This window comes from Sphaerisporangium sp. B11E5 (genome assembly GCF_039871875.1).
Lineage (GTDB): Bacteria > Actinomycetota > Actinomycetes > Streptosporangiales > Streptosporangiaceae > Sphaerisporangium.
In genome coordinates this window covers 1-57,671 of the sequence record NZ_JBDPMD010000041.1, presented here as the reverse complement: position 1 = coordinate 57,671, position 57,671 = coordinate 1, and the positions used below count along the sequence as shown (strand labels likewise).

Below are 57,671 nucleotides of genomic sequence, written 5' to 3'. Positions count from 1 at the left end.
GGGAGGACTTGCCGGCGCCGGAGGGGCCGACGACCATCAGTGGTCCGGCGTGGGAGAGTTGCTCGGCCACCCGGTCGACCAGGGTCTGTGTCAGGCGGGTGCGGCCGAAGAAGAACTCGGCGTCCTGCGGGCCGAAGGCGGCCAGGCCACGGTACGGGCTGACCTGGCCGGTGTCGTCGCCCTCCGCGTCGCCGGTGGCGATGTTGACGGCGAACGGACGCCGGACGCCGGACTCGCTGACCTTGCGGTGGGGGGCGGGCAGGCCGCGGTCGGTGAGGTCGCGTGACACGGCTCTGTGGAGGTCGTCGATGGTGAGCCGGGGGCCGGCGGTGGGGTCGCCGCCGGTCAGGAGGTGGATCAGCGCGCCGGACATCGCGGTGTGCGGTTGTCCCTCCGGGGCCCACGCGGCTTCGCTGGGGCCGGCGGCGGCAAGGACGTGGCAGCCGGGCCGTACGGTGGCGAACACCTCCTCAAGGCCGGCCCGCCATGCCGCCTGGGCCCGTCCGGAGAAACAGCAGTCCAGGACGACCAGCACGGTCGCGGCCCGGCACGTCGCCAGGACCTCGTCGACGGTCTTGTACGGCAGGGCCTGGTGGCTCGGGATGCCGGTGGTCAGGTCGCGGGTGGCGTGGGTGGCCAGGTGCAACTCGCCGCGTGGGCTGAGCAGGCCGTGGCCGACGTAGTACAGGACGAGGACGTCGGTGGCCTGAGTGGCGGCCTCCACCAGGGCCGCACCGAACTCCTGGGGGTCCGCCGGGTCTTCGAGCACGGTGAGGTGCGACGGGTCGAGGCCGGTGCGGTCGACCAGGCAGCGGCTCAGGTCGGCGACGGTGCGCGGTACGGCCGCCACCTCGGGCAGGCGGGAGCCGTCGCGGTACCGGCCCGAGCCCACCAGCAGCACCCGCGCCCCGGGGCGCGCCAGCAGCAGACCGTCCGACACGTCAGGTGTCACCGTTCCCCCTGGGACCTCGCCTTCGACGTCCGGTCGTGCGTCCACCCCGGGACCCCGGTGCCGCCGCCCCCGCGCGGCCGAGGTCCGGTACGCCTTCTGCGGCTCGCCGACCGGCTCCTGCCCGGGACTCTAACGCCGATCTTCGATACGGTACATAGCCATGCGATTACTGACAGGATGCATACAGCGTCGTTATAGCGGGAAAGGTGGCGGCCGGAAAACGTGAGGGTGCCCGGCGGTGGAAGGGGCGAGGGGAGATCGGTGGCGGTAACCTCGTGGGGTTGGGTGGGTCGGGGCTCTGCGACCGTCGGGTCGGGAACGATAGGGACCTCGGCCATTGGCTTGTGCGTGCTCGACGGGGCCGCATAGCGTGGCGGCTGAGATGGTGACGTTCCGGGTTTTGGGGCCGGTCGAGGCGTACGACGGCGATGACGAGGTTGATCTCGGTGGGCTCCGGCAGCGTGCGGTGCTCGCGCGATTACTGGTGGCGCGGGGGCAGGTCGTCCCGGTGGACACCCTGCTGTTCGACCTGTGGGCCGACGAGGGGGCGAAGGGTGCCCAGTCGGGGCTTCAGGTGTACATCTCACGGCTTCGGCGGGTGCTGGAGCCGGGGCGGCCACGTGGGGGGCCCAATCGGCTGCTGGTGACGGTCGCCTCGGGGTACGCGCTTCGGACGGCGCCTGAGCAGGTGGACGCGCTCAGGTTCGAGGCGATGGTGCGGTCGGCGGGGAAGTTCCTCGACAACGACGATCCTGAGTCGGCTCGTGGGGCGCTGGAGACGGCGCTCGGGTTGTGGAGCGGCACGCCGTACGCGGACTTCGCCGAGCAGCAGTGGGCGGAGGCCGAGGTCAGCAGGCTGGCGGAGTTGCGGCTGGTGGCGCGGGAGCGGCACGCGGACGCGGGGTTGCGGCTCGGGTTGCATGCGGAGACGGTGCCTGACCTTGAGGCGTTGACGGGGGAGAATCCGCTGCGGGAGGAGGGGTGGCGGTTGCTGTCCCTCGGGCTGTACCGGTGCGGGCGGCAGGGGGACGCGCTGGCGGCGCTGCGGCGGGCCCGGACGACGCTGGCGGACGAGCTGGGGATCGACCCGGGGCCGGCGCTCCGCAAGATGGAGTCCGACATCCTGTCGCAGGACCCGGGGCTGGAGCTGGCGCCGCACCCGCGGCCCAGGGCGGCGGAGATCCCCGGGACGTGGCCGCCCCGGCCGGAGCAGCCGGACATGCCGCCGTTGGCGCCGGAGCCGTTCGTCGGCAGGGACGCCGAGCTGGACCGGCTGACCGGGGCCGCGCCGCACGCCAGGGCCGGGCGGTTCACCGCGGCCGTGGTGGCGGGGGATCCCGGCGCGGGCAAGACCACGCTGATCCGCAGGCTCGCCGAGTCCCTCGCCGGGCAGGGCTGGATCACCACGGCGGGCGGCTGTCCTGACAGCAGTGCCACCCCGCCGGGCTGGGCCTGGGTCGAGGTGCTGCGCACGCTCGCCGCGGTGCGCGGCACCGGTGAGTACGGGGCGCTGCTGGCGCCCCTGCTTGACGACGCCGCCCCGGTGGACGAGGACGACCAGGCGTCCGGCGGGTTCCGCCTGCACCGGGCCGTCGGCGGCTACATCGCGGGCATCGCCAGGGACGCCCCCGTGCTGGTCGTGCTTGAGGACCTGCACTGGGCGGACGACCAGACCCTCGCGCTGCTGCGCGCCCTGCCGAGCCTGCTCGCCACGAGCCGCGTGCTCCTGGTGGTGACCTGCCGGGACGGCGAGCTGAACGACCGGCAGTCCGACGTGCTCGCCGCCCTCGCCCGCCTCGGCCCGGTGCGGGTGGAGCTGGAAGGGCTGAGCGAGGAGGCGGTGGCCGAGCTGGTGCGGGCCACCTGCGTGCGCGAGGTGGACGAGGACGCCGTCGGCACGATCATCGAACGGACCGGCGGCAACCCGTTCTTCGTCCGCGAGACCGTGCGCCTGCTGGACTCCGAGACGGGCACCGGCCGGGCCACCGCCGCCGAGGTGATGTCCGAGGTCCCCTCGGGCGTGCGCGACGTGCTGCGCCGCCGCATCGCCCGCCTGCCGTCCACGGCCCAGCAGATCCTGCTGCAGGCCGCGGTGATCGGCAGGGACGTGGACATCGACGTGCTGGTGGACGTGTCGGGCGACGAGGACGCCGTGGTGGACGCCGTGGAGGCCGCGCTGCTCGCCGGGCTGGTCACCGAGCCGGGGCCCGGCAGGCTGCGCTTCGACCACGACCTGGTGCGCGACACTCTGTACTCCGACGCGTCCCGGCTGCGCCGCTCGCGCCTGCACGCGGCCGTCGCGTACGTGATCGAGGACATGTCCCCCTCGGACGTCGCGGCCCTCGCCCACCACTACGACGCCGCGGGCACCGCCGAGACCGCCGCCAAGGCCGTCCACTACGCGGGTCTCGCCGCCGAGCAGGCAGAACGGCGGTACGCGCACCGCGAGGCCGCCACGCTGTGGGAGCGGGCCATCGCGGCGTTCGACCGGGCCCACCCCGAGGCCCGCGCCCCCAAGGAGCGGCTGCTGCTGCAACTGCGCCTCATCAAGGCCCTGGCCCTGTGCGGCGACATGACGGCCGCCCGAGCCCGCCGCCGCGAGGCCATGGACTCGGCGCTGCCGCTCGGCGACCTGGAGCTGACCGCGCGCATCGCCGCCTCGGTCGCGGTGCCGCACAAGGGCATCGCCCGCGACCTCACCCGCACCGCCTGGGAGATCGTGGACGTCACCGAGCGGGCGCTCATCGAGCTGCCGCCGAGCGAGCAGTCGCTGCGGGCCAGCCTGCTCGCCACCCTGGCCCTGGAACTGGAGGGCTCGGCCACCGGCCGCGGCTACGAGGCGTCGCTGGAGGCCGAGGAGCTGGCCAGGCGCAGCGGCGACCCGGCGCTGCTCGCGGTCGCGCTGAGCGGCCGGCTGCGGCAGTCGTACGTCATCACGGTGGTGGACGAACGCGAGGCCATCGGCCGCGAGCTGCTGGAGGTCGGGCAGGCGTCCGGGCAGATCGCGGTGCAGGCCCTGGCGCACCTGGTGCTCATGGAGTGCGCGGCGGCCCGCGGCGACTTCGCCGAGGCGGACGCGCAGATCAACGCCGCCGAGCGGCTGGCGAGGCGGTACGACCTGCCCGCGCCGTCCGCGGTGGGGGCCTGGTACGCGGGCCAGCGGCTGATGATCGCCGGCGACTTCGCGGGGGCGGAACGGGCGTACCGCAACGCCGCGCGGCTCACCGCGCGGGCCGGCATGCTGGAGGGCCGCCAGGACCTGCCGCTGATCACGACGTTCTGCCTGCGCCTGGTGGAGGGCAAGGCGGCCGACATGGTGGAGCCGCTGGAGGAGGCGCACCGCCGCGGCGCCAAGTGGACGCTGGACGCCTACGCGGTCGCCCTCGCCTCGGCCGGTCACCTCAAGGACGCCCGCGCGGTCGCGGCCACCCGCACCGCCGTGCGCCCCGACTTCCTGTACGAGCTCGCCATGATGTGGCGGGCGCTTGCGGGGATGTTGCTGGACGACCGGGACCGCATGCAGGACGCCTACGCCACGCTCGGCCCGTTCTCCGACCGCATCGCGGGCGCCGGCACCGGTGTGGTGGCGTTGTGGCCGGTGGCGCAGACCCTCGGCGACCTCGCGGTGTGGCTCGGCCAGCCCGACGAGGGCCGCGCCCACTACGAGAAGGCGCTCGCGGTGGCCGAACGGGTCGGCGTGTCCCGCTGGGTGACGGCGGCCCGCAAGTCGCTCAGCGGCGCCGCGGGCACCCCGTCCTGACGACGCGCCACGGGCACCCCGTCCTGACGACGCGCCACGGGCACCCCGTCCTGACGACGCGCCACGGGCACCCGTCCTGACGAGACGCCGCGGGGACACCGTCCTGACGACGAGGGGACCCTGTCCTGACGACGCGCCAGGGGACCCTGTCCTGACGACGCGCCAGGGGACTCTGTCCTGACGACGTGAAGAGGCGCCCCGGGGTCCCTGCCACCCGGGGCGCCTCTGCTCAGGGGGTGCCGCTCAGCAGGTCACGCGGAACTTCTCGCTGACCACGGCCTCGCCGTCCACCGCCAGTTCCACCCGGTACAGGCCCGGGTTGTCCACGATGCGCGGGTGCCAGGCGACGGCGCGGCCCGGGCCCACGAAGCCGGCGGGGGCGGAGGAGGTGTACGGGAGCCACTCGCGGGTGCCGGTGCTCCAGCGCCACAGCCGCCAGTCGTACAGGACGGCGGCGCCGGTGCCGTCCGGCTCGATGACGCTCTGCGCGTGGTAGGTGCGGGCGCATCCGGTGCCCTCGGCGGCGGCCACGCTGATGACGCCGGGCACGGGCACGCGGGCCTCCTCCGCCGGCATGGCCTGCGCCGACAGCACCACGGTGGTGCGCTGCGTCGGCGCGGCGGCGGCGGGGGGCGTGGCGGCGTCGCGGGTGGCCCCCACCCCGGTGTACGCGCCGGCGAAGGCGAGGCTGGCTATCAACAACTTGACCGCGGTGGACGTACCGCTCCAGAGTGCCGGTACCAGACCGCCTCGCGCATCCATGATCCCTCCCCTTTGTGTCACCTCAGGTGTACGCCCGCGCAGTTGCTCCCCGCTTGCCGTCCGCTTGCAGTCCGTGGCGGCGCCGTTTCCACCGGAATTCCAGGTGAGGGCCCGGAACGTGGGATCATGACCTGATGCGCATGGTGATCACCGCTGTGCTGGCGGCGGTGACGGCCGCCGCCGGCCTCCTCTCCCCCGCCCACGCCGAGAGCGCCCCCAAGGTCACCGCCACGGAGGTGTACCTGATCGACGCGACCGAGGGCACGGTCCGCTTCGCCAGACGGGAGACCCGCAGGGTGCCGGTGGCGAGCCTCGCCAAGGTCATGACGGCCTACGTCGTGCGCAAGGTGGCGCCGCTGTCCGACGTGGTGACCGTCTCGGCGTCCGACGTGCGGCACGCCGTCGCCGGGGGCGCCACCCGGGCCGGGCTGCGCGCCGGGGAGCGGCTGACCGTGCGGGACCTGCTGTACGGCATGATGCTGCCGTCCGGCGCGGACGCCTCCCAGGCCCTCGCCCGCCGCTACGGCCCCGGCGTGAAGCGTTTCGTGGCCCGCATGAACGCCGCCGCCCGTTCCCTCGGCATGAAGGACACCTGGTACACCAACGCCGACGGCCTGCCGCAGACCGGCGGCGACCGCTCCACCGCCCGCGACCAGGTGCTCCTGGCCCAGGCGGCGCTGCGCGACCCCGTCATCGCCCAGATCGCCGACACGGCGCGGCACGTGGTGGCCAGGACGAAGGCGCACCGGGCGCACGTGTGGCGCAACACCAACGAGCTGGTGCCGGGCGAGGCGTTCGGCGTGAAGACCGGCTACACCAGGGCCGCCGGGCACTGCCTGATGTTCGCCGCCGAGCGGGACGGGCACGTACTGATCGGCGTGCTGCTCGGCGACACCAGTGACAAGGCCCGTTTCCGTACCGCGCGGCGGCTGCTGGACACCGCGGCGGCCACCTGAGCCCGCCGTCACACAAAATGGAGGTGGGACCAGGCCGGAACCGGACGGCCGCCCGGGCTCTGCGACAGTTGTGGCGACGTCCCTAGGAGGTGCGCGGGTGGAACCGGAGGGGGTGCTGCGTCCCCACAGCCTTGTTGAGCTCTCGATGCTGCAGATCCGTCACGAGATCCTCAGCGGGACCCTGGCCCCCGGCGAGCGGCTGATCGAGGAGCAGCTCACCCAGCGTTTCGGCACGAGCCGGGCCCCGCTGCGTGAGGCGCTGCGCCTGCTCGGCCAGCAGGGCCTGGTGGAGCATTCGCCGCGCCGGGGCGTGCGGGTCGCGGAGTTGTCCCGCGACGACGTGGACGAGCTGTTCGGCCTGCGCGACGTGCTGGAGCGGTACGCGGTGGAGAGGGCGCTGCCCGGCGTCACCGACCTGCGCGACCTCGCCAAGGCGCTGGACGACATGGCCGCGGCGGTCGAGCAGGACGACCCGTACTCGGAGAACGAGGCGCACCGGCGCTACCACGTGGCGCTGGTCGCGCTGGCCGGGCACCGGCAGTTGCTGCTGGTGTACGAGCCGGTGATCCTCAAGCTGCAGCTCTACATGGCCGCCAACCTGCGGCGCGAGGCCGAGGCGCGGGCGCCGTCGGAGGGCGTGGAGCGGCACAGGCGGCTGTTCGAGGCCATCGCCTCGGGCGACCCGGCCCGCGCCGTGGAGGGTCTCGCCCGGCACGGCGCGCGGACGTACATCGGCTGACCCGGCCCCGTCCCACCGTCTTCGCTAACAGAGCCGTAACCGGACGGACCGGTGCCGGACACAATTTTGTCGACAATCGACGATTGGAGGATCTGAGGAGAACGGAGACACCATGTCCCATCCGCTTCTCGTCGAGGCTGAACCGTACGCCTACGGATTCGACCCCGGACACACGGCACTGCTGGTCATCGACATGCAACGCGACTTCGTCGAGCCGGGGGGATTCGGGGAGACCCTCGGCAACGACGTCACCATGCTGCGGCGGGTCATCCCGCCGCTGCGCGAGGCACTGGCCGCCACCCGCGCGGCCGGCGTCACTGTGATCCACACGCGCGAGGGCCACCGGCCCGACCTTTCCGACTGCCCGCCGGCCAAGCTCAACCGCGGCACGCCGTCCCTGCGCATCGGCGACCCGGGGCCGAAGGGCCGCATCCTGATCAGGGGGGAGTACGGGCACGACATCATCGACGAGCTCGCCCCCATGGCCGGGGAGACGGTCATCGACAAACCCGGCAAGGGCTCGTTCTACGCCACCGGCCTGGACGAGATGCTCAAGGACGCCGGCATCCGCAGCCTCATCGTCACCGGCGTCACGACCGAGGTCTGCGTGCACACCACCGTCCGCGAGGCCAACGACCGGGGCTACGAGTGCCTGGTGCTCTCGGACTGCGTGGGCTCGTACTTCGCGGAGTTCCAGCGGTACGGCCTCGAAATGATCGCCGCGCAGGGCGGCATCTTCGGCTGGGTCGCCCCCGCCGCCCACTACATCAAGGCCCTAGAGACCCGGAGCTGAACCGATGACCACCACAACCGGCCCCGGCCAGACCAGACTCCCCTGGTGGGTCTCCGGGGACACCAACGCCTTCTTCGGGCTCGGCTTCAACGTCATGGTGAACGTGCTGGTGCTGAGCGGCCTGTGCCTCGGGGTCGTGCACCTGCCGGGCTCCGACGTGTTCGGCGTGATCCTGCCCGCCATGGGCATCCAGTTGCTCATCGGCAACGTGTACTACAGCTACCTCGCCCGGCGGCTCGCCCGCCGCGAGGGGCGCACCGACGTCTGCGCGATGCCGTACGGCCCGAGCGTGCCGCACATGTTCATCGTGGTGTTCGTCATCATGCTGCCGACGTACCTCGCCACCAAGAACCCGGTGCAGGCGTGGGCGGCGGGCCTCGCGTGGTGCTTCATCATCGGCGTCATCGTGCTGATCGGCGCGTTCGTCGGGCCGTACATCCGCCGCTTCACGCCGCGGGCCGCGATGCTCGGCACCCTGGCCGGCATCTCCATCGCGTTCATCTCGATGCGGCCCGCCGCGCAGATGTGGGAGGCGGCCTGGATCGCGCTGCCGGTCCTGGTCATCATCCTCGTCGGGTTCTTCACCGACCTGAAGCTGCCGGGCAACATCCCGGTGGGCCTCGCCGCGCTGCTCGTCGGCACCGCCATCGCGTGGATCGGCGGCTACATGAACCCCGCCGACGTGGGGGCCGCCGCGCAGAACATCGCGATCAGCGTGCCGTCGCTCAACCTCGACCTGCTGATCGACGGCCTGCGCGAGGTGTCGCCGCTGCTCGCCACCGCCATCCCGCTCGGCATCTACAACTTCACCGAGGGCATGAGCAACGTCGAGAGCGCCGCCGCGGCGGGCGACGCGTACAACCTGCGGTCGGTGCTGCTCGCCGACGGCACCGGCGCGGTGGTCGGCTCCATGCTGGGCTCGCCGTTCCCGCCGGCGGTGTACATCGGCCACCCCGGGTGGAAGGCCGCGGGCGGCCGGGGCAGCTACTCGATGGCCAGCGGCGTCGTCATCGCCCTCTTCTGCTTCCTCGGCATGTTCGCGCTGCTCGGCGCACTGCTGCCCACCCCGGCGATCGTGCCGATCCTGCTGTACATCGGCCTGCTGATCGGCGCGCAGGCGTTCCAGGCCGTGCCCAAGGCGCACGCGGTGGCGGTGGTCATGGCGATCATCCCGAACATCGCGGCGTGGGCGCAGGGGTACATGGACAACGCCCTCGCGGCGGCGGGCACCAGCGCCCGGGAGGTCGGGTTCGGCACGATCGCGGCGAGCGGCACGGTGTACGAGGGCACGATGCTGCTCGGCGGCGGCGCGGTGCTGGGCGGGCTCATCCTCGGCTCGATCACGGCGTTCATCATCGACCGGTCGTTCCTGTGGGCCGCCGGGTACGCCGTGGCGGGCGCGGCGCTGGCGTTCATCGGCCTGATCCACGGCGAGAAGGTCGAATGGGGCGCCAATCCACAGATCGCGCTCGGGTATCTCTTCGCCGGAGTGATCCTGCTGCTGTTCCCCTTCATCCCCAGGTCCGGCGACGACGGGCCCGGCACGACCGACGCCGCCCGGGAGGAACCGGCACCCCCGGCCCCCGCCACCGCCGACCTCCCGGCGGCGTCATGACCCTCGCTCTCGACTCACGCACCGAACTGGATGCTCCATAGCACCAACCAGGAGATTTCGGGCTCGTGCCGAGAACAGTCCCAGGAAGGAACCGCATGGACGGCGCCCTCGACCTCGCGACCCTCGCCCATCGTTACCGGACCGGGACGGCCGACCCCGTGGACGTCGCCGAGGAGGTGCTGCGGCGCGTCGCGGCGCGGGGTGACGACCACGTGTGGATCACCCTGCGGCCGTCCGGCGACGTGCTCGCCGACGCGGCGGTGCTGGCCGCCGAGCGGGACGGCCGGGGGCCGCTGCACGGGATTCCGTTCGCGGTGAAGGACAACGTGGACGTCGCGGGCATGCCGACCACGGCGGCGTGCCCCGGCTACGCGTACATCGCCGACCGCGACGCCCCGCTGGTGGAACGGCTGCTCGCGGCCGGGGCGCTGCTCATCGGCAAGACGAACCTCGACCAGTTCGCCACGGGCCTGTCGGGCACCCGCAGCCCGTACGGGGCGTGCGAGTCGCCGCTGGTGCCCGGGCTGATCTCCGGCGGTTCCAGCTCCGGCTCGGCGGTGGCGGTGGCCGCCGGGCTGGTGTCGTTCGCCATCGGCACCGACACCGCCGGGTCCGGACGGGTGCCGGCCGCGCTCACCGGCACCGTGGGGGTGAAACCCAGCCGGGGCCTGGTGAGCACGCTCGGCATGGTCCCGGCGTGCGCGTCGCTGGACTGCCCGAGCGTGTTCGCCACGTCCGTCGCGGACGGGCTCGCGGTGTTGTCGGTCATCGCCGGGACCGAGCCGGGCGACCCGTGGTCCCGGCCGTTCCCCGTGCCGCCCGCCGTGCCGCCGTCCACCGGCCCGTTGCGGGTGGGGGTGCCGCGCAAGCCGGAGTTCTTCGGCGACGACACGGCCGGGGCGGCCTTCGAGGAGGCCACGGCGGCCCTCTCCCGGCTCGGGCACCGGCTGGTGCCGATCGACCTGGACCCGTTCCTCGCGGCCGGGCGGCTGCTGTACGAGGGACCGTGGGTGGCCGAACGGCTGGCCGCCGTAGGCGAGTTCGCCGCGCGGCACCCCGACATGGTGCACCCGGTGACGTCGCGGATCCTCGACGGCGGGCGGTCGCTCAGCGCGGTGGACGCCTTCGAGGGGATCTACCGGCTGGCCGAACTCCGGGCCCGCAGCCTGCGGGAATGGGCCTCGATGGACGTGCTGGCGGTGCCGACCGTGCCGACGACGTTCACGATCGAGGAGATGCTGGCGGACCCGATCGCGCTCAACACCGTGCTCGGCCACTACACGACGTTCACCAACCTGCTGGACCTCGCGGGGCTCGCCGTCCCGGCCGGCATGACGTCCACCGGGCGCCCCCACGGGATCACGCTGCTCGGCCCGGCGGGCTCGGACACACTGCTGGCGGCGGTGGGCGCGAGCTATCCGTCCCCTGTCTCCCGCTCCGTCACGTCCCCCGCCTTCCCCGAGCCCACCCCGCCGCCCGCCACCAACGGATCCACCTCGCCCACCGCCTCCGCCCGGGACACCCCGTCCACCGTCCCCACCCGCGTCACCGGGGACACCGTCGCCACCCGTGTCGCCGGGGACACCCCGGCCACCGTCGCCACCGGTGCCGCGGGGGACACCCCGTCCACCGTGCTGGCCGTGGTGGGGGCGCACCGGTCGGGGCAGCCGCTCAACGGGGAGCTGGTCGCGCTCGGAGCCACCCCGCTCGGCACCGCGCTGACCGCGCCGCTCTACCGCCTCTACGCCCTGGACGGCGGCCCGGTGCCACGCGCCGGCCTGGTGCGGGCGGCGTCCGGCGGGGTGCCGGTCGAGGTGGAGCTGTACGAGCTCCCCGCCCCCGCCGTCGGCACGCTCCTCACCATGATCGCCCCACCGCTCGGCCTCGGCACCGTGGAACTCGACGGCGGCAGCGCCGTCCACGGTTTCCTCTGCGAGGCCTACGCCACCACCGGCGCCCTGGACATCAGCGCCCACGGAAGCTGGCCCGGCTACCTGCTGTCCCGCCTTTCCCCGACCTGACCCACCAGCCCGTGACAGGCGATGGCCGCGGCGGCGACCACGTTCAGCGAGTCGACGCCGAGGTCCATCGCCCGCGGGCTCATGGGGATGCAGACCGCCTGGTCGGCGGCGCGCAACCAGCGGGAGGACAGGCCGTCGCCCTCCGACCCGAGCAGCAGCGCGACCCGCTCCCCCATGGCGACCTCGTCGAGGGGGGCGGCGGTCTGGTCCGGGGTCAGGGCCAGGGTCTGGAACCCCGTGGCGCGCAGCTCGCCGAGGCCGTGATGCCAATCGGTCATGCGGGCGTACGGGACGGCGAACACCGCCCCCATGGACACCTTGATGGAGCGCCGGTACAGGGGGTCGGCGCAGCGCGGCGACAACACGACCGCGTCCACCCCGAGCGCGGCCGCGCAGCGGAACACCGCGCCGACGTTGCCGTGGTCCACCAGGTCCTCCAGCACGACCACCCGGCGGGGTCCCTCGTCCAGCAGCGTCCGTACGTCCGGAAGCGCGCGCCTGGCCATGGACGCCAGGGCGCCTCTGTGCACGGAGAACCCGGCGATGCCCTCCATCACCTCGGGAGAGACCAGATAGACACGCGCGTCCCCCACCACGTCGGCGAGGCCGGGCAACCAGCGCGGAGTGGTCAGGACCGACCTGATGGGGTAGCCCGCCCCCACCGCGCGGCGGATGACCTTCTCGCCCTCGGCCACGAACAGGCCGTGCTCGGCCTCCAGGCTCTTGCGCAGCTCCACCTCCCGCAGGTGGAGGTAGTCGCGGAGCCGGGGGTCGGCGGGGTCCTCCACGGGCACGAGGTCAGGCACGGGACAAGCGTATGGCGCGGCCGCACCACCAGGTCACGGCGTACAGGGTGATCACGGCGCACCAGCCGACGACGACGCCGACGCCGGTCTTGGTGACGACCCCGGCCCAGCCGAAGACGGGGTTGGGCGGGTCGACCAGCCTCCACACCGCGGCGGCACCACAGGCGGCCACGACGGCGCCGCCGAGTACGCCCCAGCGCACCGCGGGCGGGAGGGCCAGGTGGTCCGGCGGCGGCTGCGGCGCGCCGGCGCGCAGGGCCAGGGCGATCCACAGGCCGGTCACCGCCAGGCCGAGCACCGAGGAGACGTACTGGGCCAGCCGGAACCCGGGCAGGCCCGGCGCCAGCGGCTCCGACAACCACGCCCAGCCCCAGAACTCCGCACCCCAGTCGTGCGTGAACGAGTCCCACAGGACGTGGGTCGCCGCCCCGGCGACGGCCCCGAGCACGACGGCGTGGAACCGGCGCCACGCGGGCCCCGGCAACGCCGCGACCCGTCCGGCGAGCGGCGGCGGCAGCAGGGCCGTGAGGGGGGCGCGGGCCACGTACTGGAACAGGGCCAGCAGCACCACGACCGCCGCCACGTCGTCGGTGACCACCCCGGCGGGACTGTGCCACCGCGAGTAGTCCTGCAGGTACGGCAGGAACAGGGGCAGGTCGGGGACCATCGCCCCCACGGTCAGCGCCCACGGGTCGAGCACTTTGCGCACCCGCGCCCACCGCACCAGCGGTATCACCACCGCCACATGTGCGGGCGTAAACGGCACCGGCCCTCCTTGCGCCTCGTCCACAGGCCCCGGCGAGCGACCGGCCGTCACCCTGAGTGCCGGGTACGCTACTCGAAGTCATCACACGATCCCCGACCGATCAGGAAGTCATCGTGCCAGATCCCACCACTCCCCCAGCAATCACGCACTCTCCTCACAGAGCCACACATCCGGGAGATTCATACCTACGGGACGCGCGGCTGGCGCGGGCGCTCTCTTTCGGCACCCTGGCGTGGCTCGGGGCGGAGAGCGTGCTCGGGCTGGCGGCCGGCCTGGAGGCGCACTCGGTGGCACTGATCGGGTGGGGCTGGTCGGCGCTGGTGGAGGCCCTGGCCAGCCTGATCGTGATCTGGCGGTTCACCGGCCGCCGGCTGCACTCGCACGCGGCCGAGGAGCGGGCGCGCAAGGCTGTCGCGGTGAGCTTCTGGGTGCTGGCGCCCTACCTGGTGCTGCACGTGGCGTACGACCTCGGGGCGGGTCAGCGCCCGGCGCCCACCGTGCTCGGCATCGTGGTGACGACGATCAGCCTGGTCAGCATGCCGCTCCTCGGGGTGGCCAAACGCAGGCTCGGCAGGCGCCTCGGCTCGGCGGCGACCACGGGCGAGGGCACCCAGAACGTGTTGTGCTCCCTGCTGGCGGGCGGTGTGCTCGCGGGGCTCGCGGCCAACTCGTTCGGCTGGTGGTGGCTCGACCCTGCGGTGGCGCTGATCCTCGCGGGGGTGGCGGCGCGGGAGGGGGGCAGGGCTTGGCGCGGTAAGTCCTGTCCCCACTGAAGGATGACCACGGCCAGCTCCAGCCCCTGCGCCCGCAGGTCTCCCGCGACGCCCGGCCCGGTCCCCGGGTCGGCAAGCGCCCGGCACACCCGCCCGGACATCAGCACGTCCCGCACGCTCTCGCACTCGCGCAGCACCCGCCGGATCACGTCCAGGCACTCGGGGCCGCCGAGCTCGATCAGCAGCAGGTCGGCACGCGCCCGCCCCCATGCTGCACGCTCCGGCACCCGCGCGGCGGCCACCGCGACCGGCCCCGCGGGCCGTGGCCGTACAACCGTTGACATGGGCGCCTCCCCCGTTCACCCCGTCCGGGGCTTCGGTATGGCGGTTACGATACATCGCGTTGGGGCCGACGCTCAAGATGTATCGCGTTATCCCCCTCCACGGCGTCCTTGGTGTCCTCGGCGAGGTCACGCTGGGTAATCAACCCACCAAAAGATCGGTTTTGCTGACAAATCGGGTACCGCTATGGTTCCGTACGCATTACCCCGGATCTCCCTATATGGTCGCTGAACAGCGGGCCGGATTCCGGAAAGATCGACACCTAAGAGGACACAACCGTGGGCGGACGTCACCGCACTGACGAGCTTGACGGCGGCTACAACCCCTATCAGGAGCCGTCGAGCCGCCGCCGGGCTGGCCGGGGGAAGGTGCTGGTGCCCCTTGCGGGGGCCGTGGCGCTCGCCGTGCTGCTCGGCGTGGCGGCTTACGTGATCATGAGCAGGGACCAGGGCTGCGGGGAGAACAAGGTCGCCCTGCAGGTGGTCGCCTCACCGGACATCGCCCCGGCCATCACCAAGATCGCCGCAAGCTTCAGCAACAGCTCCACCCCGGTGAACGGCAGTTGCGTCACGGTGTCGGTCAAGGACAGCGACCCGGCGGGCGTCACCAACTCGATCGCCGGGTCGGGCGCCACGGCGGGCAGGTTCGACGCCGACATGTGGATCCCCGACTCCAGCCTGTGGGTCGCCAAGCTGCGCTCCACCCCCAAGGGCTCGGGCATCTCCGCGCCGGCCGTCGGCAGCATCGCCCGTTCCCCCGTGATCCTCACCGCGCCGAAGCCGGTCGTGGAGAAGCTGAGCAGCGCGTTCGGCGAGCCGAGCTGGAGCGGCCTGATGTCCGCCGCCAACGCCGCCACCCCCGACGGCCTCGGCCGCCGCATCCGGGTGCTGCCCCTCGACCCCACGCAGAACGCCGCCGGCCTCAGCGCCCTGCTCGCCGGCGCCGGCATCCTCAAGGCGTCCGGCGCGGGCGACGAGCAGCTCGTCGGCGTGCTGCGCCAGCTCTCCGAGAGCGCGGTCACCAGCCCCGCGAACATGTTCGCCACCATGGGCAAGCAGTCGACGCGTGCCCCCATCGGCATCGCGTCCGAGCAGAGCATCTGGGCGTTCAACAACAAGAGCGACGAGGGCCAGATGGTCGGCCTGTACCCCGCCGAGGGCACCATCAGCCTTGACTACCCCGTGCTGATCACCGCGAAGGACCAGGCCACCCGCGACGCCGCCAAGGCGTTCACCACCGCCCTGACCAGCACGGCCTCCCGCAAGACCATCCGCGACAACGGCTTCCGCACCCCCGACGGCAAGCCCGGCGGCGCGATCAGCCAGGCCAACGGCCTCAACCCGAAGGCACCGCGCGCCCTCAAGATCCCCGACGCCGAGACCGTCAACGAGCTCGCGCAGGCCTGGTCCCGCCTCAAGCTCGGCGGCCGCATCCTCGCCCTCCTGGACATCTCCGGCACCATGGCACTCCCCGCCGTAGGCGCCCCCGGTGACCGCATGCGCCTGATCTCCCAGACCGCCATCGAGGGCCTGAAGCTCTTCCCCGACAAGACCGAGATCGGCACCTGGGTCTTCTCCACCAACCTCAACGGCAAGGGCGTCGACCACCGCGAAGCCGTGCCCATCGGCCCCGTGGGCGGCCCCCTGAACGGCACCACCCGCCGCGAGGTCATCGCCCGCTCCCTCGCCACCATCAGGGCCAAGGAAACCGGCGACACCGGCCTCAACGACACCCTGGCCGCCGCCTACGACAAGATGAAGGCCGAATACGAAGCCGACAAGATCAACACCATCTTGATCTTCACCGACGGCGTGGGCAACGACGACCCGGAAGGCGGCGTCACCAACGCCGAGATCCTCCGCAAACTCCGCGACGAGTTCGACGAGACCCAGCCCATCAGCGTCATCATCATCGCCCTCGGCGCCAACGACGCCGCCGGCCGCCGACAGATGCAGAACCTGGCCAAGGCCACCCAAGGCGAGGCCTTCTTCCCCAACAACGCCCTGGAGATCCGCAAGGTCTTCCTGGAAGGCATCTCCCGCCGCCTCTGCGCCCCCAACTGCAACGGCCCCAGCCAGTAACACCCCCTGGGGTGGATGGGGTCCGGCCCGTCCACCCCCGTGGTCAGTCGAAAGTTTGTGCGTACTCTCCGGCCGGGCTAAACAGATCACATGACAGAGACGCCCGTACCTCGACACCCCCTTCCACAGATCGTCGATCGGCAGGCCTGGCAGGCGAAGCTCGACGAGCTCCGGGTCAAGGAGAAGGCCCACACCAGAGCCGGGGACGCGCTGGCCGCCGAACCGGGCCGCCGGCTGCCGATGGTCGAAGTGGACCCGCGGACCCCGCTGACCGGAGCCGGCGGCCCGGTGCCGTTGATCGACGTCTTCGACGGCCGGTCCAAGTTGATCGCCTACTTCCAGATGTGGCACACGGGCAAGCCCGCGGCGGAGCAGTGCGAGGGATGCACCTTCTCCACGGCCCACATCAACGAGCTGTCCTACCTGCACTCCCGGGACGTCAGCTACGCGACCTTCTGCGAGGGCCCGTACGAGGAGAGCTCGCGCTACCGCGACTTCATGGGCTGGACGGTCCCCTGGTACTCGGTGCCGCAGGAGTCCGTGGACCGGCTGGTCGCGAACCGCCACTTCGGCATCCTGGTCGCCTATCTCCGGGACGACGACAAGGTCTACGAGACCTACTGGACCACCGGCCGCGGCAACGAACTGATGGCACCGTCGTACGGACTGCTGGATCTGACCGTCCACGGCCGGCAGGAGTTCTGGGAGGACTCACCGGAGGGGTGGCCCCAGCGCTGGGACTCCAGAGGCGGCCAGTTCCGCCTGGACGGCCGCCCCACCGCCCAGTGGTCACGCCTCAAGGCCGGACACGACGACGACCTCGGCACCTCGTCCGATGATCACCACCAACCGCACCGCCACTGAGTGACCATTTGACTCCCGGCTCCTGACCACGACAACTCAGCCGGTAGCAGGCACCCCCGGGGTGGGCGGGATCGGCCCGCTCACCCCGGTCCGCGGCTTCGACGTCAGGCGACCATTTCTTTCACTTAGGAGCTTAAGGATCGCGGTGGTCGGTGCGGTCTGAGGGGCGCAGTCGCCTGATGGGGTTTGTGGGGTGACGGGGGTTCGACTCCTGAATCACACTGGTTTCACTGATCCCAGCAAACGCTGTTTTACCAGGTCATACCTAATGATTATTGGACGAGCTGGGGTCAACCGGGGTGGGGAATAAGACGTCCTACGCGGTGTGGGGCCGGACGTGAGGAGGATTTGTCCTCGCGGAGCTGTTTATGGACGGTTTGTCAGGGTCCGTACTGCGGGGAGGAAAGATTCGTGCCTGAATGGCCGGTTGGTGGGCGGTCGGATGACCAGAGGTTGGTGGAGGCTTCTCGGCGGGCTGAGGAGCGGGCGGCTGATGGGTTGTATGACGCTTACGCCGATCGGCTGACTGATTTCGCCTACTCGCTGGCGCAGGACACGGACGTGGCGGCGGACGCGGTGCACGCGGCGATCGTCACGGCGCACGGGCGGGCGGATCTTCTGCGGGAGACGTCCCGGTTGCGGGCCTGGTTGTATGCGTTGACGCGGTTCCATGTGTATGAGCGGCTGGGGCGGACGCCTGCTCATGGGTTCACGGCGGGGCAGGCGCATGAGCATGATCATGATGTGCTGGACCCGGAGCTCACGGGGGTGGTGCGGGAGGCGCTGGCGGAGCTCGGGCAGCGGGAGCGGGAGGTGCTGCTGCTGGCGGTGCGGCATGGGCTGACCACGGCGGAGATCGGGGTGGTGCTGGGGCTCAGTTCGCGGCAGGCGGGCAACCGGCTCGGGCGGGCGAAGGAGCAGCTCGACAACGCGGGGGCGGCGGTGATCCTGGCGCGGACGGGGCGGGCGCACTGCCCGGACCTGTCGGCGTTGGTGGACTCCCTGGAGGGGCCGTTCCCGCAGCCGCTGCGGCGGCGGTTGACGCGGCACATCGGCGGGTGCGAGGAGTGCACGGACGGACGCCGGCGCCGGGTGACGTCGGAACGACTGCTGGACGAGGTGCCGGTGGCGTTCCCGCCGTTGTCGTTGCGGCGCAGGGTCGCGGAGACGTGTTCGGGGATCGGGGACGACGCGGTGCGTGCCACGATACTCGCCGCCACGGACCGGTTCGACAAGAACGGCTTTCCGCCGGCGAGCTCCGATCGGCGGGCGAAGGCCGACCGCGGCGGGCAGTCCCGGCGGGGCCGGGGCGACCGGGACGCCACCGCCGCCGTCACCGCCGTCCCCGCCCAGCACACCGCCGGGACGGGCCACGGCCGGCCCTTCGGGGGGAGAACGACCGGCACCCCGGCCCACGGCATGAACGCCCGGCTCGGCGCCGGGGTGGACAGGGTGGACGGCACCGGCGCCCGGCACGCCGCCCGTCTGGGCGAGGTGGACGGTACCGGCGCGGGCGCCCGGTACGCCGCCGGTCTCGGCGAGATGGACGGCACCGGCACGAGCCACCTGTACGCCGTGGGGGCGCACGACTTCTATGACCCCGAGCCCGCCTCTGACGAATGGGAGACCGAGCCCGCCCCCGGTTCCGGCGAGGAGGAGGCCACGGCCCCGCGGGGACGCGGACGGGACCGGCGCGCGGCGGGGGCGGGACGGGCGGTGCGAGCCGGACGGGCCGGCGGGGCCGGACGGACCGCCGGGGCGGGAGGCGTGGGGGGAGCTGGACGAGGGGGTGGCCCGGCGGGGGGCGGACGGGGACGGCGTGGGAGGTCGGCGCCGGTGTTCGCCGCCGTGGCGTGTGTGTTGCTGGCCACCGGGGCCATGGTGGTGGCCACCGGGCAGGACGCGGCGCCGCCGCCCACGCAGGAGTTGCGGTTCCCCAGCAAGACGCCGGGGGAACTGCAGATCACTTATCCGGAGCCCACGGCGGGCGGGCCGTCGGCGAGCAAGACCGCGGCGGCCAAGAGGTCGCAGGCGGCACCCACGCCCTCGGAGCGGGCGGGCTTCCCGCCGGGGCAGACCGCACCGCCGCGCCCGAGCGCCACGCGGTCGCCGTCCCGTAGCGCGACGGCGCCGGCGGCGAGGCTTGTGCTTTCCTGCCCGGGGGCCCTCGGGGAGGACGGCGCGGGTGTGATCCTCATCTCAGCGCGCAACGGGACGGTGCAGTGGTCGGCCGCGGCGTCGAGTGGTGTGTCGGTGTCGCCGGGGCAGGGGGTGCTGCGCCCGGGGGACAAGACGCGGCTCGCGGTGGCGGCGGCCGAGCCGGGGGAAGCCGGTGAGGGCCTGGTCACGTTCAGGTCGGCGGCGGGGCAGGCCGCGTGCGCGGTCTCATGGGAGGGGCAGGAGCGGCCGCCTGAGTCGGAGCCGCCGCCGGATCCGACGGCGCCGCCCGACCCCGTCCCGTCGGGCAGTCCGACCGAGGACGCGACCGGAGATCCGCCCTGATTCCCCCCTCGGCATCACACTCCGGGCAAACCGGCGGTACCTTTGGTACCGCCGGTCCCTGAAACCTCAGCGGTTTCGGGGGTATCGGCTATTCGGCGTTGGTGGCCTGTCCGACTCCGCAAAGGGTTGTCGCCGCGAGGCGGTAAACCCTAGGCCGGGTTGGGGCGTCGGCATTGACGATCGGATCGGGTGGTTGATCCTATGAGGACAGCGATCAACCAGGTATTTGCACGACCTTGACCCGCGGAGCCAGGAGACATGCGTACGAACCGGACAGTGCTCGGATGGGTGCTGGCGATAGCGTGCGCCGCGGGAGCGGTCATCGCGCTGGCCGACATCCAGACCCCCGCCCGTCTGGTCCTGACACCGCTGTTCTTGCTGGTGGTCCCTGGCGCGTCGGTCGTCGGACTGTTGCGTGATCGTGACCCACTCGCCGCCCTAACGGTGGGCGCCGCGGCGAGTCTCGTTATAAACGTCTTATTAGCCGAGGCCATGCTGCTGTTCGACGCCTGGTCTCCCCGCGCCGGGGTGGCCACCGTCGCGGTCCTCGGTGGGTTCATGTGGGTGCTTCGGTCTCTGTACCGGGGGAACGGCAGTCTGCACACCGAACAGGGGGCCCGGTCAAGGTGAAAGTGACAGTGGTCCGGCCGGGGGACTTAGGGGACCCTGAGATCGCCCTGTGGCGTGACCTCCAGCAGTCCACCCCGACCCTGGACAACCCATTCCTTTCCATCGAGTTCGCTCTCGCCGTGGACCGGCTCCGCTCTTTCGCACGCGTCGCCGTCGTGGAGGACGGCACGAAAGTGGTCGCCTTCCTGCCCTTCGAGCGGCATTCGTTCGGCATCGGCAAGCCGCTCGGTAGCTGGCTGACCACCTGCCACGGCCTGATCGCCCACCCGGAGGTGGAGCTCTGCGCCCGCACGCTCCTGCGGGCCTGCGGGCTCTCGGTGTTCGACTTCGACCACATGGTGGCGGGACAGCCCACGTTCGTGCCGCACGAATCGGCGGTGCGGCCTGTGCCGATCATGGACCTCACCTCCGGGTACGAGGCCTATGTCGCGCACGTCCGTGAGCACTCGCCGAAGAACTACAAGACCATCCGGTACAAGGAGCGCAAGCTCGCCCGTGAACACGGCGAGGTCCGCATGGAGTGGCGTGCCACCGATCCCGAGTCGATGCGCACGCTGACCACCTGGAAGTCCGATCAGTACCGCCGCACGGGACGGGTGGACCGCTTCGCCCAGCCCTGGATCGTCGAGCTGATCGAGCAGATGCACGCCACCGACACACCGTCGTTCGGCGGCGTGCTGACCATGTTGTACGCCGGGGACACCCCGGTGGCGGGGCACTTCGGCCTGCGTACGCACCGCACGCTGGTCGGCTGGTTCCCCGCGTACGACCCGGAGTTCGCCCGGTACTCCCCCGGGATAATGCACCACTTGCACATGGCGGAGCAGGCCGCGTCCCACGGCCTGGGCCAGGTCGACATGGGCAAGGGGGGCCGGGAGTACAAGGGCTGGTTGAAGAGCGGCGTCATCCACGTCTCCGAGGGCCGGGTCTCCCGTCCGTCGGCGACGGCCGCCGTTCACTGGATGGGCCGGACACCCGTCAACAAGGCACGCAGCATCGTCGTCGATCGCCCTTCGCTGTACCGGCTGGCCGACCGGTTACTGAAGGGCTTCGGACGGGTCCGTACCACTCTCCAGCCCGACGCCATCCAGAAGGAACCCTCGGGGGCGAGCTGACCCGGCTCTCCCCCACCGCAAGATCCGACACCCCTCTACTGCTACGACCGGGACGGGGAAACCCCTCTCCGTCCAGTCGCGCCGGTCCTGTTGGCAGTCGCCGCCGATGTCAGACCGCCCGGAAGGACATCCCTCGAAAATGAGTCCCGAGACCACCACCAAGCACAACGGGAAGACTCAGCTTGGCACGCTGAGACCGCTTCCCACCGTGGACCGTTTCACCCCCCTCACCCCGCACCTGGCCATATCCCCGACCGTCAGCGTGGTCGTCCCGGCCATGAACGAGGCGGAGAACCTTCCGCACGTGTTCGCCACGCTGCCCCACTGGATCGACGAGGTCGTGCTCGTCGACGGCAACTCCACCGACGACACCGTCGCGGTGGCCCGCAGGCTGCGCCCGAACCTCCGCGTCGTGCAGCAGCGCGGCAAGGGCAAGGGCGACGCCCTGTCGACCGGGTTCGCCGCGTGCACCGGCGACATCATCGTGATGATCGACGCCGACGGCTCCACCGACGGCCGCGAGATCGTCCACTTCGTCAGCGCGCTGGTCGCCGGGGCCGACTTCGTCAAGGGCTCCCGGTACGCCAGCGGCGGCGGCAGCGACGACCTCACCTTCAGCCGCAGGCTCGGCAACAGCGTGCTTCGTTCCATGGTGAACTGGATCTACGGCACGCAGTACACCGACCTGTGCTACGGCTACAACGCGTTCTGGGCGCGCCACCTCGACACGCTCGACCTGGACTGCCAGGGCTTCGAGGTGGAGACGCTGATGAACATCCGGGCGGCCAAGGCGGGCCTGAAGGTGCACGAGGTGCCGAGCCACGAGCGGTGCCGCATCCACGGCGAGAGCAACCTTCGCGTCGTGCGCGACGGCTGGCGCGTGTTCAAGACCATCATGCGCGAGTGGCGGCGCCCCGCGATCGAGGCCGGCCGCGCGCCGGCCGAGCGGCAGCCCGCCGCCGACCAGGGCGCGGCGTAACCGTCATGAAGATATCCGTCGTCATCTGTGTGTACACCGAGGAGCGGTGGGACGACATCGGCGCGGCCGTGCGCTCCGTGCGCGGCCAGCGGCGCCCACCGGAGGAACTCATCCTCGTCGTCGATTACAACCCCGAGCTGCATCTGCGGCTGAAGCGTGAGTACACCGACGCGATCGTCGTGGAGAACAACCACGACCGGGGCCTGTCCGGCGGGAAGAACACCGGGACCGCGACCGCGACGGGTGACGTCGTGGCGTTCCTCGATGACGACGCGGTGGCGGACGCCGGATGGCTGGAGGCGTTCGAGAGGACGATGTCCGAGCGGCATGGCGCCAACCCGGCCGTCGTGGGGGTCGGCGGGCTGACCAAGCCGCTCTGGGACACGGGTGCCCGTCCGCGGTGGTTCCCCGAGGAGTTCGACTGGACCGTCGGGTGCACCTACCGCGGCCTGCCCGCGGAACGAAAGCCCATACGCAACGTGATGGGGGGTAACGCGGCCTTCCGCAAGGAGGCCGTCCAGGGGGTGGGCGGTTTCCACTCCGGCATCGGCCGCAGCGTGCAGGGGCGAAAGAGCCGGCCCCTCGGCTGCGAGGAGACCGAGTTCTGCATACGGCTCGCGCAGCGCAGACCCGGCTCGATCATGATGTTCGAGCCGGACGCGATGATCGGCCACCGGGTTCCGGCGGCACGGTCCACGTTCCGCTACTTCCGTTCCCGCTGCTACGCCGAGGGCCTGTCCAAGGCGCTGGTGGCGCGGAGCGTGGGCGCCGGGGACGGCCTGTCCAGCGAGCGCGCCCACGCGTTCAAGACATTGCCCGCCGGTGTGCTGCGCGGGGTGGCCGAGGCGCTGCGGGGCGATCCCGCGGGCCTGTCCAGGGCGGGGGCGATCGTCGTCGGGCTGGCCTGGACCACCTGGGGGTACGCCGTCGGGTCCGCCCGGCTGCGCCTGCGCGGGAACCGGGCCGGCCGCCCGGACGACCAGGAGCAGTGATCACATGCGCGTCCCCATCCTGATGTACCACTCGGTCACCGACCGGCCGAACAGCGCGACGAAGCCGCTGGCGGTCCGCCCGTCGATGTTCGAGTCGCAGATGACCTACCTCAAGGACCGCGGTTTCACGCCGCTCACCCTCGGGGACCTCGTCGCCACCCTGTACGGCACCGGCGGCGCGCCCACGCCCGACCGGCCGGTGGTGGTGACGTTCGACGACGGGTACGCCGACTTCCACACCGAGGCCCTGCCCGTGCTGGAGCGCCTCGGCATCCCCGCGACCGTGTTCGTGACCAGCGGGTGGCTCGACGACGCCGGCCCGGACGCCGCGGGCCGGCCGCTGGACCGCATGCTGACCTGGAGCCAGACCCGCGAGGCGGCGTCCTGTGGCGTCGAGATCGCCGGGCACAGCCACAGCCACCCGCAGCTCGACCAGCTCTCCGACGCCGACCTGCGCCAGGAGCTGCGCCGCAACAAAGCGCTGCTGGAGGACAAGGTGGGCCGCCCGGTCGCCACCATGGCGTACCCGTACGGCTACTCCAGCGCCCGGGTGCGCCGCGAGGTGCGCAAGGCCGGGTACTGGGCCGCCTGCGCGGTGGCCAACGCGCTCACCGACGACGGCGCCGACGTGATGGCGCTTCCCCGCCTCACCGTGGGCCGGTCCACCACCATGGACCGTTTCCGCCGCGCGGTGGAGGGCCGCGGCGTGCCGATGATCTACCTGAAGGAACGCGCCCTGACCAAGGGATACGCGGTGGTGCGGCGAACGCGATACGGTCTGCGCCACGTGGCAGGGCGTGAGTGACGTAGCCGCGAAGGCGAACGCCGCGTGTCGACGAGGGGGGGTGACGCGGTGATGGGCACGACCGCCGCGCACGACGAGCCGGGACGGCCGGACGGGCGCGAGCCGTCGGGACGGCTGGCGGTGCTGCGGCGCCGCCTGCTTCGCGACCTGCGCAATCCTCTCTTCCTCAACGGCTACGCCCTGATGGCCAACACCGGCCTCACGGCGGTGCTCGGCATGGGCTACTGGCTGCTCGCCGCGCGCCTGTACTCCCCCGAGGACTTCGGCCGCAGCCAGGCGCTGATCACCGCGATGCGGCTGTTCGCCGGGCTGATCGCGCTCGGGCTGACCGGCGCGCTCGCGAGGTTCGTCCCGATCGCGGGGCGGCGCACCGGCGGGCTGATCGGCCGGGGATACTTAGTGGCCACGCTGACCGCCGTTGCCGCCGCCGTCGGGTTCCTGCTCACGCTGCCGGTGTGGGGCGAGAACTACGCGACGCTCGCCGGGGTCGGGCCTGGGGTGTTCTTCCTCGCCGCGGTGGCCATCTGGTGTGTCTTCACCCTGCAGGACGTGGTGCTCGCCGGGCTGCGCAAGGCCGTGTGGGTGCCGGTGAACAGCCTGTGCTTCGGGCTGATCAAGATGGGGCTGCTGGTCGCGCTGGCGGGCGCGCTGCCCGACGACGGCATCTACGTGTCGTGGATCATCCCGACGGCCCTGGCGCTGATCCCGGTCAACCTGTTCATCTTCGGGGTGCTGGTGCCCCGGCACGCCCGGCGGGCCACGGAGGGCACACGGCCGCCGCGGCTGCGCGAGGTCGGGCGTTTCCTGGCCGGTGACTACCCTGGGGCGTTCTCGATCCTGGCGATCGTGTACTTCCTGCCGGTGTACGTCGCCTCGCAGATCAGCGGCGAGATGTTCGGGTACTTCGCGATGGCGCAGACGCTCGGCGCGATGATCGAGCTGCTGGCCATCAACATGGCGACGTCGCTCACCGTGGAGGGCTCCCACGACCGGTCCCGCCTGGCCGCCAACTGCAGACAGGCGATGCGGCGGTCCTACCTCATCATCGCGCCGGTGTCGCTGGTGACGTTCGCGGCGGCGCCGCTGATCCTTTCGGTGTTCGGGCCGGGCTTCGCCGAGCACGGCACGCTGCTGCTGCGGCTCATGGCGCTGGCGGTGCTGCCCCGGGTGCTGATCGAGATCTACCTGAGCGGCATGCGGGCGCAGGGCCGTCCGCGCACGCTGGCGGTGGTGCAGATCGGGCTCGCGGTGCTGGTGCTGACGTCCTCGGTGGTGCTGCTGCCGGTGGCGGGCGGCGCCGCGGTGGGGTACGGCCTGCTGTTCAGTGAGATCCTGGTGGCGTTGCTGATCCTTCCGGGACTGCGCAGAATACTCAATCACCCCGGGGCGCCGCGGCCGGCGAGCGCGCGGGAGGCGGCCGAGGCCGCATCATGGTCTACGTGAGGCGACGGACAGGCGACGAGGTGAAAGAACAGGCGGCCGTCACCGGCGACGCCCCAGAGGTGGATCTCGACGCCACCGCCGATCCGATCGGCCCCCCGGACGAGGACGCCACCCAGGTGATCCCGCTCCCGGTCGTCGTCGCGGCGAGGTCCACCCCGGCGCCTCCCACGACCGAGCCGGAGGCGAAGCCCGAGCGGCAACCCGCACCGGAACCGGAACCCGAGGCCAAGTCACAGTCGAAGCCCAAGCCCGAGCCCGAGGCGGGACCGGAGCGCGCGGCCAAATCCAAGCCCGAGCCTGAGGCGGAACCGGAGCGCGCGGCCAATTCCAAGCTGGTGCCTGCCGACCGGGGGCCCGCGGCCAAATCCAAGCCGGAGCCTGCCGACCCGAAGCCCGCGGCCAGATCCAAGCCGGAGCCTGACGCGGCCCCGGAGCACGCGGCCACGTCCGAGCCGGAGCCTGAGCGCGAGGCGGACCCCGGGCCGAAGGCCGGCTCCGCCCCGCGGTCTGAGCCTGGAGGGGACCCGGAGTCCGACCCGGACCGGGAGCCCGAGCCGGAACCGGATCCCGCGCTGGTCCCCGTCCCCGGGCCGGAGCCCGGGGAGGAGTCCGACCCGGACCGGGAGCCTGAGGCCGAGCCCGGATCGGATCCCGACCTGGAGCCGGAGGACGCCACCGTCGAGGTGCGCAAGCCCGCGGTGCCCGTCGTCCGCCCCGCCGGCCCGGAACCCGGGCGGGAACCGGACCCCGAACCCGAGCCGCTCGTGCCGTTGCGCATCGGGCGGGCGCCGGCGACGGACGTGCGGCCGTCCTGGGCGACGCGGGTGGCGGGCAGCGCGGCGACGTGGCTGCCGCCGCTGCTGACCGTCGAGGGCCTGGTCATGTACGTGCTCGCGCTGCGCGTGCCGTACGGGCCCATGCGCGGGGTGGACCTGCGGCAGCTCGACGGGCTCGGGCTGGTGTCGGTGCTGCCGGTGACGGCGTTCGCGGCGATCGCGCTGATCATCGTCTCGTTCTTCGTGACGCTGACCCAGAACACCGACCGCAAGGGCCTGCTGCTGTTCCAGCTCGCCGCGGTGACGTTCACCCTGCACGGCGCCGCCGCGCTGGTGGAGCCGGAGCCGAGGTTCGCCACCGCCTGGGTGCACGCGGGCTTCGCGGAGTACATCGGACGGGCGGGCGAGACGCTGCCGGGCCTGGACGCGCGGTTCGCCTGGCCGGGGTTCTTCGCGTTGTTCGGCTTCGTGCTGCGCGCCGCCGGGGTCGACGACATGACGACGATCCTGCAGTGGACGCCGTTCGTCTCGAACCTGCTGTACCTGCTGCCGTTCGTGCTGATCCTGCGCCGCCTGGTGGCCACCACCCGCGCCCGGTGGTTCGCCGCGCTGCTGTTCATCCTCGTGCAGTGGATCGGGCAGGACTACTTCTCGCCGCAGGGCTTCACGTACGCCCTGTACCTGGTGTTCATCGCGATCCTGCTGCGGTGGTTCGGCAAGGCGGAGCCGCGGTCGGCCCCCCTGCCGTCCAAGGGCCCGCTCCGCCGCCTGCTGGCCCGGCTGGACCGGCTGGCCCCCGGCGAGCTGCCGTCCCGCCCGACGACCGTGACCGACCGGGTGGTGCTGCTGACGCTGCTGGTGGGGCTGTTCGTGGCGACCACGGCGACCCACCAGATCACGCCGTTCATGATGCTCGGCGCGCTGACCGGCCTGATCCTGCTGCGGCGCAGCACGCTGTCGCTGACGCTGCCGGTGTTCCTCGGCCTGCTCGTGCTCGCGTGGATCAACTACCAGGCCACGCCGTTCTGGAGCGGCCGGATCGACGAGCTGTTCGGCGGCATCGGGCGCATCTTCGCCAACCTCCAGGAGAACACCGGCGACCGCCTGCAGGGCACCGACCCGCAGCACGCCCTCGTGCTCCAGGTGCGGCTCGGCATCTGCGGCGTGATCCTGCTGTTCGCCGGCGTGGGGCTGCTGCGGCGCCTGCGGCGCGGCGTCGGCGACCGGGTGGCGGTGCTGCTGCTGTGCGTGCCGGCGCTGGCGCTCGGCCTGCAGAGCTACGGCGGCGAGATCGGCCTGCGGGTGTACCTGTTCGCGCTGCCCGCCGCCTGCATCCTCGGGTCCTACGCCTTCTTCCCGAACCTGCCGGCGCACACCGGCACGGCGCGCGAGGAGGAGACGGTGCCGGTGCGGCGGCGCCGGGTGTGGCTGCCGCCGGAGACGACGCGCCGGCTGTCGGCGGTGCTGGCGGCGTGCACGGCGCTGGCGTTGTCGGTGGCGTTCCTGGTGGCGCGGTACGGCAACGAGAAGTTCGAGTGGATCACCACGGGCGAGGCCGCGGCGATGCGGTACGTCTACGAGCACGACCAGCCGAGCGCGCGGCTGCTGTACCTGGTGCCGGTGCTGGGCGACGAGGTGACGCCGACGGTGCCGTGGCGGGAGCGGGACATCGACCGGGTGGACTACTTCCAGGCGCTGGTCACCCCGGACCCGGGGGACCTGGAGGGGGTGCTCACCGCGCTGCGCGCCCAGCCGCCCAACACGTTCGTGATCATGAGCAGGGGCCAGGCGGCGTACCTGGAGCTCAACCACGGTTTCTCCGGCGACTGGGGCACCCGGTTCCGCGCGTCGCTCGACGACTCGCGGTACCTGAGAAAGGTGTACGCCAACGCCGACGCGGCGCTCTACACCCTGCGGTCGTACCCGAGGGGCGCGGAGATCCCGCCGCCGTCCGGCATGACCCTGGTCGGCGACCGCTCCACCCCGTGGACGCCGTTCGGCCTGGTGGCCCTGGCCCTGGCCGTCGGCACGCTGTTCAGCGCCGAGCTGGCCCGCCTGCGAGGCCCGGGGACCTCCACCCGCGGCAGGCGCCGCCTGGTCCTCATCGGCCTGCTCATGACGGCGGCCGCCCTCGCGGTGATCGTGGAACGCTTCCTGACCCTGACATCGGTCTGACGACCACCCGGCCACGGGACGAGGCTCACCGGCCCCGGTACCCCCGGCGCGCTCGCGCCAGAACGGAAGCATCGGCCCCGGTACGCCAGAACGGGGGTCACCGGCCCCGGTACGCCGGAACGCTCACCGGCCGGGATGCCCCGGCCTGGTCACGGACGGTCCGCGCGGACCGTTCCGGCTCACTGGCCGCGGTCGCTCCACTCGACGCCGTAGGCGTCGAGGTCGAACGGCTTGCCGTCCACGGTGACCGACAGGGGCTCGGGGGTGGTGTTGACGATGACCATCTGCTTCTCCACCGCGAGCACCCGGGCCCGGCGGTCGGAGACCGTCACGTCGACCAGCGCGGCGCCGGCGGTGAACCACCGCGTGAAGCCGCTCAGCACCCCCGCCATGGGCATCTCGTCGCCGGACCCGGGGGACCACATGCAGCCGGGGCAGTCGTCGCCGGTGCGCCGCTGGGGGTTCCAGTACAGCGCGGTGGCGGCGCCGCTCCTGGCGAACTCCATCATGGCGGCCACCTGGACGGCGGTGCGGTGCTGCTCGTCCCAGCCGATGTTGTCGGGCGCGATGTACCACTCGGCCCACCACACCGGCAGGTCGCCGCTCTTCTGCCGCAACCACGTCGTCATGGTGGAGAACTTCTGCAGCGCGGTGAACTCGTCAGGGACGAGGCCCTTGTCGTTGGTGGCCGAGGACGCGTCGATGACGACGAAGTCGGCGCCCCGCTTGTGCTTCAGCCAGTACTCGATGCTGTCCAGCGGCCTGTTGTCGATGGCGCCCCAGGGCCCCTTCAGTTCCGAGGAGTTGGCGGAGCTGACGTGGCTGTCCACCGGGACGTACGGCCCGCCGACCTGGATCTTGGGGTTGACGGCCTTCAGCGCGTCGTAGACGCGGTTGTAGAGGTCGGTGTAGGCCTCGGCGTCCCAACTGTTGTGGACGTCGTCCCAGAAGCCCTTGAACTCGTTCCAGACCATGTAGTGGGTGATGGTCGGGTACCGCTTGGCGATGGTGGCGGAGAGCTTGGCGAAGTCGTCGAAGTGCTCCCGCAGCGGGGCGACCTCGATCTTGCTCCAGGCCGTGCGGCCCTCGGCGCCGCCCTTCATCCAGTCCGGGGCGCAGCAGAGGGTGAGCACGGGCTGGGCCCCGGTGGCGGCCATCAGCTTGACCCTGCGGTCGAGGTCGCGGAAGTCGTACTTGCCGGGCGCCGGCTCGGGGTTGCCCGCTCCCCAGCCCATGATGTGCTGGTTCTGCAGCATGGGAACCCGGCTGAGCAGGTCGCGCGCGCGGGCGGCGGCGTCGTCCTCGTTGTCGGCGCTGTACTGCGTGTGGGTGACGCCCCAGCGCGGCCAGCTCTCCACCACGGGGGGCGACTCCAGCACCGGCGGCGGCTCCGGGGTCGCGAGGATCGTGGCGGGCACGCCGTCGGCACGTCCCGCGCCCCGGCGGGCGCCGTAGGCGAGGAGCCCGACCACCAGGGCCAGGGTGACCAGGCCTGCCACGAGGGCGACGGGGCCCTTCGGGACGTAGCGACGACGTGCGTGCCGACCAGTGCTTTCCACCACACAGTCACCGTATCTACTCACGCTTGCAGAACCCTTGAATGCTCCCACTGTTCACCGTGTGACAGGAACTCGTGCGGCACGCCCCGGGTACCCGCCAAGCTCCCTATTAGACCTGTTTGGGAGTCATGTGCGCAGATCAGAGATCAACCAACAAACAAGCCCCCTAAGGTGTCAACTCCTTCATGAAAGGGGTATAAACCCGGCGACCGAGGATTTGAGGGGGCACTGTGGCCCAAGCATGGCTGCCCGTCGCCAGTCGAATTCCCGCTCCAGAGGACGCCGGCCCCATGGCTGGCGGCGCACCCCGGGTGGTCTGGTCGATCTTCCAGACCGATCCCCAGAGGGTGTCCGCCAAATCCGTGGCCCAACGGCTCAACCAGTTGAAACGCCCCGCCCACCTGGTGTGGAACCCGGTGACGGGGCAGATCGCCCAGTCCCTTCCCCCGACCCGGGCCGCCTGCGGCCTGCCTGGGGATCTCAACCGGCACGGCAGGGTGTGCGTCCAGATCAGGGTGCTCGGCTCGGTGGACGAGCCGTTCACCGAGAGCAAGCTGGACGGGCTCGACGACATCCTGACGTGGCTCGACTCCTGGCAGGTGCCGCGGCGCTGGCCCGCCGGGCCGCCCCTGCCGTACCCGCACTCGGTGGCCGAGCAGGGCAGCCTGCGGGTGTGGGCCAAGGGCGGTCACTTCGGCAACTCCCAGGTGCCGGGCACCCACGAGGGCGACCCCGGGCCCATCGACGTGCAGCGCATCGTCGGCGAGCACGCGGTGGACCTGAGCGTCCCCCGGCCCCGCCAAGGGATGGAACGTGCCGTGACCATGGAACGGTGACGAAGATGACACCTGTTCTGACCGCACCGTGATCTGATCTTTATCCTACTATTACAGGCCAGGCCCCAAGCTGGTGAAGGAGCGGGCCCAGGTCCGCACTCACACTCAGTAGGAGCCCATGCGTATCTCCGTCGTTCACCCCCGGGAGCTCGGAGCCTCCGAGACGGAACGGTGGAGGTTGCTCCAGAACGCCGACCCCGCGCTGGACAGTCCCTTCCTGTCCCCCGAGTTCACCGTCGAAACCGGCCGGGTGCGCGAGCAGGCGCGGGTCGCCGTGCTGTACGACGGGCCGGACATCGTGGGGTTCTTCCCGTTCGAGCGCCACCCGCTCGGCATCGGGCGGCCGGTCGCGGCGGGGCTCACCGACGCGCAGGGCATGGTGCACGCCAAGGACATCGAGGTGGACCCCTACGCCCTGATGAAGGCGTGCGGGCTCGGGGTGTTCGAGTTCGACCACCTGATCGCCGGGCAGCCGCTGGTGCCCGCCCGGCACAGCAGGCACCCCTCGCCGGTGATCGACCTGTCCGACGGTTACGAGGCGTACGTCGAGGTGCTGAAGCAGGTCTCCGGCAAGACGTACAAGTCCACCGCGTACAAGAGCCGCAAGCTGCAGCGGGACTTCGGGGAGCTGCGGCACGACTACGCCACCACCGACGAGTCGGCGCTGCGCACCCTGCTGGACTGGAAGACCGACCAGTACCGGCGCACCGGCCGCGCCGACCGGTTCTCCCGGCCGTGGATCCTGGAGCTGGTGCAGAACCTGCTGCGGGTGAACACACCGGACTTCGGCGGGTCGCTCGACATGATCTACGTGGACGGGCGGCCGGTCGCCGGGCACTTCGGGCTGCGCACCGCCACCACCCTGGCGGGCTGGTTCCCGGCGTACGACCCGGCGTTCGCCAAGTACTCCCCCGGGCTGATCCACCACCTGGCGATGGCCGAGAAGGCCGCCGGCGCCGGCATCCGGCTCATCGACATGGGGCGGGGCGAGAAGGAGTACAAGGAGAAGCTGAAGACCGGGGAACTGTGGGTCACCGAGGGGCGTCTCGCCCGGCCCACCCCGGGCGCGGGGATGCACTGGCTGGTCCGCGTGCCGGTGCGCAAGGCGCGCGGCACCGTGCTCGCCAACTCGATGCTGCGGGAGACCGCGGACCTGGCGCTCAAGACGTTCGGGAAGATCCGCACCTCGATCGCGTCGTAACGCTCCACCCCCCGCCCACCTCGCTCTCCTGCCGACGCCCCAGCCCGCCGGCGCCATCGCTCGCCTCGTAACGATCGTCCCCTGCGCACCACGGGCCACTTGGGGTGCGCTACCTTTTCAGCTCTGGGTCGCCCATCCACCGCCCAGAGGGGCGAAACGAGGAGACGTGAGTCCTGAGCAACTCATAGCCGCCCGCACCGGCCGGGAGACGGTGTATCTGCCCTCCAACCGGCTCGGGTTGTTCCTCGCCCTGCGGCACTGGTGCACACCCGGACAGCGACTGCTCATGTCGCCCATCTCGGCGGACGAGATCCTGTTCCTCGTGCTCGCCGCCGGGCTCATCCCCGTCATCGCGCCGATCTCGGTGCTGGACGGCAACATCGAGCTGGCCCGTGCGCTGCTCTGCGGCGTGGACGCCGTGCTCACCACCAATCTGTACGGGCTGCCCGACGAGGTGCGGGGCATGGCGGGCCTGCTCGTCATCGAGGACGTCGCGCACGCGGCCGAGACCTCGGTGGACGGGCAGCCGCTCGGCACGTTCGGCGCCGCGGGGGTGTTCAGCCTGTCCAAGCACGCCGGGGCGGGTTCCGGGGGCGTGCTCGCGGTCGAGGACGCCGCCACCGCGCGGCGTCTCACCGCCGAGCGCGACCTGCTGCTGCGGCCCGGGGTGCTGCGCAAGGAGCTGACCGGGGTGGCGACCTCGATGGCCCGCCGCACGGCGCTGCGGCTCGACATGGCCAGGCCCGCCATGGGCCTCGCCCGCCTGCTGCGGCTCACCGAGCCCCGCGACGGCCACCGCATCGCGCTGCGCCCCGAGGACCTGCGCACGGCGCTCAAGCACGCGCCCGACCTGCCCGCCATGGACCCCTGGGTGCGCGCCGACCTGCACGACTACCGCGACACCCGGCGCCGCGTCGCCCGCTGGTACCAGGCCCGCTGCCTGTCCCGCCTCCCCGCGGACCGGCCCCGCCGCCTCGCCGGCGTCGCCAAGCTGGCCGAGCTCCCCACCGTGGCCCCCGCCGTGCTGCGCCACACCGACCAGCCCCTGTTCCGCGTCCCGCTGCTGGTCGCCGACCGCGACGCCGCGCTGGTCACGCTGGCCCGGCAGGGCATCCCCACCGGCTACCTGTACGACCCGCCGTACGACGACTACGCCGAGGCGTTCGTCACCCCCTCGCCCGATCCCCGCCCGGCCCGCTGGTGGGCCGCGCACGTGCTGCCGGTCGACCCCATGTACGCCGGCCGCGCCCTGCCGGTCCTCAGCGCCCTGGCGCCCGCCCCGCCGCCGCCCGCCACGCCGACCGTGCCACAATCGCACCGCAACCCCGAGGCGGCCTGACCCGCTCAGAGGAGGGCGGAGAGTACGGCGCACCCCTTGCGGACGTCGCTGAGCGAAGCGGAGCCGTAGCCGAGCACCAGGCCGGGCACGCGGGTGGGGCCGTGGTGGTGGCGGGTGGTGGTGTCCAGCAACACACCCCGCGCGGCGGCGGCCGCCACCAGAGGTGCCACGCGGTCCTCCGGGAGCGGGACGAAGACGTGCAGGCCGGCGGAGTCGCCGCGGACGTGGCCGCCGAGGGCCTCGACGATGGCGGCGCGGCGGCGGGCGTACTCCAGCCGCATGCGGCGCAGGTGGCGGTCCAGGTCGCCTCGTTCCAGGAGCACGGAGACGGCCGCCTGCACCGGGCCCGAGGTGCGGTCGTTCAGGCGGCGGCGGATGTGGGCGATCTCGTGCAGCAGGTCGGGGCCGGCGACGAGCCAGCCGACACCCACGTCCGGGGCCAGGGACTTCGACAACGTGCCGAGGAGCACGACCCGCCCGGGGTCGAGGCCGTAGAGGGCGGGCAGGGGGGCGACGTCGTAGCGGAACTCCGCGTCGTAGTCGTCCTCCACGACGGTGGTGCCGGCGCGGCGGGCCCAGGCGAGCAGGCCCTCGCGGCGCGGGATGGGCAGGCGGCCGCCGAGGGGGTACTGGTGCGCGGGGGTCGTGTACAGCACGCGCAGCCGGTCCGGCAGCTCGGCGGGCAGCACGCCCTGCTCGTCCACCGGGCACGGGACCACGCGGCCGCCGCGCGCGGCGAACACCTCGCGGGCGGCGCGGTACCCCGGGTCCTCCACCCCGGCGCCGTCCCCCGGCCGGAGCAGTGCCGTGGCGACCAGGTCGAGCCCGTGGGCCGTGCCCCGGGTCACCATCACGTTCTCCGGCCCCACCGGCACGCCGCGCGCCCGGCGCAGGTGCTCGGCGAGCAGCTCCCGCAGCCCCGGCAGTCCGTAGGGGCTCGCGAGGTCGGACGGCGGGCGCTCCCCCGCCGTGCGCCAGGCCCGCCGCCACGCCGCCGCGTCGTAGTGCCGCACCCACGGCCGCCCCGGCCGCAGGTCGATCATGCCGGACGGGACCGGCGTCTCGGCCGCGTTGTACGGGTCCGGCACGGTTCCCACCGGGTCCGCCGGCCCGGCGGGCGGCGGCGCGGCGGGCGGCGGCGCGGCGGGCGGCGGCGTGGCGGGCGGCGGCGCGGCGGGGGAGGCCGGCGCGGACGCCGGAGGTGCCGGGGTGGTGGTGCGGTCGGGGATGTCGGTGACGTAGGTGCCGGAGCCGTGCCTGCCCTCCAGCCAGCCCTCGGCGTAGAGCTGCTGGAAGGCCTCGGTGACGACGGTGCGGCTGACCGCCAGCAGGTGGGCCAGGGAGCGGCTGGAGGGCAGGCGCTCGCCGGGGCGCAGGGCGCCGTCGCGGATGCCGGCGCGGAGCTGGTCGCTGAGCTGCACGGCCAGGGAGACCGGGGACCGGCGGTCGAGGGTGAGGGGCAGGTCGACGTGGCCCGGCAAAGTGGTCTCCTGGAAGTGGTCCGAAGTGGACGTACCACCGCCGTCCACTTGGTCCTTACGGTAGCCGCATGCTCTCCACGACTCCTCGCACCACCTTGCGCCGGTCCAAGGACCGGGGACGTACCGACCGCGCCGAGCTGTACGCCGTGCTGGACGCCGGGCTGATCTGCCACCTCGGGCTCGTGCACGACGGCGCCCCCATGGTGATCCCCACCGGGTACGGGCGCATCGAGGACACGCTGTACGTGCACGGCTCCACGGGCGCCACCTCGCTGCGCTCCGCGACACAGGTGTGCGTGACCGTCACGCACCTCGACGGCATCGTGCTGGCCCGATCGGCGTTCCACCACTCGGTGAACTACCGCTCCGCGATGATCTACGGCAGTGCCCGCCCCGTCGAGGACCCGGAGGAGCGGCTGGCCGGGCTGCGCGCCGTGACCGAGCAGCTCGCGCCGGGCCAGTGGGACGTGGTGCGCGAGCCGGACCGCAAGGAGCTGGCCATGACCGCCGTGCTCGCGATCTCGCTGGCCGAGGCGTCGGTGAAGGTGCGCACCGGCCCGCCGAACGACGACGACGAGGACTACGCGCTGCCGGTCTGGGCCGGTGTCCTCCCTCTGCGCGTGGAGTGGGGCACCCCCGTGCCCGACCCCAAGCTGCGGGACGGGATCCCCGTGCCCGCCCACATCGCGAACCGCTGACGAGGCCCACGAAGCGGTTGACTCAAACCACGACAATATTGCGAATATCTCGTTAAAGACCACGAGAGAGGGAGGGGCATCGTTAAGCTTCGATCTCGCCATGGGTGGGGGCCCGGCCACATAAGGAGACCGTATGGACGCCCACATGGGGGAATGGCGAGTCCCCGGCTACACCGAGGTCCGCGAGCTGGGGGTGGGGGGTTCAGGGCGTGTCGTGCTGGCGCGATACGACGTGGACGACACCCCGGTCGCGATCAAGTACCTCTCGGACGAGTTGCGGGCGGACCCCGGGTTCGTCGTGCGTTTCCGCCACGAGGCCCGCCTGCTCGAACTGGTGGACAACCCGCACTGCGCCCGCTTCTACGAGTACGTCGAGAGCGACGGCGGCGCGGCCATCGTCATGGAGCTGGTCGACGGCGTCTCGCTGCGCGCGATGTTGCGGTCGGAGGGCCCCACGGGGGGCGAGGCGGCGCTGACGCTGCTGAAGGGCTCGCTGCTCGGCCTCGCCGCCGCGCACGCGGGCGGGGTGGTGCACCGGGACTTCAAGCCCGAGAACATCATGATCGAGGCCAGCGGGCAGAGCAAGCTGCTGGACTTCGGCATCGCCGTACGGCCCGGCGACGGCGTGAGCGGCGCGGGCACCCCGCCGTACATGGCGCCCGAGCAGTGGGCGGGCGCGCCCGCGGCGCCGAGCACCGACGTGTACGCGGCCACCATCGTCTTCTTCGAGTGCCTCACCGGCACCCGGCCGTTCCAGTCGCGCAACGTCGCGGCGCTCGCCCGCCAGCACCAGTCCATGCCGCCCCCGGTGGAGCAGGTGCCCGCCCCGCTGCGCGGCCTGGTGGAGCGGGGCCTCGCCAAGCACCCGGCCAACCGGCCGCCCACCGCCGACGCGTTCCTGGTCGAGCTGGAGGCCGTGGCCGCCGAGGCGTACGGGCCCGACTGGGAGGAGCGCGGACGGCGGCGCCTGGCCGGGCTCGCCGCGCTGCTCGGCCTGCTGTTCCCGCTCGGCGGCGAGGCCCCGGACGCGAGCACGTCCCTGGCCGAGACCGACCTCGGCGTGACCGGCGGCGCCGCGCGCAAGCTCGGCGTGAAGATCGTCGCTGGTGTGGCCGGGCTCGCGGTGATCGCGGCCGTCACGGCCGTGCTGGTCGGCTCGCTCGGCGACCCTGAGCTCCAGGCCCAGGAGTCGCCGGTCACCCCCACGCCCGCCGTCACCGAGACGACCCTGGACCCCTCGGCCGAGCCCGGCATCGACGAGACACCGCTGGGAGAGCCGTCGGAGGAGCCGAGCGAGGCGCCGAGCACCCCGGTGCCCGCCTCGTCCGCCGCCGCCCCGCCCACGGGCGCGGCGCCCACGCAGGCGGCCCCGCCGAAGCCCACCCCGAGCAAGAAGCCGGCCAGGACGCCGGTCGCCTCCGGCACGGCCGGCCCGACGCCGAAGAAGTCGGAAACCCCGAAGGACGACCCGTCCAACCCGGACGTGAACAACGACCTGCCGTCCGGGAAGCCGAAGCCCAAGCCGAGCACCCCGTCGCCGCCACCACCGCCGACCACGCAGGCGCCGTCGCCGACCCGCACGCGCACGCCGCCGGCGAGCCCGACACCGAACGACTCCCCCGACGAGACCCCGCGGGGGTCCAGCGACACGTCCACCGACCAGAGCTCCCCGCCGCCGAGGGACGGCTCGGACGGCCCCGGTGAGAGCGGCGGCCCGGACGGCACCCCGGTTCCCGGCCCGTCGGGTCCCGGCGGCGGCCTCGGCCTGCTCGCCGCCGGTCTGGTGACGACCGGCGCCGTACCCGCCACACTTGTGCTCAGGAAGCGCATGGCAGGACGGCACCGGAGGCGTTAGATGCCCTACGGCGACGACACCGGCGGGACGGGGAGCGCCGGCGTCCCCGGCGGCATGGGCGGTGCGGGCGGCGCGGGCGGTTCCGGCGTTCCGGGTGGCTCCGGCGGCGTGGGGGCGGCTGCCATCGCCGGGTACCGGCTCAGCGGACGGTACCGGAGTGGTGACGCGGGCCTGTGGTTCGACGCCGTGGCCCCGGACGGCGTGCGGGCCGGGGCGCTGCGGCTGGACCCGGCGGGGGTGGCCCTGCCGGGTGCGCGTGAGCGGGTCGTGGCGGCGGTCAGCGCGGACCGGCGGCTCGCGCAGAGCGGGCTCGGCGGGCTGATGCCGATCGACGACCTGGTCGCGGCCAGGGACGAGATCTGGCTGCTCACCGCGCGGCCGGGCACGCCGTCCCTGGAGGAACTGATGAACGGCCGGTCCGGCTCGCCGGGCCCGGACGCCGGCAGCGCGGCGACCGTGCTGGTGGAGACGGCGCAGACCCTGCTCGCGGTGCACGCGGCGGGGTTGTCGCACGGCGCGCTGCGGCCCGGCACGGTGGTGATCGGCGAGGACGGCGCGACGCTGCTGGCCGAGCGGGGCCTCGCCGAGGCGCTGCGCGGAGAGCACGCCGACCCGCGGCGCGACGTCGCGGCCTGGGCGGCACTGGCCCGGACCCTCGCGGCGTCGTGGGCGGCGGGCGACCCCCGGGCGGCGCAGTTGTTCGAGCGGGCGGCCGGCACGGCGTCCTCCCACGGTCTCGGCGCCGCGCGTGACGTCCTGCTGGAGGGCCGTGACCTGCTGCCCGCGGGTTTCACCACCCGGGAGCGGCTGGTCCGCACCATCCAGTGGTGGTCGGCGGGCGAGGTCCCGACCCGCGACCCCTCCCCCGCCCACGGCTTCGCCGCCGACCCCGGCGAGGTCGTCACGCTGCTCTACCAGCCCGGCACGTCCTCAGGCCCGTACGGCACACAAGGCACACACGGGGGGCACGGCGCCGGGTACGGCGCCGCCGCGGCGGGAGCCGCCGCGATGGCCCAGGGCACCGCCCCCGCGGGCACCGCGAGCACGGCGCCCTCCGGCGGCCGGCCCCAGGGCGAGGGCCTGCGCTTCGGCCCTGGCGTCCCCACGGAGACCGCCGCCGCCCAGATCTGGCGCTCCGGCCGCGACCAGCCGGCCGGCGGTGACCGCCGCCCGCGCAGGCGGCGCCGCGGCGGCATCCTCGGCTCCGGCCTGATCTTCCTGCTCATCCTGGCCGCCGCCGTCTACCTGTGGTTCCAGCGCGGCGACCCGCTGGCCGTCACCGCCGTGGACGTCCGCGCCCCCAAGCCGAAGGGCTGCGACGTCACGGTGAACGTCATCGGCGTGATCACCACCAACGGATCGTCCGGCGAGGTCACCTACGAGTGGCTGCCCACCGGCCGCAAGCCGATACGCCACACCGACACCGTCGAGTCCGGCAAGACCACCCACCAGGTGAAACTGGAGTGGGAGATCGGCGGCGAGGGCACCAAGCGCCTCACCGCACGCCTGCGCGTGCTCTCGCCCATCACCGACCAGGGCCCCCTGGAGGACAAGGCGACCTTCACGTATAGGTGCTGACGGCTTTACGCGGCCGGTAAGAGTTTCCCCGGATGGTACGGCCCGCGGGGCTTGCGCATAGTGAAGCCCGCGACCGCACCTAGTGGAGGAGACACATGACCATGCTCACGGCGACCGGCGCGGAGTTACCCGAGGCCACGAGCTACCAGGGCCGCCACATCATCCCGCTGGACGTCCGGCAGGAGGACTTCCTCGACCACCTCGGCATCAGCTACTGGTTCGACCCGGTGGGCCGGGCGCGGCCGGGCTACCTCGGGGTGTCCTTCTACGAGGAGGAGCCGATCGGGCTCACCTGCCGGGTGTACGACGAGCGCGGCACGTGGCATCCCTTCACCGACGACGTCGCCGACGCGGAGGACCCCAAGGCCACCCAGAGGTTCCTCCTCGCGCTGAGCAGCGTGGGCCCCGACCCCGACCACGTCAACGGCCCCCCGGTCGAGTTCGTGACCGGCGACTCCCTCACCTTGAGGTTCAACTACCGCGACAGCGTGAACGTCAAGGACGTGGTGCTGCGTCTTGAGCTCGGCGAGCCGGTGACGAAGGCGCTCGACAACCGGCGGCTGTGCGTCCGCCTGAAGCGCCGCCCGGTGACCGGCACGGACCTGCGGGCCCAGGAGGAGGAGCGGCAGGAGCCGCGCACCCCGCTGATCAGCCTGCACGGCTACGAAGACCCCGACACCGGCCACGAGACCGTCGGCGAGCGCCTGCCCCCGTTCGCGCTGACCCACAGCCGCGTCACCGAGGCGTGGCAGACGGCCCGCACGACCGGCTACTTCGACCCCGCGGTGTTCCCCAACGTGCCCGGCACCGGCGACCAGGCCGTGCGCGCCGCGATGGCCGAGGCGATCGGAGAGCTGGACGAGGCCACCGTGGCGCGGCAGCTCACCGAGGGCGCCCGTCTCGTGGTGTCCCGTGACGAGACCGGCGCGTGGGGGTACCGCTTCCTGCCCGCGCCGCGCGCCTGCCGTCCCGGGCTGGTGCTGGTGGAGTACTACCGGCTGACGTCCTTCCCCGGGCGGTACGGGCCGGGCCGCACCATCAAGACGTTCTCCCTGCTGCCGGGGGAGAGGACCAGCATCCGGGTGAGCACCTACAAGCGCTCGTCGCAGAGCCTGCAGAAGACCGCGTCGATCCTGGACTCCACCAACAGCGAGACCGAGACCGAGTTCGCCCGCACGGTGAACTCCGAGCAGTCCAACCAGGACAACGTGGCGAGCAGCCTGGAGTACAAGGTCGAGGCCGAGGCGCAGGGCCAGGCCACGTGGGGCTGGGGCAGCGCCAGCGCCCGGGTGAGCGGGTCGGTGGCGGGCAACAGCTCCAAGGCCCGCGAGGAGTTCACCAAGAACCTGACCAACGCGGTGAGCAAGAACACCGCCCGCGCCTCCTCGCGGCGTGAGGTGCAGGTGGACACCAGCATCGACGTCAAGCTGGAGGAGGGCGAGGAGCAGGCGGTCGAGCGCACGCTGGAGAACATCAACGTCAGCCGCACCCTGAACTTCGTGTTCCGGCAGATGAACCAGGAGTACGTCACCCTGCTGCACCTGGTGGACGTGCGGGTGGCGTTCTTCAACGGCCACGCCGAGTCCCGCGACGAGGTGCCGCTCGCCGAGCTGGACCGCCTGCTCGGCGACTGCCTGCGCCCCGAGGCGATCCGCCGGGTGCGCGAGGACGTGCACGAGGCGGTGCGGACCATCGCCGACCACCGGGGGCGGATCGTGCCCGGCTTCGTCCGGATGGTCGAGCGCGGCGAGGACGCCCCCGCGTACGCCCAGGTGGACCCGGACTTCACGACCTCCGCCATCGGCCCGGACGGCCGCGAGCACACCGTACCCGGCGTCATCGTGAGCACCGGCAGCCACGTGATGCGCACGGACGGCGTCACCGTGGACTCCTTCCTCGGTGAGGGAAGCGCGCTCGACGACTACTCCACCGGCCTCCAGACCCAGGCGGTCCAGGCCCGTGCGGCGGAGAACCAGGCGGCGCAGGCCGAGACGCGGCTGCGCACGCTGGAGGCCGACCGGCTGGAGCTCGGCCTGCGTATCGTCGCCGACAACGACACCGAGCGCGCCGAGCTGTTCCAGCGGCTGTTCGTGGTCCCGCAGATCGTCAACCAGATCGACCACGCGGCGGTGACCGGCGCCCGTCCCTCCTCGCCGCCCCCCTCGGCCAACGGCCACTCCCCCGCCACCCCGGGCCTGTGACGGGGGCGCGGCATGGAACCGATCCCTACCGGCAAGGAATCCGACGAGAACAGCGTCACCGGCACGGCCGCGATCGGCTCACGGGGAGTCCTGCGGGACGCCGCCACGTCCGGCGGCCCAGCTCTGGAACGCGGGTCACAGGCCCTCACGGAGGTGCCCACGGACCCGCGGGCGTTCGCGGTGGGCGACCGGGTGCGCGTGGTCAACCCGCAATGGAAGCTCTACTCGCGCTCCGGCACGATCAGCCGCCGTTCCGCTACCAAGCCCGACAAATGGGCGGTGGACTTCCAAGGTGAGGCGATGCTCAACCGCTTTGTGGCGGCTGATCTCAACTTCGACGTCAAGGACGTCGCCAACGAGCTCTTCCCCAAGATCTACACCGCGCACCCCGAGAAGTGGATAGAGAGCCTCGTCTTCTTCCTGCGCGGCTTGACCGACCCCGAGTGGGCACAGATACCCGTGGACGTCCCCGCCCGGTACATCCGGCACATGTGGGGCATCTGCCAGGGCGTTCTCCTCCGTTACACCAGAGACCCGGCGATCAAGGCGCTGGCCGTCGGCTGCGGCAACACGCCGCTCCCGAGTCGCAAGCAGAACCTCGCGTGCCTGCAGGGCGGACATCGGCTGGACGCCGCGTACACGGTGGACCCGGAGATCGATCTCGGGCCGACCGTGCTCGGGCTGTTCGGCCGCGACCCGGTGCACAAGGCGTTCCTGTCGAACCACTTCCTCGCGATCGTGTACTGCGGCTACACGCCGCTGACCCACCCGGACTCCCTGGGGCAACAGCGTCACCTCCTGGCGGCGTTCCGGCATCTGCTGCGGGATGAGGGGGTGGTCAGGTTCCCGATCGGCCCCGAGCAGAGAACGGCCACGATCCTGGCGGCCCTGGAGGGGCGGAAACTGATCGTGAAGGAGGCGACCGTCGCGGCCGGGGAGAAGCCCCCGATCGGAGTGGACCTCGCCTCCTGGACGGGCGACGAGGTGACCGAGGAGTGGCTCGCGCGGAAACTTACAGACCTTGCGAAGAATCGAGAGTGATCGGAGTCCGCTCCGTCCCAGGCCGCCGACATACGGGACCGGCACCGGCGGTCCACCTGTCAGTGAACCCACAGGTTTCTCCCGGTCGGCAAATGCGCGAAAGAATCGGGATGTCACTATTCTGGCGAACATGACGCAGACCCCCGCCGGCTGGTACCCCGACCCGTACGGAACCCCCCAACTGCGTTGGTGGGACGGCACGCAGTGGACCGACGCCACCCATCCCGTGGAGGGAACGCAAGGGCAAGGCCCGGTGTCGACGGGACAGTGGGCGCAGCCAGGCACCGGGCCGCAGGCGGCGCCCGGCACCGGCCCCCAGGGACGGCCTCAGGACGCCGGGCCGCCGCAGGCACCGGGGCAGCCCGACCAGGGCTCCTCCCCGGGCACCGGGCCGCAGCCCGTCCAGCAGGGCACGGGCCCGCAGCCGTCCTTCCAGCCGAGCACCGGCACGCAGCCGAGCTTCTCGCCGAGCCCGGGGAGCGGCGCCGCGTCGTACCCGCTGCCGGGCGGCGGCCAGACCGGCCAGCCCGGGCCCTACGGCGGGCCCGCCCAGTTCGGGCAGCCGGGGCAGGGCGGCGCGCCTTACGGCGGGCCCGGCGGCCCGGGGCCGTACGGGCAGCCGCCGCGCACCGAGCAGTTCGGCGCCCCCACGCTGCCGTCGTACAGCGGGCAGCCGGGGCAGCAGCAGTGGGGCGGCCGGGGCACCGCCCAGATGCCGTCGCCGGACTTCGGGGCCCCGCCGCCGAAGAAGAAGAACGGCCCGCTGCCGTGGGTGCTCGGCGGCGGCGCCGTCGTGATCCTGCTGGTCGTGGCGCTGGTCATCGGCCTGAGTCTCGTCAACAACCGCACTCCGCTCGCCGGCCCGACGCCGGAGCCGAGCGACATCGAGACGCTGGAGCCGCTGGACCCGCAGGTCACCCCGCCGCTGGAGCAGCCTCCGACGCCCGCGCCGAGCGAGTCCGGCTCGTTCCCCGCCGAGCTGGCGCAGCCCGACGGCGACACGATCAAGGATCCGCGCTCGGGCCTGCAGTTCTACTACCCCGGCGGCACCTTCTCGGTGCCGAGCTGGGCCGAGGTCAACGGCAACGGCCCGACCGACCCGCGCTTCCCCCGGTGGACCAGCGGCTACCAGGCCGTCTCGCAGGAGAACTACGACGGCCAGGGCAACAACTGGCTCGGCACGGTGCTGTCCGGCCGGCTGCCCGACTCGTTCGAGTACTCCGGCCCCCAGGACCTGCGCAAGATCACCGGTGAGCTGCTGCTGCGGTACGAGCCGGTGTTCTACAGCCCGCCGCACGACAAGAAGGCCCTCAAGGACGAGGCGATCGACGTCAGCGGCAAGAAGGGCTGGGTCCTGCGGTTCCGCATGGACTTCGGCGAGGAGGCCAAGAAGGCCGGGTGGAAGTGGAAGACCGAAGAGGGCGCGTTCGTCGTCGTGGACCAGGGATCCGGCCAGCGACCTTCCATGCTTTACATCTCTGTTCCTGACAATCTGGACACTTCACTGATCAATCGCGTACTGGACTCTCTCAAGGCCTCGTGACCGGGCACTACGCTGGGCATCATGAGTGACCTGTTGGTCTGGATCGACTGTGAGATGACCGGGCTCGATCTCGGCCGGGACGCGCTCGTCGAAGTGGCGTGCGTCGTCACGGACGGCGATCTGAACCAACTGGACGAAGGTCTGGACGTGATCATCAAACCGCCCAGGGAGGCGCTGGAGCAGATGTCGGAGGTCGTGCGCCAGATGCACACCTCCTCCGGCCTGCTCACCGCCCTGGGCGACGGTGTCACCCTGGCCGAGGCCGAGTCCATGGTCCTCGACTACATCCGGCGCCACGTCGCCGAGCCCAAGAAGGCGCCGCTGTGCGGCAACTCCATCTCCACCGACCGCGCGTTCATCGCGCGGGACATGCCCGCGGTGGACGCCTACCTGCACTACCGCATGGTGGACGTCTCGTCGGTCAAGGAACTGGTGCGGCGGTGGTACCCGCGGGTCTACTTCGCCTCTCCCGCCAAGCAGGGCGGCCACCGCGCGCTGGCCGACATCACCGAGAGCGTGCGCGAGATGCGGTACTACCGGGCCGCGGTCTTCGTGCCGCAGCCCGGCCCCGACTCGGCGACCGCACGTGAAGTGGCGGAGTCCATAACCGGATCTTGACCGGCGGCGGCGTCAGAACCCCCCAAAGCCCGCTACACTCTTCCTTGTGCCGCGGTGAACAACCCGGCCGTGGTGGGTGTAGCTCAGTTGGCAGAGCGCCAGGTTGTGGTCCTGGATGTCGTGGGTTCAAGTCCCATCACTCACCCCACATGGGATGGCCGGTCCGATCGGACCGGCCATCGCCCTTTTCCGGGATGTTTCGGAAAAACATCCTTTCTGCGGGGGCATGCACCCCAAAGGCGGGAACAGCGGGCTATGCTCGCACAGATACCGCTACGCCGCAGGCGCGGGGGGCTCGGCGATCTGACAATGATTCGTGCCACCGGAGGCCGGATGAGTGTCGATGACGCCACGTACGAGGAGCACGCGCACGCAGAGTTGAGCAAACGCGAAGCCGAGGTGATGGAGCTGATCGCGACGGGTCACTCGAACGGCGAGATAGCCCAGCGGCTATTCCTGAGCGAGAAGACCGTGAAGAACCACGTCAACCGCATCTATTCGAAACTGGGCGCCGACTGCCGCATGACCGCCATCGGTCTGTGGCGCGGGGACGCGCCGGGAGGATCGCACGCCTAGCCCGCCGGGCCGGCGCCATGGGGAAGGCGCCGGTGATACCTGCGGCAGGCGGCGACGGTGACCGTTCTAGGCGGGCACGGTCATCGGGCTGACCAGCGCGGACAGGGTCCGCGCCATGGCCGCGAGGCCGTGGTCGATCTCCTCGGCGGTGACCGAGAGGGCGGGACGGAAGCGCACGGTCCGTTCGCCGCCCGGCAGCACCAGCACCCCTTGATCGTCACGCAGGGCGGCGATGAACCGGTCCCTGCCGGACGGCACGTCGAACGCGCACATCAGACCCCGGCCGCGCGGGTCCAGCACATGCCCGGGGAAGGTCTCCTGGAGCCGGCGCAGCCCGGTCAGCAGGCGCTCGCCGAGCGTCCCGGCGCGGGCGATCAGCCCGTCCCGCTCGATGATCTCCAGCATCCGCCGTGAGCGCACCATGTCCACGAGGCCGCCGCCCCAGGTGGAGTTGATCCGCCCGCTGACCCGGAACACGTTGTCCGGCACCTCGTCCACCCTGCGCCCGGCCATGATCCCGCCGACCTGCACCTTCTTGGCGAACGCCACGACGTCCGGCGCCAGCCCGAGCTGCTGGTAGGCCCACGCCGTGCCGGTGGTGCCGCCGCCGGTCTGCACCTCGTCCAGCACGAACAGCGCGTCGTTCTCGTGGCAGAGGCTCTGGACGGCCCGCAGGAACTCCGGCCGCATGTGGTTGTCGCCGCCCTCGCCCTGGATGGGCTCGGCGATGAAGCAGGCGATGTCGTGCGGGTGGCGCGCGAACGCCGCGCGGGCCTGCCCGAGCGCCCGCTCCTCCGCGGCCTCCACGTCGCCCTGGTGGATGGCGGGGACGTCGATCCTCGGCCAGCCGAAGACGGGGAAACGGTCGGTCTTGACCGGGTCGGTGTTGGTGAGGGACAGGGTGTAGCCGCTGCGGCCGTGGAAGGCGCGGGTCAGGTGCAGCACCTTGGTGCCGAGCGTGCGGGGACGGCCGCGGGCCTCGTTGTGGCGGCTCTTCCAGTCGAAGGCGCACTTGAGGGCGTTCTCGACGGCCAGGGCGCCGCCCTCGACGAAGAAGAGGTGGGGCAGCTCGGGGTCGCCGAGCACACGCGCGAAGGTGTCGGCGAAGTCGGCCAGGTGGGAGGTGTACAGGTCGGAGTTGGCCGGCTTGTTGGCCGCGACCCGGCCGAGCAGTTCGGTGAACGCGGGGTCGTCGCCGAACGGGTTGACGCCGAGGGGAGCCGACGCGAAGAACGTGTAGAAGTCCAGGTAGGTCCGGCCGGTGCGCGCGTCCACCAGCCAGGACCCCTGGCTGCGTTCCAGGTCCGGCTCCAGGTGGTAGCCGTCGATGAGCAGGTGCCGGGACAGGCGGTCGATCGCGCTCATGTCGCCTCCTAGGGGAATCGGACGCTACACCGGCAACCTTCCCGTATTGACGGTTTCTATATGCATATCTTTCGGCCTATCGCCGACTGGTGCGATGATTCTTTTGAGTGGTCGCTCAGACGGCGTGCGGGGCCGTGCCCGCGGCGCCCTTCTGGCGCACGTCGCGGATCCGGTACGCCAGCATCAGCAGCGCCGCGCCGTACACGATGGCGAAGATGCCGATCAGCCAGGTGAGGGCCAGGGCCCCGGACGCCGGCCAGAGGAACATCAGGATCCCGAACAGCACCGCGAGGGCGCCGTAGACGACGTACATCCACTCGGTCTCGCCGGACCTGCGCCGCCGGAACGCGGCCACGATCTCCGCGCCGCCGATCAGCACCGCGTAGGCGGCGATCAGCATGAGCAGGGCGAACGTCGTGATGCCCGGCCACAACCAGGCGATCACCCCGGCCGCGATGCCGAGGACGCCGGAGGCGATGGCCCAGGGGCGCGACTCGCCGGGGTGGTCGCCGCGCGCCGTGCCGACCAAGGTGATCACACCGCTGATCACGGCGAACGCGCCGAACAGGACGACCAGCGTGAACAGGGTCATCAGCGGCCAGACGATGGCCAGGATGCCGAACAGTACGGCGGCGACGCCGCGCACGGCGTAGCTCCACCAGTGGCGGGTGGTTTCCTCCGCGACTACTCGCATGTCGTCCCCTCCCCGGGGTGGCAGGAAAACCCACCAAACCCCTCATTCTCCCGATTTCGGTTCTATCCCCTCGGAAGACGTCAGCAGCCCAAGGCAGGGTCAAATGCTGCTCACCTCCGCGAAGGGGGACAGCAACCGGGGACACCTGGCAGGATCGAGGACAACCCAGCGACCCAGGAGGCGATTGCAGCGATGCCGGTGTCACTTCGCGAAGCGGCCGACGACATGCGCGACGAGCTGGTGAGGCTCCGCCACGCCCTGCACCGCGAACCGGAGCTCGGCCTGGAGCTCCCACGCACGCAGGAGAAGGTGCTCGCCGCTCTGGACGGCCTTCCGCTGGAGGTGACCACCGGCAAGGGCCTCAGCTCGGTCACCGCGGTGCTGCGCGGCGGCCGGCCCGGCCCCGCGGTGCTGCTGCGCGGCGACATGGACGCGCTGCCCCTGACCGAGCGCGGCGGCGGCCCGGTGACGTCCGAGATCGCCGGAGTGATGCACGCCTGCGGCCACGACCTGCACACCACGATGCTGGCCGGCGCCGCCCACCTGCTGTCCGCGCACCGCGACGCCCTGGCCGGCGACGTGGTGTTCATGTTCCAGCCCGGCGAGGAGGGCGCCGGCGGCGCCAAACTCATGATCGACGAAGGCGTGCTGGACGCCGCGGGACAACGCCCGGTCGCCGCTTACGCCCTCCACGTGATCAGCTCGGTGCTCCCCCAGGGCGTGTTCGTCAGCCGGGGCGGCCCCATCATGGCCGCCGCCGACCGCCTGGTGGTGACCGTGCGCGGCTCCGGCGGACACGGCTCCATGCCCCACCACGCCAGCGACCCCATCCCGGCCGCCTGCGAGATGGTCACCGCCCTGCAGACCATGGTCACCCGCGCCTTCGACGTCTTCGACCCCGTGGTGGTCACGGTCGGCAGCTTCCACGCCGGCACGGCCGACAACATCATCCCCGAGGAAGCCCGGTTCGAGGCCACCTTCCGCTCCTTCTCCGCCTCCGCCCACGAGCGCCTCCGCACCCGTTCCGTCACGTTGCTGAAAGGCATAGCCGCCGCCCACGGCCTGGAGCTGGAAGCCGAGTTCGACGCCGGCTACCCGGTGACCGTCAACAACCACCAGGAAGTCGACTTCGCCTCCCGGACCATCCGCGACCTCTACGGCGACCACCACTACATCGAGTCCCCCCAGCCCTTCACCGGCGCCGAGGACTTCAGCTTCGTCTGCGACGAGATCCCCTCGGCCTTCATCGCCCTCGGCGCCTGCCCCGAGGACCAGAACCCCGCGACGTCCGCCTACAACCACTCCCCCGAAGCCCGCTTCTCCGACGACACCCTCCCCGTCGGCACCGCCCTGTACGCCGAACTCGCCCTCCGCCGCCTGACCCGCACCAAGTGAGTCAGAGGGCGCGCAGGAACCGTTCGGCCGTGGTGGTGGCGGAGTCGGGGGCGCCGTGCTCGACGAAGACGGCGAAGGCGAGGTCGCCTCGGTAGCCGATGAACCAGGAGTGGTCCGCGCCGGTGAGGGCCGGAGCGGTGCCGGAGGTGCCGGAGACGCCGGCGGGGAGGCCGGAGGACGGGGTGAGGAGGGTGCGGAGCTGGACCGCGACGGGAGGTGGGAGGCGTTTGGGCTTGGGGCCGCCGATGCCTTCCAGGCGGGAGACGGCTCGCTCGGACATCAGCCGGGGCGGGCGCCAGGTGCCGCTCTGTGCGGCGGCGGCGAGCAGGGCCATACAGAGAGGCGTCGCGGACACCGACGCTCCGGAGCCGTCCGCTGAGGGCTCGCGGGCCGTGCCGCACCGCCCGCCGAGTCCGGACTTGAAGCGGGCACCGAAGCCCAAGGTGTCCCGCAGCACGGCGGGCTGGGCGACCTGCGTGAACGCGGGGCCGGGCGGGTAGGCGGCCGAGAACGCGCCCTGCGCGGGCAGCCGGTCCGCCACCGCCAGCACCTCACCGGTCGAGGGCCGGACGGCCACGATCGCCGCCGGCCGGTTCACCCCGTCCAGGGCACGACCGGCCGCCGCCTCCGTCCACCAGTCCAGGGTGGTGCGCAGCCGCCGCTCCATGGGAGGCCGGAACACCACCAGCCGCCGGGGCCGCCCGGCGGCGGGGACCGCCTCGACCGCCCACCCGGACGGCGGTGTCTCGTCCAGGTCGTCGATCTCCCCCACCAGGTCCTCGACGTAGGTCTCCACCCCGCTGTCCCGCGGCATCGGCCGCCCCTGCCGGGTCAGCAGCTCCGTGCCCGGCACCGGGATCTCCGCCAGCCGCAGCCGTTCGCTCGGCGCCACCCCGGGCGTCAGCGTGGCGGGTGTCCAGATCACCTTCCACTCACCGCTCCGGACCGCCAGGTGCAGCACCCCGGAGAACCGCCACTGCCCGAGCTCCCCGATCTGCCGCACCCCGCTGAACGGCAGGTCCGCCGACCGCTCCCCCCGCCGCGTCACCGCCGCGGGGGTCAGCTTGGTGGAGGTGATCTGCAGCTCGGCGCTCACGGCCCGGTGCACCTCGGCGAAGTCGCCCGGCGGCGCCGCGACCCGGTCCCGCATCGCCTCCAGGTCCTCGGCCGCCCACGCGTCCAGGTACGCCCGCCCCACCGCCTCGGGTGTGCCGCGCACCCGCCGGGAGTCCACGACGAGGGCCACCGTGGCGGCTGTGACGATGACAAGCGTCACCACGATGAGGGTGAGTACTCCGCGGCGACGCATACCGTTCTCCCAAGGATGCCGGGGATGGCACAACCGGATATACCAGAAGAAAAAGGAGACCGTGTGGCCAAGCGTAAGGTCGAGGCGAACCCCGTGCCCGGCCGCTACCCGGTGAGCCACGGCGAGGTGGAGCTTCTCCGGGACCTCGACCGGCCGGGCGGCTGGCTCCTCACCATGTCCGGAGTCCCCCAGTCGTACGTCGATCTGGACGATCCGACCTACCTGGACTTCGAGTACGTCCGGCTGATGGCGGACGTGATCGACTGCGTCCAGGAGGGCCCGCTGGACGCCGTGCACGTCGGCGGCGGCGCCTGCACGCTGCCCCGCTACATCACCGCGACCCGCCCCGGCTCCCGGCACATCGTGATCGAGCCGGACGCGGCGCTGGTGGAACTGGTCCGCGACCAGCTCCGGCTGTCGTCGGTGCCCCGGCTGAAGGTCCGCGTGGCCGACGGCCGCTCCGGCGTCACGGGCCTGCGCGACACGTCCGCCGACCTGATCGTGCTGGACGCGTTCACCGGCGCCACCATCCCGGTCGAGCTGGTCACCGCGGAGTACATGGCGGACCTCACCCGCGTGCTCAAGCCCTCCGGCACCCTGCTGATCAACATCGCGGACGGCAAGGGCCTCGGCTTCGCCCGCAGGATCGCCGCCACGGTCCGCGGCACGTTCCGCCACGTGGCGCTGCTCGCCGAGCCCGGCGTGCTGCGGGGACGCCGGTTCGGCAACCTGATCGTCGTGGCGTCCCCCGCCCCGCTACCGGTGGCCGTGCTGTCCCGCAAGGCGGCGGGCGGCCTCACCCAGTCCCGCTACGTGGGCGAGGACGACCTGGTGAACTTCATCGCGGGCGCGGCCCCCATCCGGGACGGCGACGCGGTGATCGCGCCCGTCCCCCCGCCCGACCTGTTCACCTGACCCCGGAACGCGCGGTGGCCCGGCACCCGCTCGCGGGTGCCGGGCCACAGACTGAGATGAGGGCTACGCCCGGGTCCACCTCTGGGTGGCCTGGCCGTTGCAGCTCGCGACGGTCACGCCGGAGGAGTTGCCCGTGCCGGTGACGCTCAGGCACAGGTTGTTGGCGGCACTGGTGACGGTGCCGTTGGAGTTGAACGTCCAGCGCTGGTTCGAGTTGCCGTGGCAGTCGTAGAGCTGGATGCGGGTGCCCGAGCCTCCGCCGGTCGGCACGTCCAGGCACTTGTTCATCGTCACCAGACGGCTGGAACCGTCATAGGTGAAGCTCTGGTTGGGGTTGGTGTGGCAGTCGTAGATCTGGAGCTGGGTGCCGTTGGCGGTGGCGCTGTTCGGCGAGTCGACGCACCGGCCCGCGCCTTCGTTGCGCAACCGGAACGTGCCTCCGCCACCCGTCGGAGTGGCGGTCGGGGTGACCGTCGGCGTGACGGTCGGGCTCGGCGACACGCTGTTGAGTGCGTTGAGCACCGAGTTGTACGCGGCCTTCTTGTTGCCGCTGCCGTCGAACAGCAGGGCGGAGGCGCCGGACCCGAGCCAGGAGTCGGTGTCGCGCACGCCCCAGACGGTGATGCCGGTGCAGCGGGGGACCGCCAGGCAGTCGTTGGTCACCGCGGCGTAGGTCTGAGCGGAGCCGCCCTGGATGTCCAGCTCGGTGATCTGCACGTCCACCCCGAGGGCGGCGAAGCTGGAGATCGTGGTGCGGTAGTTGCTGTTGTACGGGCTGTTGCTGTTGAAGTGCGACTGAAGGCCCACGCAGTCGATCGGCACGCCGCGCTGCTTGAAGTCGCGCACCATGTTGTACACGCCCTGGGTCTTGGCCCAGGACCAGTTGTCGATGTTGTAGTCGTTGTAGCAGAGCTTGGCGGCCGGGTCGGCGGCCCGCGCGGTGCGGAAGGCGACCTCGATCCAGTCGTTGCCGGTGCGCTGCAGGTTGGAGTCGCGCCGGCCACCGGAGTTGCCGTCGGCGAACGCCTCGTTCACCACGTCCCAGGCGTAGATCTTGCCCCGGTAGTGGCTCATCACGCCGTTGATGTGGTCGATCATCGCCTGGCGCAGGCTGCTGCCGCTGAGCGACTGCATCCATGGGGGCTGCTGCGAGTGCCAGGCCAGCGTGTGCCCGCGTACCCGCTTGCCGTTCTGCACGGCCCAGTTGTAGATGCGGTCGGCGTTGCCGAAGCTGAACTGCCCCCGGTTGGGCTCGGTGGCGTCGATCTTCATCTCGTTCTCGGCCGTGATCATGTTGAACTCACGGTTCGCGATCGTCGTGTACTGCGAGTCGCCGAGCTTGCCCGCGGCGATCGCGGTGCCGAAGTACCGGCCGCTCTGCGCGGCCGCCGCGCCGAGCGTGCTCTCCGCGGCACCGGCCGGAGCCGTGAGGCCCGCCACCAGTGCAGCGCCGAGGGCGGCCACGGTACCGACGACCAAGGCGTTCCGCACGCCTTGGAGCTTTCTTCTGCCGACGGGGACGGCGGCGTTGTCGATCATTCTTGTTCCTCCAGTGGAACACCGATCGGGGGAGGGGACGTGGAGCGGACCGCCCGCGAGGTCCCGGCGACTCGCCGAGTGCCACCTTGACCTGCGGGCGGACCACCTATCACCCGCTTGGTGACATGGGAGGTCTCCACTTGCCGCCCAAGTCTGGAGATCGCTCCGAAATGTGTCAATGAATCACAAAAAGATTTCGGACCATCGCGTGAGTGACACCGCGTTATCCTGCGGAAACTTCCGGACGTGGCCGAAATTTTCGGGAAACTAGCCCGCTAGTTTCATCGCACCGGCTCAGTCGAACAGGTCAGGGTCGGTGCGGGAGATCTGGTCGTACAGCGGCTGGAAGTTGATCCATCCCACCAGATCGTTGCCGATCTGCCCGTGCGTGAGCTTGGCGTTCTCATGGGTGATCGGCACCACCTGCCCGGCGGCCTTGGCGAGGAGCTGCGCCTGGCACGACCGCTCCATGGTGATGAACCACCACGCCGCCGCGTCCACCGAGTCCCCCACCGTGAGCAGCCCGTGGTTCCGCAGGATCACCGCCTTGTGCGACCCCAGCGCCCGGGCGATCCGCCGCCCCTCCTCGACGTCCAGCACCACGCCGGTGTAGTCGTCGAACAACCCATGATCCTCGTAGAACGCGCAGGCGTCCTGCGTCAACGGCTCGACCATCTGCCCGAGCGCCGACAACGCCTTCCCGTGCAAGGAGTGACTGTGCGCCGCCGCCACCGCGTCCGGCCGCGCCTGATGCACCATCGAGTGGATCGCGAACGCCGCCTGGTTCACCGGCCGCGCCCCCTCCACCACCTCCCCCTGATGGTTGACCAGGATCAGGTCACTCACCCGCACATGCTTGAAGCTCATCCCGAACGGATTCACCCAGAAATGATCCGTATGCTCCGGATCCCGCGCCGTGATGTGCCCCGCCACCCCTTCCTCGAACCCGAACCTCCCGAACAGCCGCAACGCCGCCGCCAGCCGCTCCATCCGATGCCGCCGCTCCTCGGCCACGTCATCGAACTTCCGCGGGAACCGGAACTGAAGTGACTCACTCGGCACGGGCCGCAGATCCGAGAGGCTCATCCGGGCAACTCCTCACCACGCCGAACTTCCGTCTGTTACCCACGAGTATGCACCCCCCGCGCCCACCCCCGCCAGCGGCCCCGACAACCAGCGGCCCGATTCCGCATAGCCGGAAAATGCCCATATATCTATATCCACCACCCGGCTTTAATGTCCCGACCGAAAATCCCCCGCCCCTGCCACGGATATGCAATCCTGGTTTCATCAACGGCCCCCGGCAGCCTGACCGCGCGGAAAGGAGTGTTCCTACAATGGGTAAACATGACGGCAAACCTCCCACGGACGAGCCCGTCGAAAAGCCGCCGCCGACCTCCGACGGGAGCCGTCCGGACGCTCCCGGAAAGCATGAAAAGCCGGAAAACCGGTGAACTTAGATCAGCGCATCACCGCCCTCGCCGATCGGCTGACCGGGCTGGACGACAGGTGGCGAAGTGCGGTGCGCGCCGTGCCGCGCCACCTGTTCATCCCTGATCGGGCCTGGTGCGACTCCCGTGACAGACCGGCTCACCTCATCGACCGGAACACCGATCCCGAAGCGTGGGTGGACGCCGTCTATTCCGACGCCGCGATCGTCACCCAGCTCGACGACGGCGCCACCGACATAGCGCGGGGAAAGGGCGACTACACCTCGTCCTGTTCGGCACCGGCCGCCGTGGCGCTGACGCTCGGAGCCCTCGATCCCTATGACGGCGACGAGGTCCTGGAGATCGGCACCGGCACCGGCTGGACGGCGGCACTGCTGGCGCACCGCCTCGGCGACGGCAACGTGACCAGCGTCGAGATCGACCCGGCCGTCCACACCACCGCGGCCGGCAACCTCGCCGCGGCCGGCCGCTCCCCCCGCCTGATCCTCGGCGACGGCTCCGCCGGATGCGCCGACGGCGCACCGTACGACCGGGTGCACGTCACCTGCGGCGTCGACCGCATCCCGCACTCATGGGTCGGCCAGACCCGCCCCGGCGGGCTGATCGTCATCCCCTGGATCCCCCGCTGGGAAGGCGGCCACCTCACCGTCCTCACCCCCACCGGCGACGGCACGGCGACCGGCCGTTTCCACCGCGCCGTCGGCTTCATGCCCCTGCGCTCGCAACGATGGCCCCTCCCCAGCCTCCAGGACGCCTACCGCGACTCCATGACCGACCTGGATCCCCGCCGCGTACTCCGTTCCTCCTACGGAGCCGACATCGCCATCGCCGCCCTGCACCCCCATGTGTACGCCACCCACGCCGACCGCCCCGAAGGCCACTTCCACCTCTCCCTCTGGTCCGACGACTCCGACGCCCAGGTGCACTACTCCCCCGAGCACAAACACGTGGCGGTCCTGCAACGAGGCCCACACGACCTGTGGGACGAGGTACAGGACGCCTACCTGCGCTGGCTCTCCTGGGGCTCGCCCCCCAAGGACCGCTTCGGCATGACCGTGACCCCCGAAGGGCAGTACGTCTGGCTCGACCTCCCCGCCAACCCGGTCACGGAACCGGGCGGGCCGCGCACCCCTCACGCTCAGCGACAGTGACACGCACAGCCCGCCCGGAGTCACCCCGTCCCCGGCGGCCTCCCGCAGTCCCAGGCGAGCAGCCGCAGGTAGGCCGCCGCTTCCACGACCTGGCGCAGGGGGAAGCGTATCCACGGCTTGTCATCCGAGGTGACGCAGTAGAACGTCCCCTCGTCCATCTCCGCCACCACCGCCGCCGCGCGCTCGGTGCCGTCGGCCCCGAACACCAGCAGCTCGGTCGGCAGATGCGTCTGCCCCGGTCGCGCGTCACCCCGGGAGCCGATCACCCGTAGACGGACCTCGCAGCGGACGCCGTGCGGCCCCAGTTCCCGCTTGAGCACGGCCAGCAGCTCCGCGTCGTACGCCGCGGTACTCGCCGACACCGGCACGGTCCGGACTGTGTACCGCCCCTCGTTCACACCGGCCACACCAGCACCACCCGATCGGCCGGTTGCACGAGCGGAGGAACCTCCCGGTCGCCGCCCACCCCCCTCAGCAGATCCGTGATCAGTGCCGCGTGCGCGTGCTCCGCGTACGCCTCGGCGAACCGCAGCGCCACCCGCCGCGCCACCGCCACCGGGTCACCCGGCGGCCCCCAGGCGTACCGCTTCCGTCCCCTGACCGACCACTCCCCGCCCCACCACGAGAACCCCGCCCCCGGCCGCACCCACACGACCAGCCCCGCCTGCACCGAGACACAGGCGGCGGTGTCGTCCCCGTTCACCTCGCTGACGATGCCGTAGGTGTGCAGCTCCGTCCGCACCCGTTCTGCCGCGATCAGAGCGGAAAAGGGAACGCGTGGAGTGCTTTGTAGTGCTATCTGGGTATGCGATTGCCGCGCCACGATGAGCGCCTTTCTTGTCGGCGAAAGGACTCTCCCAGGGTGAACTTTTCCCCTACGCTGCGTAAGAGAACGACTACAACCAACACCGTGCACTTTCGTACGTCGCTCGTTGACTCTTGTTTCAGGAGACGACATGACCGACCAGCACGAACCCAACCCCGAGACCTCTCCCACCCACAGGTTCGGTTACGAACTACGCAGACGCCGCCTGGCCGCCCACCTCACCCAGGAAGAACTGGCCGAGAAAATCGGATACTCCGGCGGCCTGGTGAGCATGGTCGAAACCGGCCGCCGAATGCCCAAAGCGGACTTCGCCCAACGCGTGGACGACCAGTTGCACCAGAACGGCCTGCTCCTCCGGCTGTGGGACGAGTGCAGATCGGACGGCGTACAACTCTGGTTCATCCCATGGCTGGAGGCCGAACAGAAGGCCACGACCCTGCACTCCTGGCAGCACTCACTGGTACCAGGGCTGCTCCAGACGCCTGACTACGCCAGGACGCTCTTCCTGGCCGAGCCGCTGTTCCAGCACTCGAAGGCCGACCAAGCCGTCGCCTCGCGACTCGACCGGCAAGCCATCTTCGACCGCGACGATTCCCCGAGGATGTGGGCCGTACTGGACGAGGTCGTCCTCCAGCGCCCCATCGGCGGTGCCGCCGTCATGCGAAGACAACTCGACCACCTGCTGACCATGGCAGAGCACCCATGTATTGCGCTCCAGATAGTCCCGATATCGTCCGCCTGCACCCCAGGATTGCTGGGAGCGTTCATGCTGGCCGACGTCCAAGGCCAGGACGTGGCCTACCTGGAAACCGCCAACGAGGGCAAGGTCATCGCCTCACCGGAGGATGTCCGCAACCTGCGCACACGGTACGACGCGATCAGAATTCACGCGCTCCCACAGGCCGGATCGAAACAGTTGATAAAGGAGTGGGCACAGAAATGGACGACCTGACCAGCGCCACCTGGATCAAGTCCTCGTATTCAGGCGGCAACGGCGGTGACTGCGTGGAGGTCGCCTCCTTGCCCCACGAACGCCGGGCCGTACGTGACAGCAAGAACCCCACCGGGCCGGCGTTCGTGGTCGGAGCGGACGCCTGGGTGGCCTTCTGTGCCGTGGTGAAGGACGGCGGCCTCGCCTGAGACGGGCAAGGTCCCGGCAGTCCTGACCCGCCGGGACGAGATCTCACGGGCTCTGACACCGGCGGCACGCAGATGCATTGTCTTCCTGCCCGCCACCCCCAGGCGGCGCACGACGCCCCAGATCCTGGCCGCCCGCACATCGTGCACCGAGCCGGACAGCGAGCCCGACATCCACTACGGAGTGCCGCCCGGCGCGGCGATGACCTGGATGTACATCGCGTGCTATCGACTCGGTCGGCGTGCGTGCCGTCCAAGGGAGGAGCCGACGGTCTATCGCCGAGCTCGTGGCGGGCCGCGGAACGTGGATCGGGTGCCTCGTCTCCGCATGCGGAGATGAGGCACCCGTGGGGTCGGGCGGTCGTAGGGTCAGGCGCGGGTCCAGCGTTGGTTGGTGCCGGCCCAGCAGGAGTAGATCTGGACCTTGGTGCCGTTGGCGGTGCCGGCGTTGGCCACGTCGAGGCACTTGTTGGCACCTATCGCGGTGATGGTGCCGTCGGCGTTGAAGCGCCACTTCTGGTTGTTCTGGCCGTTGCAGTCCCAGATGATCACGGCGGTGCCGTCGGCGGTGCCTGCGCCGTTGACGTCCAGGCACTTGTTGCCGTAGACGCGGAGTTCGCTCGCCGCGGTCAGCGTCCACTGCTGGTTGGACTGGCCGTTGCAGTCCCAGATCTGCACCTGAGCGCCGTTGGCCTGGGAGGCGGCGGTGACGTCGAGGCAGCGGTTGGAACCGACGCCGCGGATCGTGTTGCCGGTCGGGGTGCTGGGGGTGGGGG

At 71.7% G+C, this 57,671-nt stretch carries 47 protein-coding genes and 1 tRNA gene (1 of these 48 running past the window's edge); 34 read left to right on the top strand and 14 right to left on the bottom strand.

From position 1 onward, the window contains the following. On the bottom strand, positions 1–952 hold the start of the coding sequence (locus ABGB17_RS29230) for a hypothetical protein (protein WP_347635232.1). The gene continues 2,726 nt to the left of window position 1, outside the view; the window shows 952 of its 3,678 coding nt (coding positions 1–952); it begins with the start codon at positions 950–952; its stop codon lies off the left edge, out of view. Positions 953–1,322: 370 nt separating this feature from the next. Here ABGB17_RS29230 and ABGB17_RS29225 point away from each other — a divergent pair, with 370 nt between their 5' ends. After that, positions 1,323–4,712, top strand: a complete 3,390-nt coding sequence (locus ABGB17_RS29225) for a BTAD domain-containing putative transcriptional regulator (protein ID WP_347635230.1) — start codon at positions 1,323–1,325, stop codon at positions 4,710–4,712. 243 nt (positions 4,713–4,955) lie between these two features. Here the strand turns inward: ABGB17_RS29225 and ABGB17_RS29220 are convergent, their stop codons facing one another. Continuing rightward, positions 4,956–5,474 (bottom strand): hypothetical protein, encoded by a 519-nt coding sequence (locus ABGB17_RS29220; RefSeq protein ID WP_347635229.1) that lies wholly within the window; start codon positions 5,472–5,474, stop codon positions 4,956–4,958. A 134-nt stretch (positions 5,475–5,608) separates the two neighbouring features. Between ABGB17_RS29220 and ABGB17_RS29215 the strand changes: the two genes are divergently transcribed. The 5 genes from ABGB17_RS29215 (at position 5,609) to atzF (ending at position 11,598) form a co-directional block, all read left to right on the top strand. After that, entirely contained in the window at positions 5,609–6,430 is an 822-nt protein-coding gene (locus ABGB17_RS29215) for a serine hydrolase (protein WP_347635227.1), read from the top strand. 97 nt (positions 6,431–6,527) lie between these two features. Then, entirely contained in the window at positions 6,528–7,169 is a 642-nt protein-coding gene (locus tag ABGB17_RS29210; protein ID WP_347635225.1) for a GntR family transcriptional regulator, read from the top strand. Between the two features lie 112 nt (positions 7,170–7,281). After that, positions 7,282–7,962: a cysteine hydrolase gene (locus ABGB17_RS29205; protein WP_347635223.1), complete on the top strand. Its 681-nt coding sequence runs from the start codon at positions 7,282–7,284 to the stop codon at positions 7,960–7,962. Between the two features lie 4 nt (positions 7,963–7,966). Continuing rightward, positions 7,967–9,577, top strand: a complete 1,611-nt coding sequence (locus tag ABGB17_RS29200) for a hypothetical protein (protein ID WP_347635221.1) — start codon at positions 7,967–7,969, stop codon at positions 9,575–9,577. 95 nt (positions 9,578–9,672) lie between these two features. Continuing rightward, the gene (gene atzF / locus ABGB17_RS29195) at positions 9,673–11,598 is read left to right on the top strand and encodes an allophanate hydrolase (protein WP_347635219.1); all 1,926 of its coding nucleotides are present in this window, start codon (positions 9,673–9,675) and stop codon (positions 11,596–11,598) included. Here atzF and ABGB17_RS29190 read toward each other — a convergent pair. Beyond that, positions 11,568–12,404: an RNA methyltransferase gene (locus ABGB17_RS29190; RefSeq protein WP_347635217.1), complete on the bottom strand. Its 837-nt coding sequence runs from the start codon at positions 12,402–12,404 to the stop codon at positions 11,568–11,570. The two genes, atzF and ABGB17_RS29190, sit on opposite strands and share 31 nt — an antisense overlap. Further along, the gene (locus tag ABGB17_RS29185; protein ID WP_347635215.1) at positions 12,397–13,170 is read right to left on the bottom strand and encodes a DUF4184 family protein; all 774 of its coding nucleotides are present in this window, start codon (positions 13,168–13,170) and stop codon (positions 12,397–12,399) included. Before ABGB17_RS29185 ends, ABGB17_RS29190 begins: the two co-directional genes overlap by 8 nt. A 251-nt stretch (positions 13,171–13,421) precedes the next feature. Between ABGB17_RS29185 and ABGB17_RS29180 the strand changes: the two genes are divergently transcribed. The 11 genes from ABGB17_RS29180 (at position 13,422) to ABGB17_RS29130 (ending at position 28,587) form a co-directional block, all read left to right on the top strand. Further along, positions 13,422–13,943 (top strand): cation transporter, encoded by a 522-nt coding sequence (locus ABGB17_RS29180; RefSeq protein WP_347635213.1) that lies wholly within the window; start codon positions 13,422–13,424, stop codon positions 13,941–13,943. A 560-nt stretch (positions 13,944–14,503) separates the two neighbouring features. After that, complete coding sequence (locus ABGB17_RS29175; RefSeq protein ID WP_347635211.1) at positions 14,504–16,306, top strand: substrate-binding and VWA domain-containing protein; 1,803 nt, start codon at positions 14,504–14,506, stop codon at positions 16,304–16,306. 90 nt (positions 16,307–16,396) lie between these two features. Further along, on the top strand, positions 16,397–17,170 hold the full coding sequence (locus ABGB17_RS29170) for a DUF899 family protein (protein WP_347635209.1): 774 nt from the start codon (positions 16,397–16,399) through the stop codon (positions 17,168–17,170). Between the two features lie 498 nt (positions 17,171–17,668). Then, positions 17,669–19,672: a sigma-70 family RNA polymerase sigma factor gene (locus tag ABGB17_RS29165; protein WP_347635208.1), complete on the top strand. Its 2,004-nt coding sequence runs from the start codon at positions 17,669–17,671 to the stop codon at positions 19,670–19,672. A gap of 258 nt (positions 19,673–19,930) precedes the next feature. After that, the gene (locus tag ABGB17_RS29160) at positions 19,931–20,302 is read left to right on the top strand and encodes a hypothetical protein (protein ID WP_347635206.1); all 372 of its coding nucleotides are present in this window, start codon (positions 19,931–19,933) and stop codon (positions 20,300–20,302) included. Positions 20,303–20,304: 2 nt separating this feature from the next. Then, positions 20,305–21,417 (top strand): GNAT family N-acetyltransferase, encoded by a 1,113-nt coding sequence (locus tag ABGB17_RS29155; RefSeq protein ID WP_347635204.1) that lies wholly within the window; start codon positions 20,305–20,307, stop codon positions 21,415–21,417. A gap of 139 nt (positions 21,418–21,556) precedes the next feature. Next, positions 21,557–22,396: a glycosyltransferase family 2 protein gene (locus ABGB17_RS29150; protein WP_347635202.1), complete on the top strand. Its 840-nt coding sequence runs from the start codon at positions 21,557–21,559 to the stop codon at positions 22,394–22,396. A gap of 5 nt (positions 22,397–22,401) precedes the next feature. Further along, on the top strand, positions 22,402–23,388 hold the full coding sequence (locus ABGB17_RS29145) for a glycosyltransferase family 2 protein (protein ID WP_347635200.1): 987 nt from the start codon (positions 22,402–22,404) through the stop codon (positions 23,386–23,388). Positions 23,389–23,392: 4 nt separating this feature from the next. Continuing rightward, positions 23,393–24,193, top strand: a complete 801-nt coding sequence (locus ABGB17_RS29140) for a polysaccharide deacetylase family protein (RefSeq protein WP_347635198.1) — start codon at positions 23,393–23,395, stop codon at positions 24,191–24,193. 24 nt (positions 24,194–24,217) lie between these two features. Continuing rightward, on the top strand, positions 24,218–25,636 hold the full coding sequence (locus ABGB17_RS29135; RefSeq protein WP_347635196.1) for a hypothetical protein: 1,419 nt from the start codon (positions 24,218–24,220) through the stop codon (positions 25,634–25,636). Then, on the top strand, positions 25,633–28,587 hold the full coding sequence (locus ABGB17_RS29130; RefSeq protein ID WP_347635194.1) for a hypothetical protein: 2,955 nt from the start codon (positions 25,633–25,635) through the stop codon (positions 28,585–28,587). The genes ABGB17_RS29135 and ABGB17_RS29130 overlap by 4 nt, the downstream gene beginning before the upstream one ends. Before the next feature lie 179 nt (positions 28,588–28,766). Here ABGB17_RS29130 and ABGB17_RS29125 read toward each other — a convergent pair whose 3' ends face one another. Beyond that, on the bottom strand, positions 28,767–30,086 hold the full coding sequence (locus ABGB17_RS29125; RefSeq protein ID WP_347635192.1) for a xylan 1,4-beta-xylosidase: 1,320 nt from the start codon (positions 30,084–30,086) through the stop codon (positions 28,767–28,769). A gap of 350 nt (positions 30,087–30,436) precedes the next feature. On the opposite strand from ABGB17_RS29125, the gene ABGB17_RS29120 reads away from it, so the two are divergent. The 3 genes from ABGB17_RS29120 to ABGB17_RS29110 all read left to right on the top strand — a co-directional run bounded on the left by ABGB17_RS29120 (position 30,437) and on the right by ABGB17_RS29110 (position 33,522). Then, positions 30,437–30,982 (top strand): hypothetical protein, encoded by a 546-nt coding sequence (locus tag ABGB17_RS29120; protein ID WP_347635190.1) that lies wholly within the window; start codon positions 30,437–30,439, stop codon positions 30,980–30,982. A gap of 118 nt (positions 30,983–31,100) precedes the next feature. After that, on the top strand, positions 31,101–32,183 hold the full coding sequence (locus tag ABGB17_RS29115) for a GNAT family N-acetyltransferase (RefSeq protein WP_347635188.1): 1,083 nt from the start codon (positions 31,101–31,103) through the stop codon (positions 32,181–32,183). 166 nt (positions 32,184–32,349) lie between these two features. Then, positions 32,350–33,522: a DegT/DnrJ/EryC1/StrS family aminotransferase gene (locus tag ABGB17_RS29110; RefSeq protein WP_347635186.1), complete on the top strand. Its 1,173-nt coding sequence runs from the start codon at positions 32,350–32,352 to the stop codon at positions 33,520–33,522. 5 nt (positions 33,523–33,527) lie between these two features. Here ABGB17_RS29110 and ABGB17_RS29105 read toward each other — a convergent pair whose 3' ends face one another. Beyond that, positions 33,528–35,003 (bottom strand): PLP-dependent aminotransferase family protein, encoded by a 1,476-nt coding sequence (locus tag ABGB17_RS29105; RefSeq protein ID WP_347635184.1) that lies wholly within the window; start codon positions 35,001–35,003, stop codon positions 33,528–33,530. Positions 35,004–35,071: 68 nt separating this feature from the next. Here ABGB17_RS29105 and ABGB17_RS29100 point away from each other — a divergent pair, with 68 nt between their 5' ends. From ABGB17_RS29100 to ABGB17_RS29060, 9 genes are all read left to right on the top strand, one after another. Next, on the top strand, positions 35,072–35,701 hold the full coding sequence (locus ABGB17_RS29100; RefSeq protein ID WP_347635182.1) for a pyridoxamine 5'-phosphate oxidase family protein: 630 nt from the start codon (positions 35,072–35,074) through the stop codon (positions 35,699–35,701). A 133-nt stretch (positions 35,702–35,834) separates the two neighbouring features. Then, positions 35,835–37,556 (top strand): serine/threonine-protein kinase, encoded by a 1,722-nt coding sequence (locus ABGB17_RS29095; RefSeq protein WP_347635180.1) that lies wholly within the window; start codon positions 35,835–35,837, stop codon positions 37,554–37,556. Continuing rightward, the gene (locus ABGB17_RS29090; RefSeq protein WP_347635178.1) at positions 37,557–39,134 is read left to right on the top strand and encodes a hypothetical protein; all 1,578 of its coding nucleotides are present in this window, start codon (positions 37,557–37,559) and stop codon (positions 39,132–39,134) included. A 95-nt stretch (positions 39,135–39,229) separates the two neighbouring features. Next, on the top strand, positions 39,230–41,335 hold the full coding sequence (locus tag ABGB17_RS29085; protein ID WP_347635176.1) for a hypothetical protein: 2,106 nt from the start codon (positions 39,230–39,232) through the stop codon (positions 41,333–41,335). Between the two features lie 12 nt (positions 41,336–41,347). Further along, positions 41,348–42,376: a hypothetical protein gene (locus tag ABGB17_RS29080; RefSeq protein WP_347635174.1), complete on the top strand. Its 1,029-nt coding sequence runs from the start codon at positions 41,348–41,350 to the stop codon at positions 42,374–42,376. A gap of 130 nt (positions 42,377–42,506) precedes the next feature. Then, complete coding sequence (locus tag ABGB17_RS29075; RefSeq protein WP_347635172.1) at positions 42,507–43,919, top strand: DUF2510 domain-containing protein; 1,413 nt, start codon at positions 42,507–42,509, stop codon at positions 43,917–43,919. Positions 43,920–43,940: 21 nt separating this feature from the next. Beyond that, complete coding sequence (gene orn, locus ABGB17_RS29070; protein ID WP_347635170.1) at positions 43,941–44,537, top strand: oligoribonuclease; 597 nt, start codon at positions 43,941–43,943, stop codon at positions 44,535–44,537. Positions 44,538–44,609: 72 nt separating this feature from the next. Continuing rightward, positions 44,610–44,685 (top strand) — tRNA-His (locus tag ABGB17_RS29065). Between the two features lie 185 nt (positions 44,686–44,870). Beyond that, positions 44,871–45,113 (top strand): response regulator transcription factor, encoded by a 243-nt coding sequence (locus ABGB17_RS29060; RefSeq protein ID WP_347635168.1) that lies wholly within the window; start codon positions 44,871–44,873, stop codon positions 45,111–45,113. Positions 45,114–45,179: 66 nt separating this feature from the next. Here the strand turns inward: ABGB17_RS29060 and lat are convergent, their stop codons facing one another. After that, positions 45,180–46,478, bottom strand: a complete 1,299-nt coding sequence (gene lat / locus ABGB17_RS29055; RefSeq protein ID WP_347635166.1) for an L-lysine 6-transaminase — start codon at positions 46,476–46,478, stop codon at positions 45,180–45,182. A 115-nt stretch (positions 46,479–46,593) separates the two neighbouring features. Continuing rightward, positions 46,594–47,172 (bottom strand): HdeD family acid-resistance protein, encoded by a 579-nt coding sequence (locus ABGB17_RS29050; protein ID WP_347635164.1) that lies wholly within the window; start codon positions 47,170–47,172, stop codon positions 46,594–46,596. A gap of 192 nt (positions 47,173–47,364) precedes the next feature. Here ABGB17_RS29050 and ABGB17_RS29045 point away from each other — a divergent pair, with 192 nt between their 5' ends. Then, positions 47,365–48,567: a M20 family metallopeptidase gene (locus ABGB17_RS29045; RefSeq protein ID WP_347635162.1), complete on the top strand. Its 1,203-nt coding sequence runs from the start codon at positions 47,365–47,367 to the stop codon at positions 48,565–48,567. A 1-nt stretch (position 48,568) separates the two neighbouring features. On the opposite strand, the gene ABGB17_RS29040 is transcribed toward ABGB17_RS29045, so the two are convergent. Then, on the bottom strand, positions 48,569–49,876 hold the full coding sequence (locus ABGB17_RS29040) for an NTF2-like N-terminal transpeptidase domain-containing protein (protein ID WP_347635160.1): 1,308 nt from the start codon (positions 49,874–49,876) through the stop codon (positions 48,569–48,571). Between the two features lie 63 nt (positions 49,877–49,939). Between ABGB17_RS29040 and ABGB17_RS29035 the strand changes: the two genes are divergently transcribed. Continuing rightward, positions 49,940–50,791 carry a fused MFS/spermidine synthase gene (locus ABGB17_RS29035; protein WP_347635159.1) on the top strand — a complete coding sequence of 284 codons (852 nt, stop codon included), beginning with the start codon at positions 49,940–49,942 and terminating at the stop codon, positions 50,789–50,791. A gap of 63 nt (positions 50,792–50,854) precedes the next feature. Here the strand turns inward: ABGB17_RS29035 and ABGB17_RS29030 are convergent, their stop codons facing one another. Further along, entirely contained in the window at positions 50,855–52,330 is a 1,476-nt protein-coding gene (locus ABGB17_RS29030) for an endo-1,4-beta-xylanase (RefSeq protein ID WP_347635157.1), read from the bottom strand. Between the two features lie 294 nt (positions 52,331–52,624). After that, positions 52,625–53,416, bottom strand: a complete 792-nt coding sequence (locus ABGB17_RS29025) for a class II aldolase/adducin family protein (RefSeq protein WP_347635155.1) — start codon at positions 53,414–53,416, stop codon at positions 52,625–52,627. A 364-nt stretch (positions 53,417–53,780) separates the two neighbouring features. Here ABGB17_RS29025 and ABGB17_RS29020 point away from each other — a divergent pair, with 364 nt between their 5' ends. Then, complete coding sequence (locus ABGB17_RS29020; protein WP_347635153.1) at positions 53,781–54,932, top strand: methyltransferase domain-containing protein; 1,152 nt, start codon at positions 53,781–53,783, stop codon at positions 54,930–54,932. 20 nt (positions 54,933–54,952) lie between these two features. Here the strand turns inward: ABGB17_RS29020 and ABGB17_RS29015 are convergent, their stop codons facing one another. Together ABGB17_RS29015 and ABGB17_RS29010 are read right to left on the bottom strand one after the other, a co-directional pair. Further along, the gene (locus tag ABGB17_RS29015; RefSeq protein ID WP_347635151.1) at positions 54,953–55,294 is read right to left on the bottom strand and encodes a hypothetical protein; all 342 of its coding nucleotides are present in this window, start codon (positions 55,292–55,294) and stop codon (positions 54,953–54,955) included. Positions 55,295–55,326: 32 nt separating this feature from the next. Next, the gene (locus ABGB17_RS29010; protein WP_347635149.1) at positions 55,327–55,674 is read right to left on the bottom strand and encodes a hypothetical protein; all 348 of its coding nucleotides are present in this window, start codon (positions 55,672–55,674) and stop codon (positions 55,327–55,329) included. Between the two features lie 214 nt (positions 55,675–55,888). Between ABGB17_RS29010 and ABGB17_RS29005 the strand changes: the two genes are divergently transcribed. Both ABGB17_RS29005 and ABGB17_RS29000 read left to right on the top strand, forming a co-directional pair. Continuing rightward, a complete protein-coding gene (locus tag ABGB17_RS29005; protein ID WP_347635147.1) occupies positions 55,889–56,710 on the top strand; it encodes a helix-turn-helix transcriptional regulator in 822 nt (273 codons plus the stop codon). After that, a complete protein-coding gene (locus ABGB17_RS29000) occupies positions 56,698–56,898 on the top strand; it encodes a DUF397 domain-containing protein (RefSeq protein WP_347635145.1) in 201 nt (66 codons plus the stop codon). Before ABGB17_RS29005 ends, ABGB17_RS29000 begins: the two co-directional genes overlap by 13 nt. A gap of 366 nt (positions 56,899–57,264) precedes the next feature. On the opposite strand, the gene ABGB17_RS28995 is transcribed toward ABGB17_RS29000, so the two are convergent. After that, on the bottom strand, positions 57,265–57,671 hold a 407-nt coding region (locus ABGB17_RS28995; protein WP_347635143.1), incomplete at its 5' end, for an RICIN domain-containing protein.

Coding starts and splice junctions, on each gene's coding strand:
- ABGB17_RS29220 (WP_347635229.1), bottom strand. CDS start 5,474: ATGGATGCGCGAGGCGGTCTGGTACCGGCACTCTGGAGCGGTACGTCC.
- ABGB17_RS29215 (WP_347635227.1), top strand. CDS start 5,609: ATGCGCATGGTGATCACCGCTGTGCTGGCGGCGGTGACGGCCGCCGCC.
- ABGB17_RS29205 (WP_347635223.1), top strand. CDS start 7,282: ATGTCCCATCCGCTTCTCGTCGAGGCTGAACCGTACGCCTACGGATTC.
- ABGB17_RS29200 (WP_347635221.1), top strand. CDS start 7,967: ATGACCACCACAACCGGCCCCGGCCAGACCAGACTCCCCTGGTGGGTC.
- atzF (WP_347635219.1), top strand. CDS start 9,673: ATGGACGGCGCCCTCGACCTCGCGACCCTCGCCCATCGTTACCGGACC.
- ABGB17_RS29170 (WP_347635209.1), top strand. CDS start 16,397: ATGACAGAGACGCCCGTACCTCGACACCCCCTTCCACAGATCGTCGAT.
- ABGB17_RS29160 (WP_347635206.1), top strand. CDS start 19,931: ATGCGTACGAACCGGACAGTGCTCGGATGGGTGCTGGCGATAGCGTGC.
- ABGB17_RS29150 (WP_347635202.1), top strand. CDS start 21,557: ATGAGTCCCGAGACCACCACCAAGCACAACGGGAAGACTCAGCTTGGC.
- ABGB17_RS29145 (WP_347635200.1), top strand. CDS start 22,402: ATGAAGATATCCGTCGTCATCTGTGTGTACACCGAGGAGCGGTGGGAC.
- ABGB17_RS29140 (WP_347635198.1), top strand. CDS start 23,393: ATGCGCGTCCCCATCCTGATGTACCACTCGGTCACCGACCGGCCGAAC.
- ABGB17_RS29120 (WP_347635190.1), top strand. CDS start 30,437: ATGGCTGGCGGCGCACCCCGGGTGGTCTGGTCGATCTTCCAGACCGAT.
- ABGB17_RS29115 (WP_347635188.1), top strand. CDS start 31,101: ATGCGTATCTCCGTCGTTCACCCCCGGGAGCTCGGAGCCTCCGAGACG.
- ABGB17_RS29100 (WP_347635182.1), top strand. CDS start 35,072: ATGCTCTCCACGACTCCTCGCACCACCTTGCGCCGGTCCAAGGACCGG.
- ABGB17_RS29095 (WP_347635180.1), top strand. CDS start 35,835: ATGGACGCCCACATGGGGGAATGGCGAGTCCCCGGCTACACCGAGGTC.
- ABGB17_RS29090 (WP_347635178.1), top strand. CDS start 37,557: ATGCCCTACGGCGACGACACCGGCGGGACGGGGAGCGCCGGCGTCCCC.
- ABGB17_RS29085 (WP_347635176.1), top strand. CDS start 39,230: ATGACCATGCTCACGGCGACCGGCGCGGAGTTACCCGAGGCCACGAGC.
- ABGB17_RS29080 (WP_347635174.1), top strand. CDS start 41,348: ATGGAACCGATCCCTACCGGCAAGGAATCCGACGAGAACAGCGTCACC.
- ABGB17_RS29075 (WP_347635172.1), top strand. CDS start 42,507: ATGACGCAGACCCCCGCCGGCTGGTACCCCGACCCGTACGGAACCCCC.
- orn (WP_347635170.1), top strand. CDS start 43,941: ATGAGTGACCTGTTGGTCTGGATCGACTGTGAGATGACCGGGCTCGAT.
- ABGB17_RS29060 (WP_347635168.1), top strand. CDS start 44,871: ATGAGTGTCGATGACGCCACGTACGAGGAGCACGCGCACGCAGAGTTG.
- lat (WP_347635166.1), bottom strand. CDS start 46,478: ATGAGCGCGATCGACCGCCTGTCCCGGCACCTGCTCATCGACGGCTAC.
- ABGB17_RS29050 (WP_347635164.1), bottom strand. CDS start 47,172: ATGCGAGTAGTCGCGGAGGAAACCACCCGCCACTGGTGGAGCTACGCC.
- ABGB17_RS29045 (WP_347635162.1), top strand. CDS start 47,365: ATGCCGGTGTCACTTCGCGAAGCGGCCGACGACATGCGCGACGAGCTG.
- ABGB17_RS29040 (WP_347635160.1), bottom strand. CDS start 49,876: ATGCGTCGCCGCGGAGTACTCACCCTCATCGTGGTGACGCTTGTCATC.
- ABGB17_RS29030 (WP_347635157.1), bottom strand. CDS start 52,330: ATGATCGACAACGCCGCCGTCCCCGTCGGCAGAAGAAAGCTCCAAGGC.
- ABGB17_RS29025 (WP_347635155.1), bottom strand. CDS start 53,416: ATGAGCCTCTCGGATCTGCGGCCCGTGCCGAGTGAGTCACTTCAGTTC.
- ABGB17_RS29005 (WP_347635147.1), top strand. CDS start 55,889: ATGACCGACCAGCACGAACCCAACCCCGAGACCTCTCCCACCCACAGG.
- ABGB17_RS29000 (WP_347635145.1), top strand. CDS start 56,698: ATGGACGACCTGACCAGCGCCACCTGGATCAAGTCCTCGTATTCAGGC.